Source organism: Achromobacter sp. 77 (genome assembly GCF_020541125.1).
In the GTDB taxonomy this organism is placed as follows: Bacteria; Pseudomonadota; Gammaproteobacteria; order Burkholderiales; family Burkholderiaceae_B; genus Achromobacter; species Achromobacter mucicolens.
Map to the genome: position 1 here is coordinate 3,276,876 of NZ_CP059848.1, position 56,721 is coordinate 3,333,596.

At 66.6% G+C, this 56,721-nt stretch carries 49 protein-coding genes (2 of these 49 running past the window's edge); 29 read left to right on the forward strand and 20 right to left on the reverse strand.

Going from position 1 to position 56,721, the window contains the following annotated elements; all coding sequences use genetic code 11:
- Together H4P35_RS15135 and H4P35_RS15140 are read left to right on the forward strand one after the other, a co-directional pair.
- On the forward strand, positions 1-1,685 hold the 3' portion of the coding sequence (locus tag H4P35_RS15135) for a DUF4157 domain-containing protein (RefSeq protein ID WP_226846133.1). The gene continues 73 nt to the left of window position 1, outside the view; only the last 1,685 of its 1,758 coding nucleotides appear in the window; its start codon lies beyond the left edge, outside the window; its stop codon occupies positions 1,683-1,685.
- 46 nt (positions 1,686-1,731) lie between these two features.
- The gene (locus tag H4P35_RS15140) at positions 1,732-2,154 is read left to right on the forward strand and encodes a hypothetical protein (protein ID WP_226846134.1); all 423 of its coding nucleotides are present in this window, start codon (positions 1,732-1,734) and stop codon (positions 2,152-2,154) included.
- A gap of 34 nt (positions 2,155-2,188) precedes the next feature.
- Here the strand turns inward: H4P35_RS15140 and H4P35_RS15145 are convergent, their stop codons facing one another.
- Positions 2,189-3,217: an NADP-dependent oxidoreductase gene (locus H4P35_RS15145; protein WP_226846135.1), complete on the reverse strand. Its 1,029-nt coding sequence runs from the start codon at positions 3,215-3,217 to the stop codon at positions 2,189-2,191.
- Positions 3,218-3,326: 109 nt separating this feature from the next.
- Between H4P35_RS15145 and H4P35_RS15150 the strand changes: the two genes are divergently transcribed.
- From H4P35_RS15150 to H4P35_RS15160, 3 genes are all read left to right on the forward strand, one after another.
- Complete coding sequence (locus tag H4P35_RS15150; RefSeq protein ID WP_226846136.1) at positions 3,327-4,226, forward strand: LysR family transcriptional regulator; 900 nt, start codon at positions 3,327-3,329, stop codon at positions 4,224-4,226.
- A 120-nt stretch (positions 4,227-4,346) separates the two neighbouring features.
- Positions 4,347-5,135, forward strand: coding sequence for a DUF899 domain-containing protein (locus tag H4P35_RS15155; protein ID WP_226846137.1), 789 nt, complete (start codon positions 4,347-4,349; stop codon positions 5,133-5,135).
- A 115-nt stretch (positions 5,136-5,250) separates the two neighbouring features.
- Positions 5,251-5,829: a hypothetical protein gene (locus tag H4P35_RS15160; RefSeq protein WP_226846138.1), complete on the forward strand. Its 579-nt coding sequence runs from the start codon at positions 5,251-5,253 to the stop codon at positions 5,827-5,829.
- Positions 5,830-5,832: 3 nt separating this feature from the next.
- On the opposite strand, the gene H4P35_RS15165 is transcribed toward H4P35_RS15160, so the two are convergent.
- Positions 5,833-6,879: a hypothetical protein gene (locus H4P35_RS15165; RefSeq protein ID WP_226846139.1), complete on the reverse strand. Its 1,047-nt coding sequence runs from the start codon at positions 6,877-6,879 to the stop codon at positions 5,833-5,835.
- Positions 6,880-7,118: 239 nt separating this feature from the next.
- On the opposite strand from H4P35_RS15165, the gene H4P35_RS15170 reads away from it, so the two are divergent.
- The 6 genes from H4P35_RS15170 to H4P35_RS15195 all read left to right on the forward strand — a co-directional run bounded on the left by H4P35_RS15170 (position 7,119) and on the right by H4P35_RS15195 (position 12,072).
- The gene (locus H4P35_RS15170) at positions 7,119-8,039 is read left to right on the forward strand and encodes a CAAX protease (RefSeq protein ID WP_180098530.1); all 921 of its coding nucleotides are present in this window, start codon (positions 7,119-7,121) and stop codon (positions 8,037-8,039) included.
- A 150-nt stretch (positions 8,040-8,189) separates the two neighbouring features.
- Positions 8,190-8,783: a YSC84-related protein gene (locus tag H4P35_RS15175; protein ID WP_226846140.1), complete on the forward strand. Its 594-nt coding sequence runs from the start codon at positions 8,190-8,192 to the stop codon at positions 8,781-8,783.
- Positions 8,784-8,841: 58 nt separating this feature from the next.
- Positions 8,842-9,324, forward strand: a complete 483-nt coding sequence (locus H4P35_RS15180) for a nucleoside deaminase (RefSeq protein WP_226846141.1) — start codon at positions 8,842-8,844, stop codon at positions 9,322-9,324.
- 170 nt (positions 9,325-9,494) lie between these two features.
- Positions 9,495-10,130, forward strand: a complete 636-nt coding sequence (locus H4P35_RS15185) for a hypothetical protein (RefSeq protein WP_152384694.1) — start codon at positions 9,495-9,497, stop codon at positions 10,128-10,130.
- 26 nt (positions 10,131-10,156) lie between these two features.
- A complete protein-coding gene (locus H4P35_RS15190) occupies positions 10,157-10,636 on the forward strand; it encodes a hypothetical protein (RefSeq protein ID WP_226846142.1) in 480 nt (159 codons plus the stop codon).
- Between the two features lie 134 nt (positions 10,637-10,770).
- Positions 10,771-12,072, forward strand: coding sequence for a UDP-N-acetylglucosamine 1-carboxyvinyltransferase (locus H4P35_RS15195; protein ID WP_226846143.1), 1,302 nt, complete (start codon positions 10,771-10,773; stop codon positions 12,070-12,072).
- A 13-nt stretch (positions 12,073-12,085) separates the two neighbouring features.
- On the opposite strand, the gene H4P35_RS15200 is transcribed toward H4P35_RS15195, so the two are convergent.
- On the reverse strand, positions 12,086-12,556 hold the full coding sequence (locus H4P35_RS15200; RefSeq protein ID WP_226846144.1) for a cupin domain-containing protein: 471 nt from the start codon (positions 12,554-12,556) through the stop codon (positions 12,086-12,088).
- Between the two features lie 53 nt (positions 12,557-12,609).
- On the opposite strand from H4P35_RS15200, the gene H4P35_RS15205 reads away from it, so the two are divergent.
- Together H4P35_RS15205 and H4P35_RS15210 are read left to right on the forward strand one after the other, a co-directional pair.
- A complete protein-coding gene (locus tag H4P35_RS15205; RefSeq protein WP_142054824.1) occupies positions 12,610-13,074 on the forward strand; it encodes a MarR family winged helix-turn-helix transcriptional regulator in 465 nt (154 codons plus the stop codon).
- Between the two features lie 145 nt (positions 13,075-13,219).
- Positions 13,220-13,804 (forward strand): YceI family protein, encoded by a 585-nt coding sequence (locus H4P35_RS15210; protein ID WP_226846145.1) that lies wholly within the window; start codon positions 13,220-13,222, stop codon positions 13,802-13,804.
- A 12-nt stretch (positions 13,805-13,816) separates the two neighbouring features.
- Here the strand turns inward: H4P35_RS15210 and H4P35_RS15215 are convergent, their stop codons facing one another.
- The 5 genes from H4P35_RS15215 to H4P35_RS15235 all read right to left on the reverse strand — a co-directional run bounded on the left by H4P35_RS15215 (position 13,817) and on the right by H4P35_RS15235 (position 19,415).
- On the reverse strand, positions 13,817-15,112 hold the full coding sequence (locus H4P35_RS15215; RefSeq protein WP_226846146.1) for an acyl-CoA thioesterase/bile acid-CoA:amino acid N-acyltransferase family protein: 1,296 nt from the start codon (positions 15,110-15,112) through the stop codon (positions 13,817-13,819).
- A gap of 25 nt (positions 15,113-15,137) precedes the next feature.
- Positions 15,138-16,127: a tripartite tricarboxylate transporter substrate binding protein gene (locus H4P35_RS15220; protein ID WP_056319078.1), complete on the reverse strand. Its 990-nt coding sequence runs from the start codon at positions 16,125-16,127 to the stop codon at positions 15,138-15,140.
- A gap of 188 nt (positions 16,128-16,315) precedes the next feature.
- Entirely contained in the window at positions 16,316-16,873 is a 558-nt protein-coding gene (locus H4P35_RS15225) for a DUF1415 domain-containing protein (RefSeq protein ID WP_056319076.1), read from the reverse strand.
- A 69-nt stretch (positions 16,874-16,942) separates the two neighbouring features.
- Positions 16,943-18,415 carry a M20 family metallopeptidase gene (locus H4P35_RS15230; RefSeq protein WP_062841085.1) on the reverse strand — a complete coding sequence of 491 codons (1,473 nt, stop codon included), beginning with the start codon at positions 18,413-18,415 and terminating at the stop codon, positions 16,943-16,945.
- A gap of 82 nt (positions 18,416-18,497) precedes the next feature.
- Positions 18,498-19,415, reverse strand: coding sequence for a LysR family transcriptional regulator (locus H4P35_RS15235; protein WP_062841086.1), 918 nt, complete (start codon positions 19,413-19,415; stop codon positions 18,498-18,500).
- A gap of 164 nt (positions 19,416-19,579) precedes the next feature.
- Here H4P35_RS15235 and H4P35_RS15240 point away from each other — a divergent pair, with 164 nt between their 5' ends.
- Both H4P35_RS15240 and H4P35_RS15245 read left to right on the forward strand, forming a co-directional pair.
- Positions 19,580-20,536 (forward strand): alpha/beta fold hydrolase, encoded by a 957-nt coding sequence (locus tag H4P35_RS15240; RefSeq protein ID WP_226846147.1) that lies wholly within the window; start codon positions 19,580-19,582, stop codon positions 20,534-20,536.
- A 19-nt stretch (positions 20,537-20,555) separates the two neighbouring features.
- Entirely contained in the window at positions 20,556-21,539 is a 984-nt protein-coding gene (locus tag H4P35_RS15245; RefSeq protein ID WP_056319064.1) for a tripartite tricarboxylate transporter substrate binding protein, read from the forward strand.
- Positions 21,540-21,649: 110 nt separating this feature from the next.
- Here H4P35_RS15245 and H4P35_RS15250 read toward each other — a convergent pair whose 3' ends face one another.
- Positions 21,650-23,281 carry a methyl-accepting chemotaxis protein gene (locus H4P35_RS15250; RefSeq protein WP_226846148.1) on the reverse strand — a complete coding sequence of 544 codons (1,632 nt, stop codon included), beginning with the start codon at positions 23,279-23,281 and terminating at the stop codon, positions 21,650-21,652.
- Between the two features lie 188 nt (positions 23,282-23,469).
- Positions 23,470-27,519 (reverse strand): phosphoribosylformylglycinamidine synthase, encoded by a 4,050-nt coding sequence (gene purL, locus H4P35_RS15255; protein ID WP_226846149.1) that lies wholly within the window; start codon positions 27,517-27,519, stop codon positions 23,470-23,472.
- A gap of 361 nt (positions 27,520-27,880) precedes the next feature.
- Here purL and H4P35_RS15260 point away from each other — a divergent pair, with 361 nt between their 5' ends.
- The 3 genes from H4P35_RS15260 (at position 27,881) to H4P35_RS15270 (ending at position 30,831) form a co-directional block, all read left to right on the forward strand.
- Positions 27,881-28,423 (forward strand): TRAP transporter small permease, encoded by a 543-nt coding sequence (locus H4P35_RS15260; protein WP_062841090.1) that lies wholly within the window; start codon positions 27,881-27,883, stop codon positions 28,421-28,423.
- Complete coding sequence (locus H4P35_RS15265; protein WP_056319056.1) at positions 28,420-29,718, forward strand: TRAP transporter large permease; 1,299 nt, start codon at positions 28,420-28,422, stop codon at positions 29,716-29,718. Before H4P35_RS15260 ends, H4P35_RS15265 begins: the two co-directional genes overlap by 4 nt.
- Before the next feature lie 84 nt (positions 29,719-29,802).
- Positions 29,803-30,831, forward strand: coding sequence for a DctP family TRAP transporter solute-binding subunit (locus tag H4P35_RS15270; protein ID WP_217617563.1), 1,029 nt, complete (start codon positions 29,803-29,805; stop codon positions 30,829-30,831).
- Positions 30,832-30,974: 143 nt separating this feature from the next.
- Here H4P35_RS15270 and greB read toward each other — a convergent pair whose 3' ends face one another.
- From greB to H4P35_RS15285, 3 genes are all read right to left on the reverse strand, one after another.
- Complete coding sequence (gene greB / locus H4P35_RS15275; protein WP_152384709.1) at positions 30,975-31,526, reverse strand: transcription elongation factor GreB; 552 nt, start codon at positions 31,524-31,526, stop codon at positions 30,975-30,977.
- A 68-nt stretch (positions 31,527-31,594) separates the two neighbouring features.
- On the reverse strand, positions 31,595-32,440 hold the full coding sequence (locus H4P35_RS15280; RefSeq protein ID WP_062841093.1) for a 3',5'-nucleoside bisphosphate phosphatase: 846 nt from the start codon (positions 32,438-32,440) through the stop codon (positions 31,595-31,597).
- Positions 32,441-32,509: 69 nt separating this feature from the next.
- Positions 32,510-33,376 (reverse strand): alpha/beta fold hydrolase, encoded by an 867-nt coding sequence (locus tag H4P35_RS15285; RefSeq protein ID WP_226849476.1) that lies wholly within the window; start codon positions 33,374-33,376, stop codon positions 32,510-32,512.
- 352 nt (positions 33,377-33,728) lie between these two features.
- Between H4P35_RS15285 and cfa the strand changes: the two genes are divergently transcribed.
- Positions 33,729-34,922 carry a cyclopropane fatty acyl phospholipid synthase gene (gene cfa, locus H4P35_RS15290; protein ID WP_226846150.1) on the forward strand — a complete coding sequence of 398 codons (1,194 nt, stop codon included), beginning with the start codon at positions 33,729-33,731 and terminating at the stop codon, positions 34,920-34,922.
- Between the two features lie 69 nt (positions 34,923-34,991).
- Here cfa and H4P35_RS15295 read toward each other — a convergent pair whose 3' ends face one another.
- A complete protein-coding gene (locus H4P35_RS15295; protein ID WP_226846151.1) occupies positions 34,992-36,608 on the reverse strand; it encodes a GMC family oxidoreductase in 1,617 nt (538 codons plus the stop codon).
- Positions 36,609-36,829: 221 nt separating this feature from the next.
- On the opposite strand from H4P35_RS15295, the gene H4P35_RS15300 reads away from it, so the two are divergent.
- The 7 genes from H4P35_RS15300 to H4P35_RS15330 all read left to right on the forward strand — a co-directional run bounded on the left by H4P35_RS15300 (position 36,830) and on the right by H4P35_RS15330 (position 45,710).
- Positions 36,830-37,705 carry a LysR family transcriptional regulator gene (locus H4P35_RS15300; protein ID WP_056319041.1) on the forward strand — a complete coding sequence of 292 codons (876 nt, stop codon included), beginning with the start codon at positions 36,830-36,832 and terminating at the stop codon, positions 37,703-37,705.
- 360 nt (positions 37,706-38,065) lie between these two features.
- Positions 38,066-40,627 (forward strand): nitrite reductase large subunit NirB, encoded by a 2,562-nt coding sequence (gene nirB, locus H4P35_RS15305; RefSeq protein WP_226846152.1) that lies wholly within the window; start codon positions 38,066-38,068, stop codon positions 40,625-40,627.
- Entirely contained in the window at positions 40,627-40,977 is a 351-nt protein-coding gene (gene nirD / locus H4P35_RS15310) for a nitrite reductase small subunit NirD (RefSeq protein ID WP_056319035.1), read from the forward strand. Before nirB ends, nirD begins: the two co-directional genes overlap by 1 nt.
- A gap of 66 nt (positions 40,978-41,043) precedes the next feature.
- The gene (locus H4P35_RS15315; protein ID WP_056319032.1) at positions 41,044-41,856 is read left to right on the forward strand and encodes a formate/nitrite transporter family protein; all 813 of its coding nucleotides are present in this window, start codon (positions 41,044-41,046) and stop codon (positions 41,854-41,856) included.
- A gap of 12 nt (positions 41,857-41,868) precedes the next feature.
- Positions 41,869-43,614: a bifunctional protein-serine/threonine kinase/phosphatase gene (locus tag H4P35_RS15320; protein ID WP_226846153.1), complete on the forward strand. Its 1,746-nt coding sequence runs from the start codon at positions 41,869-41,871 to the stop codon at positions 43,612-43,614.
- A 12-nt stretch (positions 43,615-43,626) separates the two neighbouring features.
- On the forward strand, positions 43,627-44,403 hold the full coding sequence (gene cobA / locus H4P35_RS15325) for a uroporphyrinogen-III C-methyltransferase (RefSeq protein WP_226846154.1): 777 nt from the start codon (positions 43,627-43,629) through the stop codon (positions 44,401-44,403).
- 44 nt (positions 44,404-44,447) lie between these two features.
- Positions 44,448-45,710 carry a nitrate- and nitrite sensing domain-containing protein gene (locus H4P35_RS15330; protein WP_223575935.1) on the forward strand — a complete coding sequence of 421 codons (1,263 nt, stop codon included), beginning with the start codon at positions 44,448-44,450 and terminating at the stop codon, positions 45,708-45,710.
- Between the two features lie 55 nt (positions 45,711-45,765).
- Here H4P35_RS15330 and H4P35_RS15335 read toward each other — a convergent pair whose 3' ends face one another.
- The 5 genes from H4P35_RS15335 to H4P35_RS15355 form a co-directional block, all read right to left on the reverse strand.
- Positions 45,766-47,292, reverse strand: a complete 1,527-nt coding sequence (locus tag H4P35_RS15335; protein ID WP_226846155.1) for an MFS transporter — start codon at positions 47,290-47,292, stop codon at positions 45,766-45,768.
- Between the two features lie 11 nt (positions 47,293-47,303).
- On the reverse strand, positions 47,304-48,473 hold the full coding sequence (locus tag H4P35_RS15340; RefSeq protein WP_226846156.1) for an efflux RND transporter periplasmic adaptor subunit: 1,170 nt from the start codon (positions 48,471-48,473) through the stop codon (positions 47,304-47,306).
- A 43-nt stretch (positions 48,474-48,516) separates the two neighbouring features.
- The gene (locus H4P35_RS15345; RefSeq protein WP_226846157.1) at positions 48,517-50,025 is read right to left on the reverse strand and encodes an efflux transporter outer membrane subunit; all 1,509 of its coding nucleotides are present in this window, start codon (positions 50,023-50,025) and stop codon (positions 48,517-48,519) included.
- Positions 50,026-50,104: 79 nt separating this feature from the next.
- Positions 50,105-50,560 carry a MarR family winged helix-turn-helix transcriptional regulator gene (locus H4P35_RS15350; protein ID WP_226846158.1) on the reverse strand — a complete coding sequence of 152 codons (456 nt, stop codon included), beginning with the start codon at positions 50,558-50,560 and terminating at the stop codon, positions 50,105-50,107.
- Between the two features lie 114 nt (positions 50,561-50,674).
- Entirely contained in the window at positions 50,675-52,816 is a 2,142-nt protein-coding gene (locus H4P35_RS15355; protein WP_226846159.1) for a transcriptional regulator, read from the reverse strand.
- 125 nt (positions 52,817-52,941) lie between these two features.
- Between H4P35_RS15355 and H4P35_RS15360 the strand changes: the two genes are divergently transcribed.
- Positions 52,942-53,790, forward strand: a complete 849-nt coding sequence (locus H4P35_RS15360; RefSeq protein ID WP_226846160.1) for a class I SAM-dependent methyltransferase — start codon at positions 52,942-52,944, stop codon at positions 53,788-53,790.
- A 355-nt stretch (positions 53,791-54,145) separates the two neighbouring features.
- Here H4P35_RS15360 and H4P35_RS15365 read toward each other — a convergent pair whose 3' ends face one another.
- Positions 54,146-55,207 carry a LacI family DNA-binding transcriptional regulator gene (locus H4P35_RS15365; RefSeq protein WP_226846161.1) on the reverse strand — a complete coding sequence of 354 codons (1,062 nt, stop codon included), beginning with the start codon at positions 55,205-55,207 and terminating at the stop codon, positions 54,146-54,148.
- A gap of 112 nt (positions 55,208-55,319) precedes the next feature.
- On the opposite strand from H4P35_RS15365, the gene H4P35_RS15370 reads away from it, so the two are divergent.
- Both H4P35_RS15370 and H4P35_RS15375 read left to right on the forward strand, forming a co-directional pair.
- On the forward strand, positions 55,320-56,342 hold the full coding sequence (locus tag H4P35_RS15370) for a TRAP transporter substrate-binding protein (RefSeq protein ID WP_062840772.1): 1,023 nt from the start codon (positions 55,320-55,322) through the stop codon (positions 56,340-56,342).
- Positions 56,343-56,353: 11 nt separating this feature from the next.
- On the forward strand, positions 56,354-56,721 hold the start of the coding sequence (locus H4P35_RS15375) for a TRAP transporter large permease subunit (protein ID WP_226846162.1). It continues 1,513 nt past the right edge of the window; only the first 368 of its 1,881 coding nucleotides appear in the window; it begins with the start codon at positions 56,354-56,356; its stop codon lies off the right edge, out of view.

Sequence of the window (56,721 nt, forward strand, 5' to 3'; positions counted from 1 at the left end):
CGGTGCATCCCGCCGATGCCCGCCTGGCCATGTCACGGTCAGGCGATGCATCGGAGCAGGAAGCGCAGCGGGCGTCCGAACAGGTGATGCGCAGCCCACGGCTTGACCCCGCGCAGGGCTTTTCGCCGATCCCCCTGCACCCGGCCGACGCGCGCAATGCGGCATCGGTGACCGACCCATTGCCGCTTGCCAACGTGCTGGCGGCCGACGGCCATCCCCTTGACGCCGATACCCGCGCGTTCATGGAGCCGCGATTCCAGAAAGATTTCAGCCACGTCCGGCTGCATTCGGACGCGCGGGCTGGCGCATCAGCCCGCGCCGTCCAAGCCCGCGCCTTCACGATCGGCCATCACATCGTCCTGGGCTCAGGCCAATACGCACCCGGCACCGCCGCGGGCCAAGCGCTGCTGGCACACGAACTCGCCCATGTGGTCCAGCAGTCATCGATCAGCGCGCAGGGCCCTCGCCTGTTGCAGCGCGAGCCCAGCGGGCCGACGTACGGCAATCTGCCGCGGGACGCGCCCGCGTTCGGGTCGTCGCGCGACGTCATCAAGCTGCAGAACGTGAACGGCACATGGCGGGAGGTCGGCGGAAAATATGGCAGGACCGCGCGCGGTAACTATGACTTTGTCGTCAAAGACGGAGAAATCTACGCGGTCAAGGCCAAGAACACAATGAACCCGCTGGGCCACACCGAAGCGGCGCGCGGCGGCCGTGTCAACTGGGCAGGACAGGTGGAATTCGAGGCGGGCAAGGTCAAATCCTGGAACGACGGATCGGGTCACTACCGGTCGTTGTCCAGCATGCGCCAGCCCGCCGTGCAGGCGGGACTGCCTGACGAAAAGTTCATCCAGCACCCCGAAACCGCCGTGCGGCCTCGCCCCAAATCGTCCTTGCCGCAACTGCCTGTGGAACAGCCCGCCACCAAGCCTCGCGTGCCCGGCGAAGCGCCGAAGGTCGGCTCGGGCCCGCCCCGCATGGCGGAATTGGAGGCACGTTACGGAAAGGCGCCCACCGCGGTGCCCGCCACCGCCGCCAGCACAGTCGTGGCCGAGGAAGCCGGTTCGCTCTTGAAGGTTTCTGGCCGCACCGCTTCGGCAATCGGCAAGATCGGTAGCGCCGCGGGCTGGGTCGCGGACTTTCTGATGCCCGGGCCGCAGGACGCGATCATGCTGATGGTGCAGTTTGCCATGACGTATGCCGAGGCGCAGGAAGCGGCGCGTGCGGAAGGGATGCGCACGGGCTTTGGCCATGGTCTGGCAGCCGGATTGCTGCGGTTGAGCCGCAGCTGGATACGCGAGAACCTGGCGCCGAAAGGCATCAGCCGCAGCGTCGCGAGCGAGGTGGCGGCAACCACCGGGTATCGCGAGAAAGGGGTGGTGCAAGGGCTGGTCGCGGGCATTTCGTTTGCCGAGCGGCTCAATGCCGATCAACGCAAGGCGATGCTGAAGGAAGGCACGCGGGCCATGCGCGCCAAAGGTGACGACGTGACCTTGCGTGCGCGCTGGGAGCGCGGCTATACCGCTTACGACATCATCGACCTGTCCGTGGCGCTGGCGCCGCGCATCGATGAAATCCTGGAGGAAGCGCGCAAGAACGAGGCGCTGCGCCAGGCTGCCGAGAACTGGGAAAAACTGAAGAAATATGGCCCTCTGATGCCGTTGGCGCCCTTGTTCGAGCCATAGCGGCTGTGGCATATTTGCCGTGCCCAGCCCGCCCGGTTTTCCCTTCATGCGCACCCCACCCAATCCCTTCGCCCCGCCCCGCAAGCAGCGCGCCGCGAAAACCAATTCGCTGCTCTGGATCCTGGAGCCCTTGGCGCGCGACGCCGGCTACATGCATCGCAAGATGTTCGGGGCCGACGCGGCCTACCTGGACGGCTTTCTGTATCTGATCGTCGCCGACCGCGACGATCCCTGGAACGGGGTGATGGTCAGCACGTCGCAGGACCGCCACGCGGCGCTGCTGGCGGACATTCCCGAGCTGCTGCCGCATCCGGTGCTGGGCAAGTGGCTGTATCTGCCGCAGTCGAGCGAATCCTTCGAATCGACCGCGGCCACGCTGGCGGCGTTGGCGCTGGCGCGGGATCCGCGGATGGGGGTGGCGCCCAAACCGAGGGCGCGGCGCAGCAAGGCGCGCACCATCGGCCAATAAAGCGTCCCCCGGCAGCCGCGCCACGCGCGGCGGGTCAGTCACCCACCCGCACCACCAGCTTCCCGAAGTTCTTTCCTTCAAGCAGACCGATCAGCGCTTCGGGCGCCTGTTCCAGCCCGTCGACGACATCCTCGCGCCAGCGCAGCTTGCCTTCGCGGATCCACTGCCCTGCCACGTGCAGGAATTCGTCTTCCTGTTCCTTCGGAAAGTCGAACACGATGAACCCTTGCAGCGTGATGCGGCGCGACAGGATCTCGCGCATGGTGGCGGGCAGGCGGTCCGGGCCGCGGCGGTCGGCGGGGCCGTCGTTGTAGTTGGCGATCAGGCCGCACACCGGCACGCGGGCAAAGTCGTTCAGGAGCGGAAGCACGGCGTCCCACACATGGCCGCTGACGTTTTCGAAGTAGACGTCGATGCCGTCGGGGCAGGCCTCGGCCAGCTTCTGCGCAAAGTCGGGCGCGTGGTGGTCCACGACCACGTCAAAGCCCAGTTCCTCTTTGACGAAGGCGCACTTTTCGGGGCCGCCCGCGATGCCCACGACGCGCGCGCCCTTGATCCGCGCGATCTGGCCGACGACCGAGCCAACGGCGCCGCTAGCGGCCGCAACGACCACGGTTTCGCCCGGTTTGGGCTGGCCGATGTTGAGCAGCCCGACGTACGCCGTGAGGCCGGGCATGCCCAGCACGCCCAGCGCGGTCGACGGCGGCGCAATCGCCGGATCAAGGCGGCGCAGACCGCTGCCGTCGGACAGCGCGTAGCGTTGCCAGCCGGCAGACGACAGCACGATGTCGCCCTCACGCCAGTCGGGATGGCGGGACGTCTTTACCCGGGCAACGGTGCCGCCGACCATGACGTCCCCGATTTGCATGGGCTCGGCATAGGATTTTTCGTCGCTGACGCGCCAGCGCATGTAGGGGTCCAGCGACAGGGTCTGGACTTCCAGCAGCACCTGGCCGTCGGCCGGTTCGGGAATGGGCGCGCGCTCGACGCGGAAATCAGTGGCCTTGGGGCGGCCAACCGGCCGGGATGCGAGAACGACGCGCAGATTCTGGGGGTGTGTCATGGATGGCTCCTTGAGTTGAGTCGAACATTTCGCGACAAGGGTCATCCTAGGGATGCCGCAGAGTTACAGATAGACTGATAGCTCGTAAACCAGATTTCATGGATTGATAATGTCAACCGACTTCGACCCCGCCCTGCTCCGCACCTTTGTGGCGGTCTGCCGATACGGCAGCCTGAGCCGCGCCGCCGAAATGTCGGGCCGCGCGCAGTCGGCGCTTAGCACGCAGATCCGCCGGCTGGAGGACATGGTCGGCAAGCGGCTGCTGCATCGCACCGGCCGCGGCATGGCCCCCACCACCGAGGGCGAGTTGCTGCTGAGCTACGCCAACCGGATCCTTGCGCTGGGCGAGGCGGCCGCGGCGCGGCTGCGCGAACGGGCGGTGGCGGGCAGCGTGCGCATCGGGCTGTCCGAGGACGTGGCGGTGGCCGCGTTGCCAGCGGCGCTGGGGCGGCTGCGGCGCGCGTGCCCCAACCTGCATCTGGAGGTCGTCATCGACGACGGCGAGCGGCTGGCCGCGCGCTGGCAGGACGGCACGCTGGACGTGGCCGTGGGCGCCTGCGTGGGATTCACCGAAGAACCCATCGAGACGTGGACGGTCGATCTGCACTGGGCCTGCGGGATCGACGAAACCCTGGACCCGGAACAGCCGCTTGACGTGATCGTGTACGCCGAGCCGTGCTCATGGCGCCGGCTGGCGTTCGACGCGCTGACGGCGTCGGGGCGCGATTTCCGGGTGTCGCTGACCAGCCACAACGTAGGCGCCACGATCGCCGCCGTCGAGAACGGCCTGGGCGTGGCCTTGCTGACAACCGAGTGTCTGCGGCCCGACACCATGCGCGTGATTTCCATCGGGGACGAAGGCGCGCTGCCGCTGACCGCGCAATTCGGCCTGTACGCGGCGCACCGTCTGAATGAAAGCGGCCAGGCTGCCCTGACCCTGCTGCGCGAAAGCTTGCGGGGGTGGACTGCGCAGGCCATGCCGCGCGAGGCCGCGCTGCTCCCCGCCTGAGCCGCCGGACACGCGCCAGATTTGTTACTCCTGGCCGCCGCCTCCCGGTGCCACACTATTTCCGTACCCGCGCCGCTCGCTTGGCGCCTTTGGCACCGAACCACTCAGGAGGATCCAGTCATGACCACGCCCCCCGAATCCCCCGGCAATGGCGCCCGCCCCGCCATGCAAACGCCCCCGGTCGTTTCCGGGAAAGACTGGGAAGCCGCCCGCCTGCAACTGCTCGCCAAGGAAAAAGCCCACACCCGCGCGCGCGACGCCCTCGCCGCGGAACGCCGCCGCATGCCCTGGACGGCGGTGGACAAGGAATATGTTTTTGAAGGCCCAACGGGCAAGGTGACGCTGCGCGACCTGTTCGACGGCCGCCGGCAGCTCATCGTCTATCGCGCGTTTCACGAGCCCGGCGTCTTCGGCTGGCCGGATCATGCGTGCCGCGGCTGCTCGATGGTGGCGGACCAGGTGGCCCACCTTTCGCACCTGAATGCCCGCGACACGACGCTGGTCTTCGTGTCGCGCGCGCCGCAGGCAGACATCGACCGGTTGAAGGCGCGCATGGGCTGGACGATGCCGTGGTTCACGCTGACCGACAGTTTCGACGCGGATTTCGGCGTGGACGAATGGCACGGCACCAACGTGTTCTTTCGCGACGGCGACCACATCTATCGCACGTACTTCCTGAACAACCGGGGCGACGAGCAGATGGGCGGCACGTGGAACTACCTGGACATCACACCGCTGGGGCGACAGGAGACCTGGGAGGATTCTCCGGCCGGCTATCCGCAGACGCCGCCCTACAAATGGTGGAACTGGCACGACAGCTACGCGCCCGACGCGCCGCCGGACCAGAAATGGGTCGAGGTATCCGACGCGGGAGAAAAGGCGTTTCGCAATCACTGCGACCCGAAGTAGCCTGCGTCGCGGCAAGCGGCTGTTTTAAGATACGCGCTGGCAAATTCCGCAGCGCGCCCCATGAACATCGATACTAGTTCCCGCAATCGTCGCCATCGTTTCCGAGTCAGCCTGCATGCCGGGTGAACTGGCTGACTGGAAACGCGCCTTCCAGCCTTGCCGCATTCCAGCGATTGCCGCACTTGTGCTCCTGGGCATTGCCATCTACTGCTTCAATGCGGCAAAAGACATCCGCCTGCCCTATGACCCCGCCAAGCTGAACACGATCCAGCTTCGTGTCGACAAGGTCGCCAGCTGCGATGCCCAGGCGCGCATACGCGGACGGTTGGAGCGTTACACCGTGCCTTGCGTCTATTCGGGCAACTATCCCTACATGGTGTTCAAGTTCTTCAAGGCGACCTACAACGTCCGGTACACCGAGGGCGAGCACGTCGAATTCATGGTGCTTGAAGACCAACAGCAGCTTACCGACGGCACGATTGCGCGCCAATACAACATGGCCATTCCCGTGCGGGTCTATGGCGTGCGCAAGAACGGCGAAACGCTGGTCGATGCCAAGCAGATACATGACGAAAGCCATTCGCGCAAAGTGCAATTCAACATGAACGGTTGGATCGCGTTGGTGCTGGCTGGCTGGGCGGCGGTGATTACCTTCAGGCGGGCCCGAAAGATCCTGAACCAAGCAATGTGGTGACGCTCAGGCGCGCTGGCGGGCCCCGTCCAGAACGCGGGTCCAGGCCTGCGTCAACGTCAGCGCGTCTGCTTCGGTCACGTACTGCGGCGCCCCCCGCGCCATGGCGGCAAATAGCAACGAATCGCAAGCGGGCTGCCACAATGGGTTCAACACGTGTTCGGTCTCGCCATCTTCCTCGACCAGGATGAAGGCGCCGCCGCCATCCACCTGTTCGGCGCGCTTGCGCAACTGGTCATGGATCAGCAGAAAGCCCGCATGGACCGGCGAACGCGCCTTGTCGTCCCGCCGCGCGGCAGCCAGCGTGCCGCGCCAGTCGTCCTCGTCGTTCGAGGTTGGCTCACCACCCTGTTGCGACCAACGCATCCAGGCCCGGCTGTACGCCCGCCAGGCGTCTTCAGGCAGGTTGTCCGCCAACGCCTGCGCCTGGCTGCGCGACAACGTCCCGATCAGCTCAACGATCTCCAGCACGCCCTCGCCAGTCGGCCCGAACAGGGCGGAGAGCGGCAATTCTTCCAGCAAAGCGATCGCACTGGCGCGCCAATAGCCGGGTTGGGCGACCAGATCGGACATGTCGCCCTGCTTTTCGACCCGCACGCGCCACAGCCGGCCCGGCCAGCGGCTTCCGATGACGATGGAGTCAAGCGCCTGGTCCACCACGATCCATGGCGGAACAGGCTTGACGAGCGACACGCGGTCCGCGGATCGAATCAGCTTGAATGCGGGATCGGGAAGATCGAACCAGTACCCGACAGGCATTGCCTGACGCACCGGCGCAAGCCCGCTTTCCGTCACGTCGCCGCCGCAATGCCGGCACACGCGCGCCTCGCGCAGGATGGGCTTGCCGCAGTGCAGGCAATCGACATGCGATGACAGAATCGGCTGGCCGGCCAGCGGCGAACGATTGGCGATGTTTGCCAGAAAAACGGCCGCCACCGGCGGACTGATCAGACAAGCCAACACCGTCCACCCCACCCCATTGCGGCCACGCTTACGCGCCATGAAGCCCACCACGATGGCCAGCGCGATCCAGAGAAAGATGATGAATAGCATGGCGCGATGTTAACCGTGGGAAAGCTTCGGTCTTGAGCCACCGGGATTCAGCTGGCCACAGGCATCGGGGACCCGCAAATAAAAGCCCCGGCTCAAGGCCGGGGTGGGATCAGGTCTTAAATGATGGGTCGTAGGCTTGCGCCCATTGGAAGCCATCACCAACCTTGAGGGGATTCTATGCTTTCCCGTCGGGCACGGTCAAACCACGGCGGCAGTTTTTCCACTCAAGGCGCGGCAACATGCCCCAAACACTGCAATACCGTCCCCTTCTGATCGAAGCGCTCATCAGCAACGAGCGCATCAGCAGCTATCAGAACGTATTTCTTCCCGGCAACGATGTGGAACTGATGGGCGTGTACTTATGGAACGGCTTCGTCTGCGGCGCGCTTTACCCTCTGATGGCCGCCGTGGAAATCACCTTGCGCAACGCGATCGACCAAGCGCTCGTCGCCGACATGGGCCGGTTCTGGTGGGCGGGTGGCAAGCTGCGATACCGCACATTCGCGCCCGGCGCCGAGGCGCCGCATCCAGTGCAGGCGGTGCGCGAAAACTTCGCCAAAGCGACTCGCAGCCATGCTGCCGAACAGCGCCGCCGCCACGCCGTGCGCGGCAACGTAATGCCGCAACATCACGGCATTATTGCGAAGACGGAATTCTCGACCTGGGAGTTTTTGCTGGACGCGGAGTTCATGGGCCGCGGAATGATCTGGCCCAAGCACTTGTCGGCGGTATTCCGCGGCCCGTGGCCGATGCATCGCGGCGCAGCAGTGCTGGCCCATGCGCATGATCTGGTCGCGACCTTGCGTGACTTCCGCAACCGCCTTTTCCACCATGAACCGGCATGGAAGCGATACGGCGTGTTGAGCGAACCGGATGCCCTACAGCACCTTCGAGAAAAAATCGGCAAGGTGGAAAGCCTGCTGGCGTTGATCCACCCGGAAAACCTGCGGCTGTTGCAAGCCAATGGCCTGCTGCGGGACGCGCATCGCGCCTGCTCGTCAGCGGAGATTCGGCGCTTTCAGCACCTTGCCCGAACCCATCAGGTCAATTCGATGGATGACTTGACCGCTCTGGCCGCTTGTTGCGCGCGGGAGAACACCATCCTGGCCGCACAAACAGCGCAGCGGCCACAGCAACGATTTTTGATTCGCTCGCCTTGAGCGCGCGGGCAGCCGAGGCAGCTTTCCTATCGAACGGACATTTTTGTCCTCGCAAGATCGCCCCCATCGCCTGCGCGCGCAAGCCGGAGTAATCTCCAGCCAGGAGATGATTCGAAGTGCACCGTGGTCCCCTACAACAAGGAAGCGCAAATGCTTGATATCAATTCAAAATTCCGCAGAACCGCCGTGGCGGCCGTCACATTCGGCATGGCCGGCCTGCTCTTTGCGGGCTGCACCACGACAGACTCGCGCGCCACGGCAACCGCCGCTGAAAAGCGACAGGAGTTGGATACCGCTGCGGCGGCGACGCTGTCCAAGCTGTATGAGTCGGCGCCGCAGTCCAAGCAGTTGGTGGAACGTGCCCGCGGCGTGCTGGTGTTTCCGGCCGTGCTGAGCGCCAGCTTCATCGTGGGCGCCCAGCATGGCTCGGGCGTGCTGCAGGTCGGCGGGCAGGACAAGGGCTACTACAGCATCACGGGTGGCTCCATCGGCTTTCAGGCGGGCGCGCAGTCCAAGGCGATGGTGCTGCTTTTCATGACGGACGACGCGCTGGCGAAGTTCCGCGCCAGCAGCGGCTGGACCATCGGCGCGGACGCCACCGTCGGCGTGGCCAACGTGGGCGTGAACGGCAGCATCGATTCCTATACCGCGCAGCAGCCCATCGTGGGGTTCGTGATGAACAACGGCGGCCTGATGGCGGGCGTCTCGGTGGACGGCAGCAAGATTTCGCCGCTGCTGCTGTAGGACAAAACGGCCGGCGCGCACATCGCGCGCCGGATCAATCTTTACAAGGAGATCACGCGTGATTACCGCAGACGACAAGAAGCACCTTGCACGCTGCGTCGAGCTGGCCCGGCAGGCGCTCGATGCGGGAGACCAGCCGTTTGGATCGGTGCTGGTGTCGGGCGACGGACGGGTGCTGTTTGAAGACCATAACCATGTCTCCAGCGGCGACCGCACGCGGCATCCGGAATTCGAGATCGCGCGCTGGGCGGCGAACAACGTGCCGCCCGCGGACCGCGCGGCCTGCACGGTGTACACGTCCGGCGAGCATTGCGCCATGTGTTCGGCGGCGCACGGCTGGGTGGGACTCGGCCGGATCGTGTACGCCGTGTCGTCCGCCCAGTACGCCGAATGGATGCGCGAATGGGGCGTGCCGCCCTCGCCCGTGCGGTCCCTGCCCATCGCCGAGGTGGTCAGCGGGATCGAGGCGGAGGGACCGGTCCCGGAATTCGTGGAACCCGTGCGACTGCTCCACGAAGAGAACGTGCGGCGGCGAGCCTGATGGGATTGCACGGGCGAGACGGTGAAGCATTCTGTTTTCCGCTTAACGAATGGATACAGCTACGCTAAACACCGCAATTATTTGCGCGCACGGGCGTGATAAGTTTGCGCCCGTGCCGTAATCGGGGTCAGGTTTGTACGGCACATCCCTTTCCTCTCTTGATACAGACCATGCACACTCACGTTGCCCGCGCCTCGGGAATCAAACGCAAGTCCGGTAATCTGCTTCTTGCTCTGGGACTGGCCTGCGCAGCCGCCGCTCCCGCCTTCGCGCAGAAGGATCCCGGCGCGGCCATCCTGCCTCCGCGCGCCAATTCGGGCAGCCAGGCGCCGGCGCCGCAGCAGGCCCCCGCTGCGCAACCCCAGGTTCAACAGGCGCCCGCCCGTCAAGCGCCCGCGCAACAGGCCCCCGCCGGCGGCGCCCTTGCGCCGGTGCAAAAAACACAGATCAACGACCAGGCCGCGTACGAGCGGCTGCTGAACAACAGCGGCGTGACGCTGCAATGGCTGTGGTCCGCCAAGCGCGGCAAGATGAACGCGATCGACGACAACGACGTGGTGCGTCTTGACGGCACGCAGGCCAACCATGAAGGCACCTTGAAGGTCAAAGGCGAGGTCGTCTCCATTGGCCGCGACAGCTTCGTGCTGCGCGGCACGATCCTGATCCTGGACGCGCCCGACAAGGGCCGCCGCTGCGAGCGTACCGGCGACTACGAATTCAAGGCGACCGGCAAGCGCAAGTACTGGCGTCTGCAGCAGATGGAAGCGTGCGGCGGCCTGACCGATTACGTCGACATCTACTACTGATCCACAAGAAGCGACCCGCCGCCCCCATGCCCCCGACCGCGATCAAATGGCTGGCCAGCATTGTCCTGGGTCTGCTGATCGGCAGCGCCAGTTTTGGCGTCACCAATCCGCTGCTGCAAGCCCTGTTCGGCCTGAACCAGCCCGCCGGCGGCACCTACGTGCCGCTGGACGACACCGCGCTGCAGCGGATGCAGATCGCCAGCGCCGTGCTTTACGCGGTGATCGCGGTGATTGCCGCCGTATTGCTGGCGCGCATCGGGAATTTGCGCCGGCAGATCGGTTGGGGGTGCCTCGCGCTGGGCGTGACGCTGCTGCTGACCGTGCCGATTGCGCTGCTGCAGATGGACCCGGCCATGCACACCGGCGGCGGCGCGGACGCGCGGGATGCAAACACCGCGCTGTTCTTCTTCCTGCTCATCTTTGGCCTGCCGTATCTGGGCGGCGGCTTGCTGCTGACGATCGGCGGCGCGGTGCTGATTCGCAAGAATCGGGATAGACCGGCATGAGATAGGCCGCGCGGGGCCGCATGGCGCTTTGCAGTCTGAAACGTTTAGCCGCCTTTGGTCAAAATGACCCCTTGAAGGACCCCGGTACAATCCCCGCGCTCTCCCCTATTTCTTTCCCCGGCTGTCCCATCCCCATGTCCAATCTCATCGTCCACGGCGGCACGCCTTTGCGCGGCCGCGTCGTCCCCTCGGCCAACAAGAACGCGGTGCTGCCGATCCTGTGCGCCACGCTGCTGACCGACCAGCCGTTGCGGCTGCACGGGGTGCCGGACATCACCGACGTGCGCAAGATCCTGGATATCTTCCGCACGTTGGGCAGCGACGTGCGGTTGGACGATGCGACGCGCACTCTGGAACTGCATCACAAGAACACCATGTTCGACGCGGCGGCGCACCGGCTGCCGGAGGAGATGCGTTCGTCGATCATGCTGGTGCCGCCGCTCCTGGCCCGCTTTGGCGTGGCGCGGCTGGAAGACAACGTCAAGGGATGCACGCTGGGGGTGCGCGAGATCGATCCGCACGTGGACATCTTCCGCTCGTTCGGCGGCGAGGTGGAGCGCGCCAGCGGATCGCTGCTGGTGCGCGCGGGCGGTCCGCTCAAGCCCACGCATCATTGGCTGGACTACGCGTCGGTGACCACGACCGAGAATTTCGTGTTGTGCGCCGCCGCCGCAGAAGGCGAGTCGTCGCTGACGAATGCGGCGTCCGAGCCGCACGTGCAGGAGTTCTGCCGCTTCATGGCCATGATGGGCGCCGACATCGACGGCATCGGCACGTCGCGGCTGGTGGTGCGCGGCGGCAAGCGCCTGGGCGGCGGCGAGTTCACGTTCGAAGAGGACTTCCACGAAATCACCACGTTCCTCGCGCTGGGCGCGATCACCGGCGGCGACGTGGTCGTGCGCAACCGCACGCCGGGCAACTTCCCGCTGATCGACCGCACGTTCGCCAAGTTCGGCGTGCGGATCGAACACAAGGACGGCTGGTCGCGCGCGCTGCGCGATGGTCCGCTGAAGGTGCAGACGCCGTTCACCAGCAACGTACTGACCAAGGTCGAAGCGGCGCCCTGGCCGTACTTTCCGGTGGACCTGCTGCCGATCTTCATTGCGCTGGGCGTATGCGCCGAGGGCAATGCGATGTTCTGGAACAAGGTCTACGACGGCGCGCTGGGCTGGACGGGCGAGCTGTCCAAGTTCGGCGCGCATGTGTTCTCGTCGGACCCGCACCGCGTGGTGACCTTCGGCGGCAATCCGCTGACGCCGGGCGTGGTCGAAAGCCCCTACATCATCCGCGTGGCGATCGCGCTGTTCATGGTGGCCAGCAGCATCAAGGGCCGTTCCGAGATCCGCAACGCCACGCCGATCCGCCGGGCGCACCCGCGCTTTGTCGAAAACCTGCGCAGCCTTGGCGTGCAGGTCGAGTGGGCGAACGACGAGTAAACAGACAGCCCGGTCAACTTGCCGGCGGCGCCGCCACCGCCGGCGCCGGCGCGATCGGGGTCAGGCCGAATCGCTTCATCGTTTCCATCATCCGGGCTTTGTCCGGCGGACCGCCGCCATTGATCAGCGCTGCCATCTCGCGGAAATAATCCGCGCTGATTTCAGGCGTGTTCATGACCAACGCCCGGGCCATGACGCTGTGCGGATTGCTGAACGCGTGGGCCACGCCGGTGGGCGTGGTCATCGAGTCGCCCGGCCCCAAGTCCCGCGTTTGCCCGCCGACCGTAAAGCGCAGCGTCCCCTCCAGCACGTAGATCAGCTCTTCATTGTCGTGACTGTGGGGCGGCGGCACGTTCGAGCCCGGCGGCACCCGCAATTCAAACGCCCCCATGTGGTTGCCTTGCCCGCTTGGCTGAAGATAGCGAATCTCCAGTTGGCCCACCCTGATCACTTCGTCTGCATCGAATACGGCGTCTTCGTTCATGGCATACTCCGCGTAAAGTTCCTTTACTCCGCAGTGTACAAATTTTTTACGCCATGTCCAGCAGAAAAAATAGCGCCGCATCCGAACCGCAAGCTGGCCTGCCGATGATCGGTTCCTTGCTGCGGCTGCCGCGCGAGCATGTCGTCGCGCGCATGCTGACCACCGTCAACGCGCAGGGTTTCGACGTGTCATTGACCGAACTCGGCGTCTTCATGTACCCCGGCCCGCACGGCCGCCGGCCAATCGAGCTGGCGCGCCAATGCAATGTGTCGCGTCAGGCGATGAACTACGTCCTGGCTGAACTGGAGCGGCGGGGCTATCTGCTGCGACGGCCTGGCCCGGCCTCCAATTCGACCGAGCTGCAGCTTACGGCGCGCGGCCAGGAGATGTATGCGCTGATGCGCACCTGCGTGGCCGACGTCGAACAGGAATGGAAGGAACACCTGGGCGAACAGCGCTTTAACGCGCTGCGAGAGACCTTGCAGGACCTGTCGGCGTGGCTGGGCAAAGTGGATTGATGCCATCGGACGGTGCGCAATGCAGGACCGCGAGTTTTTGATTTAAGCCACGCTGCTGACACGGAGCTGAATGTTATTGTCTTGCCTTCCCTGCACGCTTGCGGCCTGCCGCAGCCGTGACGTGAACGCCAATCAAGGAGCCGCAATGAAGTTGATCCCGACCCTGTTGCTGGGCGCAAGTGCGCTATCGCTGACCGCGGGCGCCACCGCTGCGCCGGTCACCTATGATCTTGATCCCTCGCACACGTACCCCAGCTTCGAGGCCGATCATTTCGGCGGCCTGTCGACCTGGCGCGGCAAGTTCAACCAGTCCAGCGGCGTGGTCGTGCTGGACCGCCAGGCGCGCACCGGCACGCTGGAAGTCACCGTGGACATCAAATCGGTCGACTTCGGCCACGACGAGATGAACCAGCACGCAATCGCGCCCGACATCTTCGATGCGGCCAAGTACCCCACCGCCACGTTCAAGGGCAAGTTCACCAAATTCGACGGCGACAAGCCCGAAGAAGCGACGGGCGACCTGACGCTGCGCGGCGTCACGCGCCAGGTCAAGCTTGAGATCGACGACTTCAAATGCATCGACCACCCGATGGTCAAGCGCGAGGTCTGCGGCGCCGATGCCTCCACGGAATTCAGCCGCAAGGATTTCGGCATGAACTTCGGGCTGGACATGGGCTTCAAGCCGGAAGTGAAACTGAAGATCCAGGTCGAGGCGATCCGCCGGCAGTGACGCCCAGCCTTCCTACCCTTGTCCGGCCCGCGCCTGCGCCAGAAAGTCCAGCACCGCCCGGTACGATCCTTCGTTGCCGGCCGCATTGGCGGATGGCGTGCCGCCCGCATCCAGCAGCAGCCCGGACATCGCGTGCGGCTTGTTGATGAGCGTGGCCGGCAGGCAGGGATAGTGAACGTGATGTCCTGCGCCCGCGCAGACGTAATGGCGCGTCGGCAGGTCGTGCGCCTGGCGCTGGCGCACCACCATTTCCGAATACGCGGTGCTGGGCCAGAAGCCATCGTCCGATGCGCTTACCAGCATGACCGGGCCGGGATAGTTTTCCACGGGAATGCGCGCGCGCTCGACGGCCGCCGCATCGCGCGTGGCGCTCAGGAACGCCAGGGTCTGGCGGTACGGCGGATCCGAGGCGTAGGCGGCGTCCCAGTCGGCCGTGGCGTTGTCCTGCCACAAGTGTGGCAAGGGCTCGCCATGCCGGGTCCAGACCTGGGCGTTGCGTCCCGTGCCCGGCGCGCCCGCGCTGACCACCCCGTGCGTCACGGGCGACGGCACATAAGCGACGACGGCGCTTACCAGGTCGGGGAAATGCGAGGCCACGAGCAATGAGGTTTCGCCGCCGCGGCTGATGCCGGACACCGCCACGAAGCCGTCGCGGGGCTGCAGCGATTTACGGACCCACTTCAGCGCCGCCTCGAAATATTCCAGCGGCATGTCATTCAGGTATTTCGGCCGGCCATCGTAGTTGAAGATCGCCAGCGCCAGGCATTGGTAGCCGCGAGCGGCGAACAGCGCGGCGCGGGGCGCATTGACGCCGCCCGACGAACCGTTCATGTAGACCACGACCGGATGCGGACCGGGGCCGGCGGGCACGTAGAGTTCGCCGGACACCATCATGCCGTCCACCGTTTCTCGCACGGACCGGTGCGTGACGCCATCGGCCAGGAAGTCCTGGATCATCGTGGCGTCGGCGATGAGCGTGCCGCTGGCGGCATGGATATGCACGGTCAGCGCCTGGGTGTTGTCGGGCGGGAACACCACGCGGTCCATGTCCTGGCACACCATGGACCAGACAAGTCCCATGGCCGAAGGCTCGGCATACGAGCCGGACACTGGGCAATCGCGCCGCAGGTCCAGCCGTCCGTCATGGCCGGCCACGAACACGGCTTCCGAGCGCCACGTCGCGCCGCACATGCTCATGCTGGCGGTGACGGTGATGAAGGCATACGCCGGAAAACCTTCGATGTGGATGTCACGCTCGACGTCGATGAGCGCGCGTTCGGGCGTTACGGTGATACGGGGGTGCGTCACGGTCGTCTCCCTGACAGTCGCGGTCTCATGCCTTCAGATCGGTCTTGGGCACGCCGTTGGCCTTGATGACCTGCGCCCACATCGCCGATTCGTCGGCGATGACCTTGTCCAGGTCGGCGGATGACGTGAACTCCACGGCCACGCCCTGCTCGGCAAACTGCTGGATCAGGCTGGGGTCGCGCGTGCCTTCGCGCACGGCGTGTTCCAGCGTTTTCACCACGTCGGCAGGCATTGCGGCGGGGCCCGAGATCATCATGCGGGTGTAGAGCTCGAAGTCGTCGACGCCCGCTTCCTTCATGGTCGGCACATCGGGCAGACTGGACAGCCGCTTGTCCGCGGTGACGGCCAGGACCTTCAGCTTGCCGGATTTGATGTTGGGCAGCGCCGAGGTCGGAAAGTCGAACGTGCTCTGTACGGTGCCGGCCATCAGATCCAGCAGCGCCGGGCCGCTGCCCTTGTAGGGCACGTCCTGGAACTGCGTGCCGGTCTTGGACTGGAAATGCAGCAGCGCGAGGTGGTTGATGACACCGCGGCCCGCGTGCGCGCACGTGATGTCGTTGGGCTTTTTCTTGGCCAGAGCAATGAATTCCTGCACGGTGTTCACGCCAAGGTCGGGATGCACGATCAGCAGCATGGGCGATTTGCCCATGGATCCAAGCTGCTTGAAGTCCGACGGCTGGTACGGCAGGTTGTTGTACAGCAAGGGGTTCAGGATCATGCCGTTGGTGCCGGCAAAGCCCAGCGTGTAGCCGTCCGGCTCGGCGCGCGCCACCGCGACGGTAGCAATGATGGCCTGCCCGCCCGGACGGTTCTCGACGACGACGTTCTGCTTGAGCGTCTTGCCCATGCGATCGGCCAGCGCGCGCGCGGCGATGTCGGTCAAGCCGCCGGGCGCAAAGCCTACCAAGAGGCGCACGGGCCGCGTGGGAAAGGCGTTCTGCTGGGCCCAGGCCGGGCGCGAGATCAACGGCAAGGCGGCAAGCGCGCCCAGGGCATGACGGCGGGTGAATCGCATACGGCTCTCCAGACAAAGGCAAAGGCCAACGCGCGGCCGACAAGGGCCGCGAGGCAAGACAATGAAAAGGGGAAGGACGTACAGGCCGCCGCCGAACGGCGACGGTCACAATGATCGTATGTTGTATGCAATACAACCGACGGGCTATCTAGGGATATCCCGCAAGCGTTGGCGCCAAGGCCCGCCGGTCAGGGCTTGGTCATCAATTTCTTCCAGCCTTCCAGACCCAGCTTGTTCATCGTGTCGATGTTCTTTTCGTAGATCTCGGCGGCGTCCGGGAACGATTCAACGGCGCGGTCGATGCTGTCTTCGCGCAGCAGGTGCAGGATGGGATACGGCGAGCGGTTGGTGTAGTTCTCGATATCGTCCGGCTGCGTGTCGGCGAACTGGAACTGCGGGTGGAAAGTGGCAACCTGCAGCTCTCCCACCAGACGCATGCGCTTGAGCAGACGGTCCGAGAGATCTTCGAATTCGTTGAACTCCAGGAAGTCGTCCAGCGCATCGGGAAGGATCAGCAGCGTGGTGTCAATCTTGTCGGGATCGGTGTCGGCCAGCAGCGCCAGTTCGTCCTGCAGATCGGTCAGCACGCCCTCGGCGTCGGTGGCGTCGCTGACGGCAAAGCGGATCTGGTCCTTGACCTGCACCGCCTTGGCGAAGGGACAGAGGTTCAGGCCGATCACGGCCTGGTTCAGCCAATGGCGGGTTTCTGCGACCACATTGGCGTAGGCGTCGGAAGTGGAAATCATGGAATCAGTCCTGGAAAAAGAAAGAGCGCAAGGCCCGGGGCCCCGCGCTCTGCATGGCACGCGTGTGTATCAGGCGGCCGGCATGGCGGCCATGGTCTGGGCCACGGCGGCGGTCAGCTTCTTGCCGTACGGCACGTGCAGGAATTCGTTGGGACCGTGCGCGTTGGACTTGGGACCCAGCACGCCGCAGACCATGAATTGCGCCTGCGGGAACCCCTTTTGCAGGATGCTCATCAGCGGAATGGTGCCGCCCTGTCCGATATAGCCGCAAGGTGCGCCGTAGTACTGCTGCGAGGCCGCGTCCAGCGCCTGCGTCAGCCAGGGCACCGTGGCGGGCGCGTTCCAGCCGGTGGCGGCGCCTTCGTTGGCCTTGAAGATCACCTTGGCGTTGTAGGGCGCATCGGCTTCAAGCAGTTCCTTGATTTCCTGGGAGGCGGCCACGGCGTCGACCAGCGGCGGCAGGCGCAGCGACAGCTTGAACGCGGTGCGCGGACGCAGCACGTTGCCGGCGCTGGACAGCGGCGGCAAGCCTTCCGCGCCCGTGACCGACAGCGTCGGACGCCAGGTGCGGTTCAGCAGCGCCTGCTCGGGTTCGGTGGTCATGGGCAGCACGAAGCCGCCGTCAGCGCCGCAGCTCCAGGGGAAACGGCGCCACACTTCGTCGCCCAGGATGCGGGCGGTGGCGGAAACCTGTTCGATGCGTTCGGCGGGGATTTCGCAGTGCAGGCTTTGCGGCAGCAGGCGGCCGGTGCCGCTGTCTTCCAGGCGGTCCAGCAGATGACGCAGGATGCGGAACGAAGACGGCACGACGCCGCTGGAGTCGCCCGAATGGACGCCTTCGTCCAGGACCTGGACTTCCAGCGTGCCGGACACCATGCCGCGCAGCGACGTGGTCATCCAGAGCTGATCGTAGTTGCCGGCGCCCGAGTCCAGGCACACCACCAGCGCCACATTGCCCAGGCGGTCGCGCAGCGCGTCCACGTACGGCAAGAGGTCATAGCTGCCCGATTCTTCACAGGTTTCGACGATGCCCACGCAGCGCGGACGCGGAATGCCTTGCTTGTCCAGCGCCATGATGGCGGTCAGCGACGCGTACACCGCGTAGCCGTCGTCGGCGCCGCCGCGGCCGTAGAGCTTGCCGTCTTCGTATTTGGGCGTCCACGGGCCGAGGCCGGCGCGCCAGCCCGAGAATTCGGGTTGCTTGTCCAGATGGCCGTACAGCAGCACGGTGTCGCCGTTGTCGCTGCGGGTGGCGGGCGCGTCAAAGAAGATGACGGGCGTGCGGCCCGGCAGGCGCACCACTTCCAGTTTCAGGCCGGAAACCTTCTGCGCTTCGACCCACTGCGCCGCGTCGCGCACCACACGCTCGATGAACGCGTTCTTTTCCCAGTCGGCATCGAAGGCCGGGCTCTTGGCGGGAATGGCGATGTAATCGGTCAGCGCGGGGATGATCTCGTTGTCCCACTTGTCGTCCACAAAGTCCTGAAGGGCTTTGGGATCAAGGGTGGGCGGCAATGCGTCTTCGGGGATGCGTGCGTTCATGGCGCTGGCTTCCTGTGTGCGGAAAAGGGGCAAACCGCTATTTTATGCCTGCGCGCGAGCGCCGGCAGATTTTCATGGGGCGCTATTTGGCTGCGTAGGCCTCGATCCGGCTCCAGACCTCGCGGGCCAGGGGTTTGGCGTTACCGACCGACTGGTACAGGCGGATTTCCATGTGGATGTCGTTGCGGGCGCCGTCGGCCCGCACGAGGCTGCCGTTACGCAGGTCGGGTTCGACCAGCGTGTGCGGTAGCCAGGCCAGGCCGAAGCCCTGGCGCGCCATCGCGTGCAAGGCGTCGGCCAGGTCTGACTCGTACGTGGTCTGCAAGAGCGGCACCTCGCACAGGCCGCGCAGCTTGTCGTGCAGGATGCGACCCAGCGACATGCTGTCGGCGTAGGCCAGAAACGGCACGGGCGGGTCCGAGGCCAGCTTGGGCACGGCATGGCGGGGATGGCGGCCGCCCGGCGCGACCGGCGCGCTGACCGCCACCAGCTTGTCCGCGCCCACACGGCGGCAGCGGTAATTGGGATTGTCGATCTTGGCGTACAGCGGTTCGTGGGCATGGCACAACAGGAAATCGACCTCGCCGTCCTCCAGCATGTCCACGCCGTAATTCAGCGTTGTCGTGATCACCTTCAGTTGAAAGGCCGGCAGGCTGCGCTGCACGCCCGCCATCAGCCCGGGCAGGACGGAATGCGCCAGCGTCTTGCCGGACGCAATGGTGATCTTGCGGGCGCGTTCCTGCTCCGGCTTTTGCAGGGCCTCGCGCGTCTCTTGCAGGATGTCCAGCACGTCGATGGCGGCGGCCAGCACGCTGCGGCCGGCGGCGTTCAGCGTGGACACCTGGTGGCCGCGCTCGATGAGCGGCACGCCCGCCCATTCCTCCAGCGCCTTGATGCGGCGCCCGAAGGCCGGGTGCGTCACGTTGCGCGACTCGGCGGCCTGAAACAGGTTGCGCGACTTCGACAACGCGACGAAGTCCTCGAGCCATTTGATGTCCATGTGTCCTCTCCTCCATCCCCGGCCCGCCCCGTGTCTGCCCGGGGCTGGGCGCGTGTTTTCCAGCGGCTCAGCGGCTGTGCCGATCCGGCACAACGCTTGCGCATTTTGCACAAGACAGAAACACCTTGCAACTAACATCCCTTCGACCACTCCTGGAAAACCCTATGCCCGACTCCCCCGTCCTGCTCAAGTCCATCCGCAGTCATTACGTTGGCGGCGCCGAAGTGGTGGCTGGCGGACTGCCGATGCAGCAGCAAAAAGTGGTCGGCAACGCGTCGCCCCGGCTGATCGACATGAATGGCGGCTACAGCGCCGGCCAACTGTATGTGCAGGAGTACCGGCTGGCCCAGCCGACCCGCCCCTACCCCGTGCTGCTTTGGCACGGCGGCGGCATGACGGGCGCGCAGTGGGAAAGCACGCCGGACGGGCGCGATGGCTGGCTGTGGCGGCTGCTGCAGGCCGGCTACGACGTCTTCGTGTCCGACGCGCCGGAACGCGGCCGCGCTTCCTGGGCGATGTTTCCCGAAATCTACGACTCGGCCCCGATCTTCCGCTCGAAGGAAGAAGCATGGCGGCTGTTTCGCATTGGCCCGGCCTCGGGCTATGCACGCGCCGGCGAGCCGCGGCAGGCGTATCCCGAACAGCAATTTCCCGTCGACGCGTTCGACACCTTTTCCAAGCAGTTCGTGCCGCGCTGGCTGACCCACGGCGACATGGCGCTGGACGCGTACCGCGCGCTGCTGGACCTGGCGGGCCCGTGCGTCGTGATCGGCCACAGCCAGGGCGGCGGCTTTGCCACGCAACTGGCCCAGGAATACGCGGCGACCGTGCGCGCCGTCGTGGCGGTCGAGCCCACCGGTACCCCGGCCCAGGCCAGCTGCCAATTGCCCCCGCAGCTGTTGATCTGGGGCGATCACTTCAACGCGGACGACACCTGGCAGCGCTACCGCGCCCAGACGGACGCCTACTGGAACGCCCTGCGCGCGGCCGGCCAACGCGCCGACGTGCTGGACCTGCCCGCTGCCGGCATTGCCGGCAACTCGCACTTCTGCATGCTGGATCGCAACAGCGACCACATTGCCGGATTGATCGTCGATTGGCTCGACCGCAGCCTCGACTAACCTTCTCGTGGAGATACAGATGACCCTGAAGAAAACCACCATCGCCCTGGCGCTCCTGACCGGCGCCACGCTGGCGGCCGGCGCTTCGGCCCAGCAGTCCGACTACCCGAGCAAGCCCATCCGCATGATCGTGCCGTTCGCCCCGGGCGGCACCGCCGACATCATCGGCCGCGTTTTCGCCGCGCAACTGGGCACCGAACTGGGTGTGACGGTGGTGGTCGAGAACAAGGCCGGCGCGGGCGGCTCGATCGGCACGCGCTACGTCGCCGACGCCGCGCCCGACGGCTACACGATCCTCCTGGCTTCCTCCAGCACCCACGGCACCAACCCGGCCGTCTACAAGAATCTGACCTACGATGCGTCGCAGGACTTCACGGCCATCACGCAGCTGGTCACCGTGCCCGGCGTGCTGAGCGTCACCAAGGACTTCCCCGCGGCCGACCTGAACGCGCTGATCGCGCAATCGAAGGCCAATCCGGACAAGTACACCTACGCCTCGTCCGGTGCGGGCGGCCTGGGCAACCTGGCGATGGAACTGATGAAGTCGATGACGGGCGCGCATCTGATGCACATCGCCTACCGCGGCGCCGGTCCCGCCTTCACGGACGTGATCAGCGGCCAGGTGTCGATGATCTGGGAACCCGTGCCCGCCTCGCTGCCCTACATCAAGAGCGGCCAGATCCGCCCGATCGCCATCGCCGCCGACGCGCGTTCGCCGGAACTGCCCGACACGCCGACCTTCAAGGAAGCCGGCCTGGCGCGCTACGAAGCCAATGCGTGGAACGGCCTGCTGGCCCCGAAGAACCTGCCGGAAGCCGTGAAGACGAAGCTGCACGACGCCTCGGTCAAGGCGCTGAACACGCCCGAAGTGAAGGCCAAGATGGCCAGCCTGGGCGGCACCGTGGTGGCCGGTTCGTCGGACGCCTTCCAGCAAGTGATCGCCAGCGACGTGAAGAAGTGGAAGAACGTCGCCAACGACGCCAAGATCCAGCTCGACCAGTAAGCGCCAAACAAAAGACCCCGGCGCGTTGCGCGGCGGGGTCTTTGCAGGAAGCTTGCAAGCCGGCCTTCAGGGCCGGCTTTTTTGTTGGCGCGTAACGTTGCAGGGCGGGATCAGGCGCCGATGAGCGCCGGCTCGCCGCCGCCGTTGTCCAGCGCCGGCGCATCGGCCTCGATCACCCGGCCGGATTGCAGCTTGAACACCGCCACCGCTTCGCGCAGGCGCTGGGCCTGCGTTTCCAGCGATGCCGCCGAAGCCGCCGCCTCTTCAACCAGCGCGGCGTTCTGCTGCGTCACGCTGTCCATTTGCGACACCGCCTGGTTCACCTGCTCGATGCCCTGCGACTGTTCCTCGGAAGCGCTGGAGATCTCGTTGATGATGTCCGCCACGCGGCGCACCGACGTGACAATCTCCTGCATGGTGGCGCCGGCGGCCTCCACCTGATCAGAGCCCACCGACACCTTCTGCACGGAATCGTCGATCAGGCCTTTGATCTCCTTGGCGGCCGCCGCGCTGCGCTGCGCCAGCGCGCGCACTTCGCTTGCCACCACGGCAAAGCCCTTGCCCTGCTCGCCCGCGCGGGCGGCTTCCACCGCGGCGTTCAGCGCCAGGATGTTGGTCTGGAAGGCAATGCCGTCGATCACGCCGACGATATCGGAGATGCGGTGCGAGCTGTCGGCGATGCCGCGCATCGTGCCCACCACGTCGCCCACGGCCTGGCCGCCGCGCGTGGCCACTTCGGACGCGGCCATCGCCAGTTGTGCCGCGCTGCGCGAGCTGTCGGCGTTGTTCTTCACGGTGGAGGACAGCTCGTCCATGCTGGCGGCCGTTTCCTCCAGCGAAGCGGCCTGCTGCTCGGTGCGCGAGGACAGGTCGATGTTGCCTGCGGCAATCTCGCGCGAGCCGGTATGGATCTCTTCAACCCCCAGGCGCACGGCCGACACGGTGCGCGCCAGGCTGTCCTGCATGCGCTTGACGGCGGCGTACAGCACGCCGATTTCGTTGTTGCCGCGCTGCTCGATGCGGTTGGTCAGGTCGCCGCTGGCGATGCGGTCGAACAGGCGTCCGGCTTCATGCAGCGGACGGAAGACCGCCCGGCCGAAGACCACGTACAGCCCCACGACCAGCGCCGCCACGACGACCAGCAGACAGATCAGAAACACGATGGCGGTATTGATGCGCGCGGCCGAATCGTGGGCCACGCGCTGGCCGATTTCGTCGGCAAAGTCCACGTACTGCTGGTTGGCCTGGGTGAACTTGGTGCCCAGCGGGCTCACCTTCTCCTGGTTGATGCGGCCGGCCTCCTTGGCGTCGCCGGCCCGGATCGCGGCGATCAGGGGAAAGATGGCTTCGCGCACGTAGACGTCGTAGGCGGCCAGCGCAGCCTCGAACAGGGGTTTGCCCTGCGGCGAGGTTTCGGGCAGCTTGCGCGCGGTCTCGATCTGGCTGGTGGCCTTGGCGACATAGCTGTCCATGCGCTGCATGTTGCTGGCGGCGGTGTCCAGGCTCTTGCCTTCCAGCAGCGCGCTGTGCGCGGCCAGCAGCACCACGCGGGCGCGCAGCAGGTCCGATGCCGCGTCGTCCAGCGAATTGGCGCGGACCAGGTTGGTGTCCAGCATCACCTCGATCGAGGTGCGGTTGGACGTCAGTTGCTGATAGACCGCGATGCCGGTCACCAGGAAAAGGGCAAAGAAGACGGCCAGGGCGGTCGTCAGGATTGCGCGGATACTTAAATTCTTGAACATTGAAAGCCACTCCGGGGTTTGCGTAACGCTCTCCCCTTAACGGCGCAATGCAATGAAAAGTTAAATATCTCATTGGGTTACATGCAGGCGCCCGGACCCGGGCCTCACGCAAGCGCACAATGCAAAACCGCCGCGGACGTGCCGCGGCGGTTTCTGTGGCTACGGTTCGGGGTGTCACCCCCGGACGCTTACTTCAGCCAGGCGCGCGCGTTGCGGAAGATGCGCATCCACGGGCTGAACGCGCCGCCCGAATCCGCGGTGCCCCACTTCTCGGGCGCCCACGACATCATGACGTTGCGGGTCACGCGTTCCGGGTGCGGCATCATGACCGTGAAACGGCCGTCTGCCGTGGTCACCGAGGTCAGGCCGCCGGGGCTGCCGTTCGGGTTGAACGGATAGGCTTCGGTGGCTTGGCCGTAGTTGTCGATGAAGCGCGCGGCGGCCAGCACGCGGCCGGCGTCGCCCTGCTGCGAGAAGTCGGCAAAGCCTTCGCCGTGAGCCACGGCGACCGGCACGCGGGCCCCTTCCATGCCGGCAAAGAAGATGGACGGCGACTTGGCCACTTCCACCATCGACAGGCGGGCTTCGTACTTTTCGGACTGGTTGCGCGTGAAGCGCGGCCAGTGCTCGGCGCCCGGGATCATCGGCGCCAGCGCAGCCATCATCTGGCAGCCGTTGCACACGCCCAGCGCAAAGGTGTCGGGACGCGCAAAGTACGCGGCGAACTGGTCCGACAGCTTGCTGTTGAAGCGGATGGTGCGCGCCCAGCCTTCGCCGGCGCCCAGCACGTCGCCGTAGCTGAAGCCGCCCACCGCGACCAGGCCTTGCATTTCCGCCAGGTCCAGACGGCCGGACAAGAGGTCGGTCATGTGGACGTCGATGGCCTCGAAGCCCGAGGTGTCGAAGGCCCAGGCCATTTCGACCTGGCTGTTGCAGCCTTGCTCGCGCAGGATGGCCACGCGCGGACGCTTGCCGGTGTTGATGAACGGCGCGGCCACGTTCTCTTGCGGGTCGAAGGCCACGTTCGGGCTCATGCCCGGATCCTTGGTGTCGTTCCAGACGTCCAGTTCCGCCTGGGCGCACGCGGGGTTGTCGCGGCGCGCCATGATGCGGTGCGAGACTTCGGACCAGGCGCGGCCGAGGTCGGCGCGCGGCTGGCCCCAGACCTTGCGGCCGTCGCGGTAGAACTCGACCTCGTCGGCGGCATTCAGGCCGCCGATGACATGCGAGTGCGCCGACAGGCCCGCGCCGCGCAGCACCTGCATCACGGCGTCGCGTTGCGAGGCCGGCACCTGGATGACGGCGCCCGCTTCTTCCGAGAACAGGGCCTTCAGGGTCAGTTCGTCGCGCTGCACGGCGACCTGTTCCGGACGGATCTTGTAATCGCCCCAATCCGCCGATTGCGGATCGAAGGTCAGCATGTCCAGGTTCACCGAGATGCCGGTGCGGCCGGCGAACGCCATTTCGACCAGCGTGGCGAACAGGCCGCCATCGGAGCGGTCGTGGTAGGACAGGATGGTGCCGGCTTCGGCCAACGTGCGGATGGTCACAAAGAACGCGCGCAGGTCTTGCGGCGAATCGATGTCCGGCACGGTCTGGCCGACCTGGTTATACGTCTGCGCAAGGATCGAGCCGCCCATGCGATGGCGGCCGCGGCCCAGGTCGATCAGGATCAGGACGCTGTCGCCCGCGTCGGTGCGCAGCTGCGGCGTCAGGCTGGCGCGCACATCGGCGACCGGCGCAAACGCGGTAATGATCAAGGACACTGGCGCGACGACCTGGCGTTGCTCGCCGTCCTGTTCCCAGGAGGTCTTCATGGACAGGGAGTCCTTGCCGACCGGAATGGACAGGCCGGTGGCCTGGCACAGTTCGCTGACGGCGGACACGGTGTCGTACAGCGCGGCGTCTTGCCCGGCCACGCCGCAGGCGGCCATCCAGTTGGCCGACAGCTTGATGTCTTCCAGGCGCGCCACGTCGGCGGCGGCCAGGTTGGTCAGGGCTTCGGCCACGGCCATGCGGCCCGAGGCCGGGGCGTCCAGCATGGCGATGGGGGTGCGCTCGCCCATCGACATGGCTTCGCCGCGGAAACCTTCGTAGTCGGCCAGCGTGACGGCGCAGTCGGCCACCGGCACCTGCCACGGACCGACCATCTGGTCGCGGCTGGAGAGGCCGCCGACGGTGCGGTCGCCAATGGTGATGAGGAAAGACTTGTTGGCCACCGTGGGGTGGCGCAGCACGCGGTAGGCCGCTTCGGTCAGGTCGATGCCGGCCAGGTCCAGCGGCTCGGACACGCCGGGCAGGCGGGAGACGTCGCGGGTCATGCGCGGCGGCTTGCCCAGGATGACGTCGATGGGCACGTCCACGGGGCGCACTTCGGCCTCATTTTGCGGGCGGATCGTGTCCAGGCCGGGCAGGCCCTCGCCGTCCACCACGCGCAGCTGGCGCTCTTCGGTGGCCACGCCCACCACCGCATACGGGCAGCGTTCGCGGCGGGCGATGGCGTCAAAACGTTCCAGGTCCTGGGGCAGGATCGACAGGACGTAGCGTTCCTGCGATTCGTTGCTCCAGATTTCGGCGGGCGACAGGCCCGATTCTTCGAGGGGCACGCGCTTCAGATCGAAGATCGCGCCGCGGCCGGCGTCGTTGACCAATTCGGGGAATGCGTTGGACAGGCCACCCGCGCCCACGTCGTGGATCGCGATGATGGGGTTGTTTTCGGCCTGCTGCCAGCAGCGGTCGATGACCTCTTGCGCGCGGCGTTCGATTTCGGGGTTGCCGCGCTGGACGGAGTCGAAGTCCAGCTCAGCCGAGTTGCTGCCCATGCTGATGCTGGAGGCGGCGCCGCCGCCCATGCCGATGCGGAAACCGGGGCCGCCCAATTGAATCAGCAGCGCGCCGGGGGGAATGACTTCCTTGTGCGTGAGGCCGGCGTCGATGCTGCCCAGGCCGCCCGCGATCATGATGGGCTTGTGGTAGCCCCAGCGCGTGCCGCCGGCGGTCTGCTCGAACGAACGGAAGTAGCCCAGCAGGTTGGGACGGCCAAATTCGTTGTTGAACGCCGCGCCCCCGATGGGGCCGTCGATCATGATGGACAGCGGCGAAGCGATGCGATCGGGCAGGCCGTGGTGGTCGGCTTCCCAGGGCTGCAGCGCGTCGTCAAAGCGCAGGTGTGACACGGTGAAGCCCGTGAGGCCCGCCTTGGGCTTGGAGCCGCGGCCGGTGGCGCCTTCGTCGCGGATTTCACCGCCGTTGCCGGTGGAGGCGCCGGGGAACGGCGCGATCGCGGTCGGGTGATTGTGCGTTTCCACCTTCATGAGCGTGTGAACGGTGGTGTCGCGGCGGATGTACTTGGCGCTGGCGGCGCCCTCGCCCGCCAGCCCCGGCACGCCGGCCTGGAAGCGCTGCGCGGGGCCGCCTTCCATGATGGCGGCGTTGTCCGAATACGCGACCACGGTGCCTTGCGGCTGTGCCTTGTGCGTGGCGCGGATCATGCCGAACAGCGTGTTGGGCTGCGACTGGCCGTCGATGACCCATTCGGCGTTGAAGATCTTGTGGCGGCAGTGTTCGCTGTTGGCCTGCGCGAACATCATCAGTTCGACGTCGGTGGGATCGCGGCCCAGGTCGGTGAAGGACTTGGCCAGGTATTCGATCTCGTCGTCGGACAGGGCCAGGCCCAGCGTGGTGTTGGCTTCGACCAGGGCATCGGCGCCGCGCGTCTGGACGTCGACCGTGCGCATGGGCTTGCCCGCCAGCGGCTGGAACAACGCCTGGCCGTCGAAGCTGGCGTCCACCACGGTTTCGGTCATGCGGTCGTGCAGGCAGTCGGCCGCGCGCGCCAGCATGGCTTCGTCGAGCGACTTGGCGCCGAGCAGGCCGCGTTCGGGCGTGATGACGTAGCGCACGCCGCGTTCGATGCGATGCACCGACGACAGCCCGCAGTTGTGAGCGATGTCGGTGGCCTTGCTGGCCCAGGGGGAAATCGTGCCCAGGCGCGGGATCACCAGCAGGGACACGCTCTTGGCGGGCGCGTCGGCGGTGCTGGGCGTGCCGTAGTCCAGCAGTTGGGTGAGTTGCTGCTGCTGTTCGGCCGTCAGGGCGGCGTCGGTGCTGACGAAGTGCTCGTAGCGGGCGGATATGTCGGCCACCGGCAGGCCGGCTTCCTTCAATTGCGCCAGAAGGCGATCACGTCGAAAGGAGGACAGGACGGAGGAACCAGGCAGATGCTGAACTAGGGACACGATGCGGGCGCCGTATAAAGAGGGGTGCAAAGCGGGGATTTTACCCGTTTAAGGGGTTTTCCCGGAGCCGAAGTTCAATGGAGGTTCTGCCACCCTCATCCGGCCATTGTTACAAAAGAATTCCGCGTGGTGTCTGGCGTGGATGGTGCACAGCAATATCGGTCCGCCACCGCTGGGGGCAATGGCGGTTTTCCCCTCGCGGGCCCTGCCCGCCGGGTGACGCTTTGCGCAATGCAGCATGTTGCGGCCGCCCCGCATTGCGGGAAAACACGAACACCCTCGCCCGCGGTGCGACGGTAGGATGCAGCGACCCTATCCAACAAGAAAACGGGCGCCCCACGCCCGCTGGCCGTTGCCTCACATGTCCCGCCCCGACGCCCCCGCCGAGCCCGTAGAACCGATCATCCCCGTAGAAGCAGATCCCGCCGTGAAGGTGCCGCTGGCCGTCGAGGACTGGCTGGCCGTGATCCTGCTGGCGACCCTGGCCATCATCACCTTCCTGAATGTGCTGGTGCGTTATTTCACCGATCAGTCGTTTGCGTGGACGGAAGAAATTTCCGTGTTCCTGCTGATCGTGCTGACGATGGCGGGCGGCAGTGTGGCCTTCGTGCGCAACCATCACATCCGGATCGAGATCCTGGCGGACTCGGGTTCGCCGCGCCGCCAGCGCATCATGGCGCTGATTGCGAACAGCTGCGTGCTGGCGTTCTTCGTCTTGCTGACCGTGCTGTCGGTGAAGCTGGTGTACGACGAATTCATCTACGAGGAAACCTCGCCGGCCATCGGCGTGCCGACGTGGTGGTATTCGATCTGGCTGCCGGTCATGGCCGCGGCCATTTCGCTGCGCACGCTGGGCACCCTGCGCCGTCTGGCGCGCGCCCCGGTCCAGGATGCCCCGCGATGATCGCCGTCATCCTCTTTACGGTTTTCATCGTCCTGATGGTGATCGGCGTGCCGGTCGGCGTGGCGCTGGGCATCGGCGGCACGGTCGCGATCGTGCTGACCAACCTGGACACGCCGTGGTATGGCCTTCTGACCGTTCCGCAGAATTTCTACGCCGGCCTGGCCAAGTACCCGCTGCTGGCGATTCCCATGTTCGTGCTGGTGGGGTCGATCTTTGACCGGTCCGGCGTGGCCAAGCGGCTGGTGGACTTTGCGATCGCCATCGTCGGTCGCGGTCCCGGCATGCTGCCGCTGGTGTCGATCGCGGTGGCGATGTTCCTGGGCGGCATTTCAGGTTCGGGGCCGGCCTGCGCCGCGGCCGTGGGCGCGGTGATGATCACCGCGATGTCGCGCGCGGGCTATCCGGGGTCGTTCTCGGCATCCGTGGTGGCCGCCGGCGCGGCCACCGACATCCTGATCCCGCCCTCCGTGGCCTTCATCATCTACTCCGTGCTGGTGCCGGGCGCCTCGGTGCCCGCGCTGTTTGCCGCCGGCATGATCCCGGGCATCCTGGCCGGTTTCGCGCTGATCATTCCGGCCGTGTGGCTGTCGCGTAAATACAAGATGGGCGCGCTGGAAGCGCACTTGCCCCGCCCGCCCTTCTGGAAGAGCCTGCGCGAGGCGTCCTGGGGCCTGGCAGCGCCCGTGCTGATCCTGGGCGGCATGCGGTTGGGGTGGTTCACGCCCACCGAGGCGGCGGTCGTTGCCGTGTTCTATGGCCTCTTCGTGGGCGGCTTCATCCATCGCACCATCAAGTTCCGGGACCTGTACACGATCCTGCGCGAAGCCGCCGAGCTGTCCGCCGTGATCATGCTGGTGGTGACGCTGGCCGGGATCTTTGCGTGGGCGCTGTCCACGCTCAGCGTGATCGACCCGATCACCCACGCCATCGTCAATTCGGGCCTGGGCGAATGGGGCGTGCTGGCGCTGCTGATCCTGCTGCTGATGACCGTGGGCATGTTCCTGGACGGCATCTCGATCTTCCTGATCTTCGTGCCGCTGCTCATGCCGATCGCCAATGCCTACGGCTGGGATCCGGTGTGGTTCGGCGTGATCCTGACCTTGAAGGTGGCGCTGGGCCAGTTCACCCCGCCGCTGGCCGTGAACCTGATGGTGTCGTGCCGCATCGCGCGCGTGCCGATGGAGTCGACCGTGCGCTGGGTGGTGTGGCTGCTGGGCGCGATGTTCCTGGTGCTGGTCGCGGTGCTGGTGTTTCCCGAACTGGCGCTGTGGCTGCCGCGCAAGCTGGGTTATTGAGAGAGGCTGGACGGGGCCGGCCCGACTGGGTGCCCGGCCGTGGATGACAACAACAGAAAGACTCGCATAGAGAGGAGACGCAACATGAAATTCCGCAACCTGATCGGCGCGGCGCTGTGCGCGGCGGCCGTGGTGGGCATGGCGCCCGCGCATGCGCAGAACTACAAGCCCGAGTACAAGCTCTCCATCGTCGTGGGCACCACCTTCCCGTGGGGCCAGGGCGCCGAGATCTGGTCGAACCTGGTGCGCGAGCGCACCGACGGCCGCATCAACATCAAGGTCTACCCCGGCACCTCGCTGGTCCAGGGCGACCAGACCCGCGAGTTCACCGCCATCCGCCAGGGCGTGATCGACATGGCCGTCGGGTCGACCATCAACTGGTCGCCGCAGGTCAAGCAACTGAACCTGTTCTCGCTGCCCTTCCTGATGCCCGACTACGCCGCCATCGACGCGCTGGTGCAGGGCGACGTGGGCAAGGACATGTTCAAGCTCATCGAAAAGGCGGGCGTGGTGCCGCTTGCCTGGGGCGAGAACGGCTACCGCCAGGTCAGCAACTCCAAGCGCGAGATCAAGCGCCCCGAGGACATGAAGGGCATGAAGCTGCGCGTGGTGGGGTCGCCCCTCTACATCGACACCTTCACCGCGCTGGGCGCCAACCCCACGCAGATGAGCTGGGCCGATGCGCAGCCTGCGCTGGCCAGCGGCGCGGTCGACGGGCAGGAGAACCCGCTGTCGATCTACACCGGCTCCAAGCTCTACACCGTGGGCCAGAAGTACCTGACGCTCTGGAACTACGTGGCCGATCCGCTGATCTTCGTGGTCAACCGCGAAGTCTGGAATTCCTGGTCGGAAAAGGACCGCGACATCGTGCGCCAGGCCGCGCTGGACGCCGGCAAGCAGCAGATTGTCATCGCGCGCAAGGGTGTGACGCCTGAAGACCCGTCGCTGCTCAAGGAAATCGCCGGTCACGGCGTCACCGTGACCACCCTGTCGCAAGCCGACCACGACGCCTTCGTGAAAGCCACCAAGCCGGTCTACGAAAAGTGGAAGAAGCAGATCGGCGAGGACCTGGTCAACAAGGCCGAAAAATCGATCGCTGAGCGCAAGAAATAACCCGCGAAAGTTTCGCAGCAAGCCCCAGGGGAACCGGCGGCGCAAGCCGCCAACCGAGGCAGGGACGCTAGAATCCCGCCCACCACACGGGCGCCGGCCACAAACCGGCGCCCGTTATTTTTTTGGAGTGTCTGACACCCGCCCTATTCCGGGTAGCTGACATCCAGGATATCCAGCTCATCGATGCCCGCCGGTGTGCGCAGCACGACCGTGTCGCCTTCCCGCGCCTTGATGAGCGCGCGGGCCACCGGCGAGATCCAGCTGATCTTGCCGGCAAGCGGTTCGGCTTCGTCCACGCCGACGATGGTGACAGTGTGTTCTTCGCCCGCCTTGTCGACATAGACGACGGTGGCGCCGAAGAAAGCCTGATCGCGATTGGGTTGGGCCTTGGGGTCCACGACCTCGGCAATGTCCAGCCGCTTGGTCAGAAAGCGCATGCGCCGGTCGATCTCGCGCAGGCGCTTCTTGCCGTAGAGGTAGTCGCCGTTTTCCGAACGGTCGCCGTTGGACGCGGCCCACGACACGACCTGCACGACGGCCGGTCGTTCCACGTTCATGAGCTGCGTCAGCTCGCCGCGCAGGCGTTCGTAGCCCTCGGGCGTCATGTAGTTCTTGGTGCCGGCTGGCAGCGCCTGGGCCTGCGGCAGGTCGTCGTCGTCCTCGTGGTCGGACTCTTTAACAAAGGCTTTGTTCATGGCGGTTGCATCGCGATGTCGCGATCACTGTCGAAGCTTGTGAAAATGGGCGGCGCGGGCCGCCCGCGTCAGAACCAGTCGTGCCAGACCGGCTTCAGGTCGGGAGGCAGCGGCGGCAGTTGGCCCAGATCCATCCGGCTTTCCTTGGGACTGTGAAAGTCCGAGCCGCGCGAGGCTAGGAAGCCGTAGCGGCGCGCCACCTCGGCGTACTGGCGCGCTTCTTCCACGGTATGGCTGCCCGTGTTGACCTCGATGCCCACGCCGCCCAGTTGCAGGAATTCGTCGAACAGCGCGGCGAACTGCAGTGGGGTGTACTTGTAGCGGCCCGGATGCGCAATGACGGCCTGACCGCCCGCGCCGCGGATCCAGCCCACCGCGTCGGCCAGCGTGGCCCACTGCATGGGCACGTGACCGGGGCAGTCGTCGCCCAGGTGCTTGTTGAACACGGTCTGCACATCCGGACAATAGCCGGCCTGCACCAGATAACGCGCAAAGTGCGTGCGGCTGATCAGTTCGGGATTGCCGGCAAACGGCAGCGCGCCTTCATACGCGCCGGGCATGCCCATGTCCGCCAGGCGGTCGCCGATGCGCTTGGCGCGGGCGGCGCGTCCCGAGCGAGTCTTGCGCAGGCCTTCGATCAAATCCGCGTTGTTGGGATCGAACCGCAGGCCGACGATGTGCACCGTAAGGCCGGCCCAGGTGACCGAGATCTCGACGCCGGTGGCGAACCGCATGCCCAGTTCCTGAGCCGCCGCCGAGGCTTCGGCGATGCCGCCCACTTCGTCGTGGTCGGTCAGCGCCCAGACATCCACGCCATTGGCGAACGCGCGCTGCGCCACGTCGCGGGGCGCGAGAGCGCCGTCCGAGACGGTGGAATGGCAATGCAGGTCGATGTTCAGCGTGGGCGATTTCATGGGGCTATTGTAGAGAAGGCCCGGCGGCGCGCCTAGCGCCGGCCTGTCCCCACAAAGCCGCCCGCCCGTTCAGGCCAAGAGGAAGTCCGCCACCGGATCGACCTGGTCGTCCACGATAAGCGTGGGGGCATGGCCCACACCGGGCACTTCAAGCGCCTGCGCACGCGGATTGCGCTTGCGCATTTCTTCAACAGTGGCGGGGGTCAGCAGGTCGGACAGCTCGCCTCGCACGATCAGGACCGGGCAATCGAGCGCGTCATACGATCGCCACAGGATCTGTTCGCCGGCCGCCAGTTCCTCGGGCGTCTGGGCCCCCAAAGCCTGGGCAATCGCCAGGTCGTAGTGCTTGACCCACTTGCCGCCCTGTTCCGGATACAGGTATTTGGCCAGCTCCGCCCACTGCGCGTCGGTGTGCGGACCGAAGGTTTCCGAATTGGCGCGCATCGTCGCCACGGCCTCTTCGAATGTGGCGAATTCGCCGGGCGCGCCCACGTACTGGCCGATGCGCGACAGGGCGCCGTTCTCCAGACGCGGCCCCACGTCGTTGAGCACCATTCTGTCCAGACGCAGTCCCTGGGCAGGCGGCAACATCCCGGCATGCGGGCGCATCGCGGCCATGGCCTTGGCGAACGCGGCGGCGCCCGACAGCGCCATGCCGATCAACCCGCCCATGGACGTGCCGACCCACGACAGGCTGGCCGGGCGCAGGCGCGCGATCAGCGTCACCATGTCGGACACGTACTGCGGCACCGTGTAGAACGCCGGATTGACCAGCCAATCCGAGCGGCCGCGCCCCACGACGTCGGGGCAGACCACCCGGTAGTGGCCGGCCAGCCGGCGCGCCAGCACATCGAAGTCACGCCCGCTGCGGGTCAGGCCGTGCACGCAGAGCAGCACCCGGTCATTGGCGGGATCGCCCCACTCCCAATAGGCCATGCGGTGCAGACCCGCCGGGCTGGCGCAGGTGACGAATTCCAAACGGGGTTCCAGGCTGGCTTGCACTTCGGTACGCTCCACGGGTTGCGCGCGGCCGGCACGGCGGCGCCGCTTTGGCCGCTATCTTATCGGTTATGAAAGGCCGGTGCGGCCGGCTCTGGACTATCGCGGACTTCGTGGCTACGATCCCTGCATCTCCAAGCCGCCGCTGCCGCCCGGCGCCCGTCCGACATTGCCGATGGCTATCGGCGCGATGCATTCATTAAATTGGAGTTGCACACCTTTCAAGGCGCACAGTAAAAAGCTTCAGGCATTGCCAGATCAGTCTTCCCAAAATTGATATGGAGTCCGTATGCAGCAAAGCAGTCCCGTCCCCCCGCTGACCGAACAGCCCGCCGTTCAAACCGGCGTCGTCGTCTCCCCTCCCCCCGCCCCCCCCAAGATCCTGCAGGACCTGATGGCCCGCGCCGACGTGCAGATCAATGGGTCGCGCCCCTGGGACATGCAGGTGCATGACAAGCACATGTACGAGCGGGTGTTCGCCAGCTGGTCGTTGGGACTGGGCGAGTCGTATATGGACGGCGAATGGGACTGCGAGCAACTGGACGAACTCTTCACCCGCCTGCTGCGCGCCGACATGGGATCCGCGGCGCTGGGCGTGGCCCGCATCAAGCTGATCGCCGAACACCTGCGCCACAAGCTGTTCAACCTGCAATCCAAGCACCGCGCATTCGAGGTCGGCGAGCAGCACTACGATGCGGGCAACGACGTGTTCGAGGCCATGCTCGACAGCCGGATGATCTACTCCTGCGCCTATTGGGAACACGCCCAGACGCTGGAGGAGGCGCAGGTCGCCAAGCTGGACATGATCTGCCGAAAGCTGCAACTGAAGGAAGGCGAGACCTTGCTGGACATCGGCTGCGGCTGGGGCGGACTGGCCAAGTTCGCGGCCGAACGCTATGGCGTCAAGGTCACGGGCGTGACGGTGTCCAAGGAGCAACTTGCGCTGGCGCAGGAACGGGTAAAAGGCCTGCCGGTCGAGCTGCTGCTGCAGGACTACCGCGACCTGCAGGGCCGTTTCGACAAGGTCGTCTCGGTCGGCATGTTCGAGCACGTCGGCCCCAAGAACTACGACACCTACTTCACCAACGTGCAGCGGCTGATGGCGCCGGAAGGCATTTTCCTGCTGCACACGATTGGCATCGCCGCCACCAGCCAGAGCACCGATCCGTGGATCGACCGCTACGTGTTCCCGAACGGCAAGCTGCCGTCGGCGCGCGAGATCGCCACCGCCGTCGAGGGCCGCTTCATCATCGAAGACTGGCACAACTTCGGCGCCGACTACGACCGCACGCTGATGGCATGGTGGGAACGCTTCGAGCGCGCCTGGCCGACGCTGGAATCGCGCTACGGCACCCGGTTCTACCGGATGTGGAAGTACTACCTGATGTGTTGCGCGGGCTTTTTCCGGTCGCGCGAGGGCCAACTTTGGCAGGTGATCCTGACGCATCCGCAGCGGCACGACACCTACCGGTCGCTGCGCTGAAGCCGCCGCGGCCGCGCTTCACTCGGCAAGCCGCCCCAAACCGGGCGGCTTGTTGTCATTGGCGCGCTGCTATGCGCCCGCTTCTTCCCGAATCATGTCCGCCGCGCGCTCCGCGATCATGATGGTCGGCGAATTGGTATTGCCCGACGTGATGCGCGGCATGATGGATGCATCCGCGATGCGCAGCCCTTGCAGCCCATGCACGCGCAGCCGCGCGTCGACCACCGCGCCTTGGTCGGCGTTGCGGCCCATCGCGCAGGTGCCCACCGGATGGAAGATCGTGGTGCCGATTTTGCCAGCGGCCTGGCGCAGTTCGTCCTCGGTCTGGAAGGCCGGACCCGGCAACCATTCCTCCGGCTGGTAACGCTGCAGGGCGGGCGCGGCGGCGATGCGGCGCACGAGGCGGATCGAATCGGCGGCGACTTGCAGGTCTTCTTCGGTGCTGAGGTAGTTGGGGCGGATGACAGGGGCCTCGCTGCCCTTCTGCCCCGCCGGGCCTTGCGCATGCACGCTGCCGCGCGACGTGGGGCGAAGATTGCAGACGCTGGCGGTGAAGGCGTCGAAGCCATGCAGAGGTTCGCCGAAGGCGCCCAGCGACAGCGGCTGCACGTGAAACTCGACGTTGGCGCGGTCCTGGCCGGGATCGGATTTTGCAAACGCCCCCAACTGCGAGGGCGCCATGCTCATCGGCCCGCTGCGGCTCATCAGGTATTCCAGCCCGATGCCCGCGCGGCCCAGCCACGTGGAGGCGATTCGGTTCAATGTCTTGACGCCGTTCACCTTGATGATGACCCGCAGTTGCAGATGGTCCTGCAGGTTCTCGCCCACGCCCGGCAAGGCATGACGCAGCGTGATGCCGCTTTCGCGCAGGCGCGCAGGCTCGCCGATGCCCGAGACTTCCAGCAGGTGCGGCGAGTTCACGGCGCCCGCGGCCAGCACGACCTCCCGCCGCGCCCGCAGCGACATCGCGCGCCCGGCGCGGTTCACGCGCACGCCCACGCAACGCTTCGCGTCGAATTCAAGCTGCTCGGCCAGCGCACCCGTCATCACATGCAGGTTCGGGCGTTTCTGCACGGGGCGCAGGAATGCCTTGGACGTATTCCAGCGCCAGCCGCTGCGCTGGTTGACCTCGAAATAGCCGCTGCCGAAGTTGTCCCCGCGGTTGAAGTCCTGCACGCGCGGAATGCCTTCCTGTTCGGCTGCGGTGGCAAAGGCTTCCAGAATGTCCCAGCGCAGCCGCTGCTGCTCGACGCGCCATTCGCCGCCCGCGCCATGAAATTCGTCGGCGCCCCGGTGGTAGTCCTCGCTGCGCTTGAAGACCGGCAGCACCTGATCCCAGCTCCAGGCCGCGTCGCCGGACAAGGCGGCCCAATCCTCATAGTCCTGTCTCTGGCCGCGCATGTAAATCATGCCGTTGATCGACGAGCAGCCGCCCAGCACGCGGCCGCGCGGATAAATGAGCGAGCGCCCGCCCAACCCGGGTTCCTCGGCGGTGCGGTACATCCAGTCGGTGCGCGGGTTGCCGATGCAATGCAGGTAACCGACCGGGATGTGAATCCAGTGATAGTTGTCGCGCCCGCCCGCCTCCAGCAGCAGGACCTGCACGGCAGGATCGCGGGTCAGGCGGTTGGCCAGCACGCAGCCGGCCGAGCCCGCGCCCACGATGATGTAGTCGTATGTCTCCATAAGCTCTTCTTATCAAGTCCGGGCCCGATAAGGACGCCGGCACGGTGAGCCGCCCCGGCTGCGACGCGGTGCGCGCGCCGGGAATCTGCCGAGACTCTGGCGCACGGCGAGGCGGCTGTCCAATCAAATGTTGAAAAGGGCTTTATTAGTGTCTCTAATAATGCTCGGCAGTTTCACGGCGCATCAGGGGTCAGACGCCCCCACTTCTTCTGGAAGCATTCATGGATCTGAAGCACATCCGCACTTTCGCCGCCGTCGCGCGGGAGGGCAATCTGACCCGGGCGGCCGAGCATCTGCACCTGACGCAGCCCGCGCTGAGTCTGCAGCTCAAGAACTTCCAGGAATCGCTGGACCTGACGCTTTTCACCCGCACCGCGCAAGGGCTCGCGCCGAATGCGGACGGGCGGGCGCTGCTGGCGCCGGCGCAGCGCGTGCTGGATGCGCTGGACGACTTCCAGCGCGCCATCGGCGCGTTGCGCGACACCGTCCAGGGCGAACTGCGGATCGGCACGATCCTGGATCCGGAGTTCCTGCGCCTGGGCGCCACGCTGCAATACCTGGTCGAGCATTACCCGAAGATCCGCCCCACCCTGCGGCACGGCATGTCGGGATCGGTCGGCCGGCAGGTGCGCGCTGGCGACCTGGATGTGGGCTTCTACCTGGGCCCCCCGCACCCAGCCGGCCTGCATGCCCAACCGCTCGCTTCGTTTTCCTATTACGTCGTCGCACCCAAGGGCTGGAGCGCGCAGGTCGCCGGCCGGGGCTGGGCCGAGATCGCAGCGCTGCCCTGGATCTGGACCCCGCCGGATTCCGTCCATCACCGGCTGCTGTCCGACAAGTTCGACGCGTTGGGCATCACGCCCCACGCGGTGGCCGAGGTGGACCAGGAGGCCTCGATGCTGGATCTGGTTCGCTCGGGCGTGGGGCTGTCGCTCGCCCGCGATTCGATCGCCCTGCGCGAATCGCAGTCCAGCGGCCTGCAACTGGTCAAAGGCTTGTCGATCCAGGCCGAGCTGTCGTTCATTACACAGACGGCGCGGCGCGACGATCCCCTGGTCGCGGCTGCCTTTGCCGCGGTCCAGGCGGCGTTCGCCTGACACCGGCAGCGCCGCAGCCTTAACGCCGATCAAGCGCCAGCACGTCATGTTGCGCTGCGCCAAACAGGTGCAGACCGCACACGGATATGCACCGATCCGAGGCATGCCCGCCCAGGACCGCAACAGCCGCGCCTTCCTCCGCGAGGCCGCCGGCGCGCCCGCTTTCCCTATGAACCACAAGGAAATTCCCGCCGTCTGCATGGCATTCGGCATACCTGGCATGGACTTTGCTTGATAGCGCTTGTGCGGGTGCAAACCCGGCAAGACAACGTGAGCATTACCGGCAATGGCGCCCCGACCGAAAGGTCCAGGGCGCCGTTTGTCTTTTGAAATCCGAAAATCCAAGCCTGGGGAAATCCCATGAATGCAGCGGCCATATCCGATTCCTTGCAGACGCTGGTTGTCATCGGCAACGGCATGGTGGGCCATCATTGCGTCGAGCAATTGATCGCCCGCGGCGCCCTTGAGCGTTATCGCATCACCATCTTCGGCGAGGAGACCCGCCGCGCCTACGACCGCGTCCATCTGTCCGAATACCTGAACGGCCGCGACGCCGAGTCCATGGCGCTGGGCGACGCCGCGCTTTATGCGCAGGAAGGCGTGACCCTGCGCCTGGGCGAGCCCGTGGTGGACATCGACCGCCGCGCCCGGGAAGTCGTCACCGCCAATGGCCGCTTCGCCTACGACAAGCTGGTGCTGGCAACCGGCTCCTATCCCTTCGTGCCGCCCATCGCGGGCGCCGAAGGCCATTCGCGGCTGGTGTACCGCAGCATCGACGACCTGGACCTGATCCGCGAGGCGGCCAGCGGCGCGCGGCGCGGCGTGGTGGTGGGCGGCGGCCTGCTGGGCCTGGAAGCGGCCAATGCGCTCAAGTCGCTGAATCTGGAAGCCCACGTCGTCGAGTTCGCGCCGCGCCTGATGCCGGTGCAGCTGGACGAGGCCGGCGGCGCCGCGCTCAAGGCGCGCATCGAGGCGCTGGGCGTGGGCGTACACCTGTCACGCGCCACGCAGGACATCAAGCCCGGCACGCAGTACCGCTACCGCATGCGCTTTGCCGAAGGCGCGCCGCTGGAAACCGACCTGATCGTGTTTTCGGCCGGCATCCGTCCGCAGGTGTTCCTGGCGCGCAAGGCCGGACTGGCGCTGGCCGAGCGCGGCGGCGTCGCCATCGACGACCACTGCCGCAGCAGCGACGAACACATCTACGCGATCGGCGAATGCGCGTCCTGGAACGGCACGGTCTTCGGCCTGGTGGCGCCCGGCTACCAGATGGCGCGCATCGTTGCCGCCGAACTGTGCGGCGCGCCCGAAGCGGCCTTTTCGGGCGCCGACATGTCCACCAAGCTCAAGCTCCTGGGCGTGGACGTGGGCTCGATCGGCGATGCCCACGGCGCCACGCCGGGTTCGCGCAGCTACCGGTACATCGACGAGGCGGGCGCCAGCTACCGGCGCCTGGTCGTGTCTGCCGACGGCAAGCGCGTGCTGGGCGCCGTCCTGGTGGGCGACAACAGCTACTACGACACCCTGCTGCAATACGCGCAGAACGGCATCGCGCCGCCCGCGGATCCGTCCAGCCTGATCCTGCCGCAAGGCCAGGCCGCGCCGCTGCTGGGTGTGGACGCCCTGCCCGCCACCGCCACGATCTGCTCGTGCCACAACGTCAACAAGGGCGCGATCTGCGACGCCATCGACGGCGGCTGTACGGACCTGGCCGGCGTCAAGGCCTGCACCAAGGCGGCCTCGGGCTGCGGCGGCTGCGCGGGCCTGCTCAAGCAGGTGGTCGAGCACGAACTGGCCAGCCGCGGCGTTGTGGTCGACAAGAGCCTGTGCGAGCACTTTGCCTACACCCGCCAGGAGCTGTACGCGATCGTGCGAGTGAACGGCATTGAGACCTTCGACGAACTGCTGGCCAGCCACGGCCGCGGCCACGTCGGTTGCGAGATCTGCAAGCCCGCGGTGGGCTCGATCCTGGCATCCTGCTGGAACCGCCCCATCCAGGACCCGCACCTGGTGCCGCTGCAGGACACCAACGACACCTTCATGGCGAACATGCAGAAAAACGGCACCTACTCCGTGGTGCCGCGCATGCCCGCCGGCGAAGTCACGCCCGACGGCCTGATCGCCGTCGGCGCCGTCGCCAAGAAATACAACCTGTACGTCAAGGTGACGGGGGGCCAGCGCATCGATCTGTTCGGCGCGCAACTGCACGAGCTGCCCGGCATCTGGTCGGAACTGATCGCCGCCGGCTTCGAGACGGGACACGCCTACGGCAAGTCCACGCGCACGGTGAAGTCCTGCGTGGGCAGCACCTGGTGCCGTTTCGGCGTGCAGGACAGCGTGAAGATGGCGCTGGACATCGAGCACCGCTACAAAGGCCTGCGCGCCCCGCACAAGCTGAAGTTCGCCGTGTCCGGATGCACCCGCGAATGCGCCGAGGCGCAGAGCAAGGACATCGGCGTTATCGCCACCGAGAACGGCTGGAACCTGTATGTGTGCGGCAACGGCGGCATGCGTCCGCGCCACGCGGAACTGTTTGCGACCGACCTGGACGACGCCACCCTTATCCGCTACATCGACCGCCTGCTCATGTTCTACATCCGCACGGCCGACAAGCTGCAGCGCACGTCCGTGTGGCGCGAATCGCTGGAAGGCGGGCTGGACTATCTGAAGCAGGTCGTCATCGAGGACAGCCTGGGCCTCGCCGCCGAGCTGGAAGCGCAGATGCAGCTGGTGGTGGACCGCTACGAATGCGAATGGGCCAACGCGCTCGGCGATCCCGAAAAGCTCAAGCGCTTTCGCACCTTCGTCAACGACAGCCAGGGCGATCCCGACATCAAGTTCGTGCAGGAACGCGGCCAGCCCCGGCCCGCGCCGGCGCCCGCCGCGCGACGCGTCATTCCCATTGCCGAGGAGATCGTCTGATGGCGGCCCAACCTGCTCAACACCCTGTCTGGCGCCACGCCTGCGACCGCCGCGACCTTGTGGCCAATTCCGGCGTCGTGGCGCTGGTGGACGGCGCGCAAGTGGCGCTGTTCTACCTGCCCGACGCCGGCGGCCAGACGCTGTACGCCGTGTCGAACCGCGACCCGAAATCGGGCGCCAACGTGATTGGCCGAGGCATCGTCGGCCAGCTGGCTGGCGACCTGGTGGTGGCCTCTCCGCTCTACAAGCAGCACTTCCGGCTGGCGGATGGCAGCTGCGTGCAATTCCCGGAACAACGCCTGCAGACCTGGCAGGCGCGCTTTAACGGCGACGCGGTGGAAATCGCCTGACGGGCGCCGCCGGATTCATTCCTACCCGAATTCATTCATACCTTCAGCAAAGCAACAGGAAACATCATGTCCTACCTAGCTCCTTCCGAGTTCGTCACCAAGATGGTGGACGCGGGCGAATCCAAGCTCTACATGGCGACGCGCGACGTCCTGATCCGCGCCTTCATGGCCGGCGCCATCCTGGCGATTGCCGCGGTCTTTGCCGTCACCGTCACGGTGCAGACCGACTCGCCCATTCTGGGCGCCGCGCTCTTTCCGGTGGGATTCTGCATCCTGTACCTGATGGGCTTCGACCTCTTGACCGGCGTGTTCGTGCTGACGCCGCTGGCGCTCTTTGACAAGCGGCCGGGTGTCACGATGGGGGGCATTCTCAAGCACTGGGGCCTGGTGTTCATCGGCAACTTCCTCGGTGCGCTAACCGTGGCCGTGCTGATGGCCATCGTCTTCACGTACGGCTTTTCGGTGCCGCCCAACAAGGTGGGCCAGGTCATCTCGCACATCGGCGAGAACCGCACGCTGGGCTACAAGGAATACGGCGCGGGCGGCATGCTGACCATCTTCATCCGCGGCGTGCTGTGCAACTGGATGGTGTCGCTGGGTGTCGTGGGCGCCATGATCTCAACCACCGTCAGCGGCAAGGTCATCGCCATGTGGATGCCCGTCATGCTGTTCTTTGCAATGGGCTTTGAACACTCCATCGTCAACATGTTCCTGTTCCCGTCGGCGATGATCATGGGCGGCAATTTCTCGATCATGGACTACATGATCTGGAACGAAATCCCTGTGGTGCTGGGCAATCTGATCGGCGGCATCTCGCTGACGGGCCTGACCCTCTACACCACCCACATGAAGACCGCGCCCAAGCGCCGCTTCAGCTGATTGCCGCCAAGCATGGACAGCTACACGCCCGGCGCGCCCGCCGCCTCGCTCAAGGTGGCGGTGGGCCAGCACACCGATCCCGGCGTCAAGTCCGTCAACCAGGACTTTCACGGGCTGTGCGTGCCGGACGAACCGCTGCTGGGCGCCAAGGGCATTGCCATCGCGCTGGCCGACGGCATCAGCAGCAGCAACGTCAGCCACATTGCCAGCGAAACGGCCGTGGCCAGCTTCCTGGAAGACTATTACTGCACCTCCGAAACCTGGTCGGTCAAAAAGTCCGCGCAAAAGGTGCTGAGCGCGGCCAATGCGTGGCTGCACGCGCAAAGCCGCCAGCGCCACGGTCAGGACCAGGACAGCGGCTATGTCTGCACGCTGACCGTGATGGTGCTCAAGGGCGCCACCGCGCACATCCTGCACATCGGCGACGCGCGCATCTATCGCCTGCGGGACGGCGCGGTGGAGCAGCTGACCGAAGACCATCGCGTCTGGGTCGCGCACGACAAAAGCTATCTGGGCCGCGCGCTGGGCCTGGCGCCCCACCTTGAGATCGACTATCACACCCAAGCCGTCGAGCCGGGAGACGTGTTCGTGCTGGCCACCGACGGCGTCTACGAACACGTGACGGACGACGACCTGCGCCACGCCGTCGCGGCGCACGCGGACAATCTGGACGACGCCGCCCGAGGGCTGGTCGGCCAGGCGCTTGCGCGCGGCAGCGACGACAACCTGACCGTGCAGATCGTGCGTGTGGACGCCCTGCCCGCGCGGCAGGCGGGCGAGATCGCCCAGTACTCGGGCAGCCTGCCCTGCCCCCCGCTTCTGGAGGTCGGCCAGACCTTCGAAGGCTTTCGCATCACGGACGAATTGCGCGCCAGCAGCCGCAGCCACGTCTACCTGGCCGAAGACCTGGACAGCGGCGACACGGTGGTCATCAAGATCCCGTCGCTGGACCTGCGCCACGACCCGGCCTACCTGGAGCGCCTGCTGACCGAAGAATGGCTGGCGCGCCGCATCGACAGCCGCCACGTCGTGCGAGCCTGGCCGCGCACGCGCCAGCGCCGTTCGCTCTACACCGTCAGCGAATACCTCGAAGGCCGCACGCTGACACAGTGGATGGCCGCCAACCCGCGCCCCGAACTGGAACCGGCAATCGCCATCATCGAGCAGGTCGCGCGCGGCCTGCAGGCCTTTCACCGGCTGGAGATCGTGCATCAGGACCTGCGGCCGGACAACATCATCATCACGCCGGACGGCACGGCAAAAATCATCGACCTGGGCTCGGCGCGCACGGCCGGCATTCAGGAGCTCGGCGCCGATGGCGACGACGCCATGCCCGTGCTGGGCACCGCCCAGTACGCCGCGCCCGAGTATTTTTTAGGCGAAGCCGGCACCGCGCGGTCCGACATCTATTCGCTGGCCGCGATCCTGTACCAGATGCTGTCGGGACGGCTGCCCTACGGCGCCGAGGTTGCGCGCTCGCGCAGCCGCGCCGCGCAATTGCGCCTGACGTACGTGTCCGTGCTGGACCGCGAGCGCGAGATTCCCGCATGGGTCGACGGGGTGCTCAGCCGCGCCCTGCACCCCGATCCGCAACACCGCACGCCCGAGCTGTCCGAATTCACGCACGCCCTGCGCCACCCGGGCGACATGCTCGGCGCCGAGCGCCTGCCTCTCCTGGAACGCAATCCGGTCGCCTTCTGGAAGGGCCTCTGCCTGATCCTGGCCATCGTGATCGTGATACTTGCCTTCAACCGTTGAACCGAGGCCGCCATGTCCGCCCACCTCCCCACCGTATCCCTGATCGGCGCCGGTCCTGGCGATCCCGAACTGCTGACGCTCAAGGCCGTCAAGGCCCTGGGCCGCGCGGACGTGGTCCTGGTTGATGACCTGGTCAATCCCGAAGTCCTGCAGCACTGCCCGCGCGCGCGCATCGTGCATGTGGGCAAGCGCGGGGGCTGCCGCTCGACGCCGCAGGAATTCATCCAGCGCCTGATGCTGCGCTACGCCCGCCAAGGCCTGCGCGTGGCGCGCCTGAAAGGCGGCGACCCCTGCATCTTCGGCCGCGGTGGCGAAGAAGCGCAGTGGCTCAGCGACCACGGCGTCGCCTGTGAAATCGTCAACGGCATCACCGCCGGGCTAGCCGCGGCCACGTCCGCCGGCATCCCGCTCACGCAGCGCGGCATGGCCCAGGGCGTTACACTCATCACCGCGCATTCGCAAGACGGCGCGACGCCCGATTGGTCTGGCTTGGCGCGCAGCGGCACGACGCTGGTCGTCTACATGGGCGTGGCCAAGGTGCACGACATGCGCAGCCAGCTGCTGGCTGCCGGGATGGCCCCGGACACGCCCGTCGCGATGATCGAGCGCGCATCGCTGCCTGGCCAGCGGGTCTGCGCCTCGACGCTGACCGCCATGGCGGCCGACGCCCAGGCCTTCCGGTTGCGCAGCCCGGCCGTGCTGGTCATCGGCGACGTTGCGGCTTGCCGGATGTTCGGCGTGCTGGACGACGCGGCCGGCGCGACGATTCCGCAACGCCGCATGGCCTGAGGTTTGCGCGGTGCCCCGCGCATTGATAACGCATAGAGATTCCGATGGCCGAACGCCACATGCCGCCGCCGCTGCGCTTTCTGCTCGCCGCCCGCCGCAGCGAGCTCCAGGGCCTGGAAGCCCTGGCCGCCACCTGCGATCTGGTGCTGCGCATCAGCGCGCTGGTGCACGCGCTGCAAAAAGAGCGCGGCTATTCCAACCTGACCCTGTGCAGCCCCGCCGACCGGCTTGAGCCGGCGCTGGCGGGCCTGTCCAGCGATGCGCAGGCGGTTGAGACCGACGTGCGCGCCTTTCTGGACGGCCTGGAAGCCGACCCGGCAGGCGCCAGCGGCCGGGCGCGCCTGCTCAACTGCATCGCGTATGCCCTATTCCGGCTGGACGAACTGCCCGCCTTGCGCCGCGAGGTCCGCGACCGGCGCGTGCCGGTCGAAGACGCCGACGCCCGTTTTACCCAGGTGATCGGCAGCCTGCTGGCGGTGGTCTTCGAGGCCGCAGACGCCTCGCTCGACCCCGGTGTGACGCGCCTCCTGGTGGCGCTGTTGAATTTCATGCAGGGCAAGGAACTGAGCGGCCAGGAGCGCGCCTGCGGCGTCATGGGCTTTACCGCCGGCTGGTTCGACGACGCGCGCAAGGCGCGGATGCTGGGTCTGGCGGCGAACCAGGCGCGCAGCTTCGGTGTCTACACGCAGTACGCGCAAGGGGCGCCGCTACAGGCGTGGGATCAGGTTCAGCAACAGGCGCAGCCGGTGCAACGCATGCGCGACATGGCGCAACACACCAGCGACGCGCAGCGCGTGGACACCGGTCTGGCCGAACTGTGGTTCGACCTGTGCACCGCACGCATCGACGCCATGCGCACGGTCGAGACGCAACTGGCGCAGGAACTGGCGCAACAGTGCGCGCGCCGCATTGCCGACACCCGCCAGGAACTGGACGACCGCCGCCTGCTGCTCAGCCGGTACACGGATCACGCCAGCGGCCGCGCGCCCAGCATGGTGTTCAGCGTGCAAAGCCGCATCCTGGACGTGCCCCCCGAAGACGGCGTGGGCAACGAAATGGAACGCTCGATCCTGGACATGATGCGCGAGCAGACCCTGCGCATGCAGCGCGCCGACGACGCGCTTAGCAGCGTGCGCGGCGCGCTGGACGAAAGAAAGCGCATCGACCGCGCCAAGCTGCTTCTGATCAGCCGCTACGGCCTGACCGAGCAGGCCGCGCACGAACGCCTGCAACGCGCGGCAATGGACGGCGGCCTGTCGCTGGCGGACGTGGCGCGGCAGATCATTGCCCAGCTGGGCGGCAACTGAATCGCCGCGGGTTGCGGCGGCCGGCCCCGCTGAAGGCGGTCCAGCGGAACATAGGCTAGCGGAACACCCGCTGCACCAGGCTGACGGCTGCTGCCGCCAGCGCCACGCCCGCCACCACCCGGAAATGGTCCAGGCTGGCCAGCAGCACCGCCTGCTCGTTCAGCAACTGCGCGATCCGCGCCGTGGCAAGCTGCTGGGCCTGCCCCGGCCCCGCCACCGCCGCAAAGTGGGCGGATAGCTGCGCCATCACCGCTTCGAAATGCGCGTTGCCGGTCGCGATGCCCGTCTGAAGCACCGTGTAGTGCCGCGACGTGAACCACTGCTGGCCGACGGTGGCCAACATGATGCCCAGCGCCTGGCCAACCTGCGCCAGCATGTTCTTGACCTGCTGGGCATGGGCGAACACCGCGGGATCGCCCGTCAAGCCGGTAAAGGTCTGCATCGCGGTCGTGGGCATGAGCATCATGATGAAGACGCCATAGCAGGCCAGCGCCGGCAGCACATCGGTCCACAGGTTGGCAGTGGGAGTCAGGCGCGACATCAACACGCCGAACGCCGCCAGCGCCAGAAAGCCGGTCACGAAGAACTTGCGCGGCGACGGCCAGCGCGGCAGCAATTGCGACATCACGGCCCAGGTCATGACCCCCGCACCCAGTCCCATCGCAAAGAATTCACCCGCCGTCATCCAGGTCTGACCCAGCCCGCGTTGCAGCATCAGCGGCACCAGATAGCCATTGGCGCCAAGCATCACATAGCAGGCCATGAACAGGCCCAGCCCGCAAAGGAAACGCACTTCCTTCATGCCGCCCAGCCGCAGCAGCGGCGCGCAGTTGCGCGTTTCGGACCACACAAAGTAGCCCAGCGCGGCCACGCCCGCCGCCGCGGACAGCGCCAACCACGCAAACTCGCTGAAGAAGTCGTAGTAGGCGCGCTGCAAGGCATGCAGCACCAGGAAACTGCCCGCGCCCAGCGCGGCGATCGGCGCGAGGCGCACGTTGCCGGACAGCACCGACCCCGCCTCGCGGCCCGGCATGACCAGCATCACCGGCGCCATCGCCAGCAACGACAGCGCCGCGATCAGCCAGAACATCAACGGCCAGCCGTCGTGCTCGACCGCCATCGCGGCCAGCCAGGGCGCCAGCGCCGTGCCCACGCACAGCCCCGTCGCCAAGGCCTTGATGCCCAGAAATCGAGCCGGACTGGGCGGAATCAGGTTGACCGTCAGCCGCGACGACGTGAGCATCGCCGCGCAGCCCGCCGCCATCAGGACGCGGCCCAGCAGAAATTGCCCCGGATCCTGCGCCAGCGCGCACAACGCGGCCCCCGCGCCGGCGGCGGCCAATGACGCCAGCAGGTAGGCGCGCAGGCCCAGCCGATGCGTAAGCCACCCCTGCAAGGCGATCATCATCACCGCCACGCAGGCGTAGATGAGCGCGATATGGGTATATTCCTCGGGACTGGCGCCGATTTCGCCCATGATGGGCGCCGCGCCAAACGTCGCCATGCCGTTCTGCAGAAAATCGATGAACGTCAGGGCGCCGATGACCAGCAGCAGCGCGACCGGGGGTTTCGGTGGGGACATGATGCGCGGGCTCAGCGGTTGGCGTCGATGATGGCGCGCACCTGCGCGTCGGCCTGGGCCAGCTCGTCGGCATACACGGCCGTCGTGTAGACCTGCAGTTCTCCTTGCGCCGCAACCAGCCGTTTGCCGTCGCGCGTCTCGGTGTCCACCTCGACCCGCATCGACAGGCCCAGTTGCAGCGGTTGCGCCGCCACCTCCGCCGGGTCCAGCGCGATCCGCACCGGTACGCGCTGCACCACCTTGATCCAGTTGCCGGTGGCATTTTGCGCGGGCAGCAGCGAGAAGGCGCTGCCGGTGCCGGCGTCCTGGCCGAGCACGCGGCCGTGATAGACCACGCCATCGCCATACAGGTCGGTCGTCAGCCGGACAGGCTGGCCAATACGCACATTGCGCAGTTGCGATTCCTTCAGGTTCGCCGTGACCCACAGCTGGTCCAGCGGCACCACCGACATCAGCGGCGCGCCAGCGGCCACGCGCTGCCCGACCTGCACGCCGCGCTTGGTCACCACCCCGCCCACCGGCGCGACGACTTTCGTGCGCGCAAGGGCCACGCTGGCGTTGCGCAACTGCACGGCCGCGGCCTGCACGTCCGGGTGCGATTCGACCGTGGTGCCGTCGATCAGCGCATGGTTGCGCTTGAGCTGTTCGCTGGCGACCGCCAGCGCGGCGCGCGCGGTGCGCACGGCCTGCTGCGCGTGCACCAGTTCCTCTCCCGGAATGGCGCCGATCCTGGCCAGCGCCGACCGGCGCGCCACGTCTTCCTCGGCGCGGGCCAGGTCCACCTTGCGCAGCGCCACGGTGGCGCCGTCCTGCCCGGCCATCGCGAACTGGCCGCGCACCTGCCGCACGCTGCGCGCCAGATTGGCGCGCGCCGCGTCCAGCGCCAGTTGCGCGTCCACCCCGTTCAGCTCGATCAGCACCGCCCCCGGTTCGACCCTGTCGGTGTTGTCCGCGCGGATCGCGGTCACCACCCCGCCCACCTGCGGCGTCACCTGCACGACATTGCCTTCGACGTAGGCGTCTTCCGTCGACACCCAGCGGCCGTCTGCATGCGCGGCATACGCGCCGGCCAGCAGCGCGACCGCCAGGATTGCCGCTCCGCCGGCGGCCACCTTGCGCGCGAAGGCGTTGCGCGGCCGGGATGAGGGGGATGGAGAATTTGGGGCGGCTTCGGTGTTCATGGCTTGCAAGCTTGAGAGAGGAATGATCGGGCGGGATGGCGGCTTATGACCGGGTTTGCGTCACAGCGCCGGAATCGGCGGTCGCGGGAGTCTCGGATGCGCCGGGCAGATAGCCGCCGCCCAGCGCGCGGATGAGTTCCAGATGCAGCGTGCGGTTGCGCGTGTCCAGTTCGATCAGCAACTGCTTTTGCTGCAGCACCTGACCTTCGGCGGACAGCACCTGCAGGTAGCTGCCCACGCCGCTCCGGTAGCGCGCGGACGCCATGTCGTAGGCCTGCTGCGTGAGGCGCAACGCCTCGCGCTGCTGGGCCGAGCGTTCAGCCTGCCACCGCAGGGACACCAGTTGGTCCACCACGTCATGCAGCGCCGTGACCAGCGTGCCGTTGTATTGTTCGACCGCCGCGTCGTATTCCGCCTGGCGCGCGCCCAGGTTGCCGCGCAGCCGGCCACCGTCAAAGACCGGCAACGACACCGCCGGGCCAATGCCCAACACGCGGCTGCCGGCGTTTAACAGGTCCGATAGCCCCAGGCTCTGCAAGCCGGCAAACGCGGTCAGGCTGACGTTGGGATAGAACTGCGCGCGAGCGGCCTTGATCTCGGCCCCGGCTGCTTCGGCGCGCCAGCGCTGCGCCACCACGTCGGGCCGGCGGCCGACCAATTCCGCCGGCACCGTCGTCGGGATCGCCTCGGCAAAACGCCCGCGAAGCGCCGGCCGCCCCAGCTGAATGCCCGCATCGGGGCCCCGGCCCACCAGGGCGGCGACCTGATTGCGCGTCAGCGCAATCTGCTCGTTCAACGCGGCAATGCGCTCGCGCGTGGCGGGCAGCGCAGCTTCGGCCTGTGTCATGTCCAGACGTGAATCCAGCTGCGCGTCGACGCGGCGCTGCGTCAACGTTAGCGTGGTCTCGCGTTGGCGCAGCGTCTCTTCAGCCAGATCGCGCAGTTGGTAGGCAGCGTCAAGTTTCAGATACGCGCGGACCAGCGAGGTCGTGAGCATCAGCTCGGCGGCATGCAGGTCCACCTCGGCGGCCTGCGCGCGTTGCAGCGCCGCGTCCAGCGCCGCCCGGTTCTTGCCCCAGAAATCGATCTCGTAGCCCACGCCCGCCTGCAGGTCCGCCGTCCAATCCCAAGCGCCGGCCAGCGGCTGCGGCGTGGTGCTGTGCTCGCTGAACCGCTGGCGCGTCGCGCGGCCGCTAAAGTTTCCTTGCGGCGACAGCGGCGCCCCCGCGACGCTGGCCAGCGCGTCGGCCTGCCGCACCCGCGCCGCCGCCGCCCGCAGGCTGGGCTGTTCGGCCAGCGCAGCCAGCACAAGCTGGTTCAACTGCGCGTCGCCGAAGGTCTCCCACCACGCCTGCGTCGGCCACGCAGCCGGCGAGACGGGCGATCCTTGCAAGGATGCGCTGACTGCCAGCCCGTTCGCGCTGCCGATCGACGATTGGGTGTGCAGACCGCCCGTGCTTGCACATCCGGCCAGAACAGACGCAGCCAGGACGAGGCCTGCACTGCGCCATAGGCGCGGGAGGCAATGGATAGACGATATGGGCGCTTGCATGGTCGAGAGAGCTTTTAATATGCCCAGGCTGTATATGCCTAGGCAGATAAATGGATAAAAAAAATCGCCGCCGGAAAACCTACTCCGCCCGCGCGTTGATCAGGATGCGAGACAGCAGCTTGTGCAGCACCTGCGCTTCGGCTTCCGAAAAGCCATCCAGCAACTGGCGAAACGCGAATTCGGTAGCCTGGCGCGCCTGCGGAAACGCCGCCTTGCCCTGCTCGGTCAGCTCGATCAGCGAGCTGCGGCGGTCGGCTTCGTTTTCGACGCGGCGGATAAAGCCCTTGGCCACGATCCGATCCAGCAGCCGGGTCATCGCGCCCGAGTCATACGACAGCACGCGGCAGAAGTCGCTGAGCGTGCGGCCCCACCCCTTGACGATGCAATTGAGCACAACGTACTGCTGAACCGTGATCTGCAGCGGCGCCAGTTCGCGGTCCAGCGCATCCAGAATGCCGTTGCGCACGGAGGTCACCAGGAAACCCAGTTCGCCGGTGCACAGTTCGTCCAGCACGGAAGGCGTTGCGTTGCTCATGATGGGTCTGGCGCGTCGCAGTTGAAATCAATGAATGGGATATTAGCTGCCTAGGCAGTTACTTAGCAAGGGGAATCTTTTGAGGCGTGGTGAATTCGGAACGCCGCGTCGACGTTATCCGATGCCGATCCGCCGCGCGCCCTCGCGGAAAAGAGCCTGCGTCTCGGGCTCCAGCCGGAACGAGGCCAGAAAGTCTTCTACGCGGTACGACGGCTGCGCTTTGCGGATCGCCGGCAGAAATCCAAGCGCCTGGTCCGTCCTGCCAGCGAGCGCCAGGCAGCACGCCGCAATTGCCAGGATGTGCACGTGCGCATTGGGCCGGGCGGCCGCCTTGACCGCCCACCCCGCCGCCTCGTCGATCCGGCCCAGCCGCACCAACGCCAGCGCACGCACGGCCAGCATGCCGAAGAGCAGCGGATCGAAGGGGCTGAGGTGACGCGAATGGTCTGAGGCGCCGATGGCCGCTTCGGCATCGCCCATCTGGCAATCGACAAAACCCAGCGTGTAATGCGCCAGCGCGAAATTCGGACTCAGGTCCACGGCGATCCGCAACTCGCTCACCGACTGGTCCTGGCTGCCGCGCAGCCACAGCGCGCGCCCCATCGCCCAATGCGCCGCCGGATCCCGGCCATCGGCGATCAGGCTTTGCCCGGCGGACTCGAATGCCTGATCGATGGCCGCCTCCTGCTCGCCCCAGCGCTGGAATGCCGTCTGCCAATGCGTGAAGGACAAGCCCGCGTAGGCGCGCGAGAACGTCGGATCCAGCCGGACCGCCATCTCGAAGAAGTGGCGGGCCTGTTCGTTGTCAGTGCGGTTGAACCGGTACATATGCCACAGGCCGCGATGATGCGCCTGCCAGGCGTCCAGCGAATTGGGCGGCGTCAGGATGGCGCGGTTGCGCTCGGCGGCCTCGATCTCGATGTCGACCGACGCCACGATCCGGTTGCCGATCTCGTCCAGCGCCAGCAAGGCGTCGTCGAACGGATGGTCAAGCACGTCCGCCCAGACGACACGCGCGGTGCGGGATTCGACGAGCTGCACGTCCACCGCCAGGCGGTGCCCTTGGCGCCGCAGCGAGCCGCTGACCACGTAGTCCACGTTGAGCGTGCGCCCGGCCTCCTCCGGTCCCACGCTGCGTTGGTCCAGGGCAAACACGGTGCCCTGCGCGATGACGAACAGGCTGCGCAGCTTTGCCAGCCGCGCGATGACGTCAAAGGCCAGCCCGTCCGCCAGCCCGCCCCGGACGCCCGCTTGCGCCGACCTATCCACGAACGGCATGACGGCGATCGATGCCCGTCCGCGCCGGTACGGCAGCGCGTCGGCCGGACGCGTTGGCAAATCCGTGTCGGCCACGTCCTGCGGCGCGATCCGGGCCGCAGACGCCTCCGGCAGCGGGGCAGGTTTCATCAGCGCTGCGGCGCCTGCCGGGGCCGGACTCAACGCGGGAACCGATGACGGGCCGCCGCCTGCCCGCCGGGCGCGCACATCGCGCCACGCTTCGCGCAGCGGCCGCCCATCCAGCCCCTCGGCCTCGAAGGCGCGCACGGCCGCGGCCAGATGCTCCTCGCCTTCACGCCATTGCCCGCGCAGTCCCAAGGCGTCCAGCTTCAGTTCATGGGCCTGGGGATCGAACGGCACGAGCGCGAGCCACGTGTCCAGGCAGGCAAACCGTTCCTCCGACCCCTCGGGCAGGAGAACGGCCTGATTCGCCAGCACGGCCGTGTGGCAGGCCCGCAGCCGCCGCCGCTGCGCGGTCAGCCAGCTGTGAAAGAACGGGCTGCGGCCAATTTCCAACCCTTCCAGAAAGTCCCCCGCGAACATGGCCGCAAGCGCGCGCAGACGCTCCGGGCTGGCCTTGCGTATACCCGCCTGCATGGCCGCCCCGATGTCGATGACGTCCACACGGCAGTCGGACAGGTCCAGGCGCACGGCGTCCTGCATCGTCTCGACCCGGCGGCGGCCGGGCTCGTCCAGCAGGCCCCGCGCCTTGCTCAGGCACCAGCGTAGTTCGCCGCGCGGATCGTTCGGAATGTCCCACAGCAGTTCGCACAGGTGCGAGCGCATCACGGCGTTCGGGGCCAGCGCCAGGTACGCGATCAGCGCCCGCAGCTTGCGCGACGGCGGCAGCGCAAGCGGGACGCCGCCCCGGCTGATGCGCATCGGCCCCAGCATGTGCACGTGGATGCCCGCGCCGGACGAATCCACGCCGGACGAATCCACGCCGGATTCCACGCCCGCTACCACGCTCGCCTCCACGTCCCGTTCCTATCGTTGTTTCCGGGGCGCACGGCACGCGAACATCGTCGCGGCGCTGGTTGCATCACCCCGGCGCGCTGGCCACGGATGCCGTCGCGCACCCCACGCACTAACGGAGACTCACCATGTCCATTTCCTCCCTTGCCACCAGTGACGTGCGCGAAACCGCACAGCCCGACCTGGCTGCCTTGAAGACCCGCCAGCAAGGCACCTGGTCCTCCGGGGACTACGCCGTCGTCGGCACCACGCTGCAGATCGTAGGAGAACAGCTTTGCGAAGCCCTTGATGTCCGCGCCGGCCAGAAAGTGCTGGACGTCGCCGCCGGCAACGGCAATGCAACACTGGCCGCCGCCCGCCGCTGGTGCGACGTGACCTCGACCGACTATGTGCCCGCGCTGCTGAGCCGCGGCCGCGAGCGCGCCGCCGCGGAGCGCCTGAAGGTCGAATTCCAGGAGGCCGACGCCGAGGCGCTGCCGTTCCCGGACGCGTCGTTCGATGTCGTGATGTCGACCTTCGGCGTCATGTTCACGCCCGACCAGGACAAGGCCGCCGCCGAGCTGATGCGCGTGTGCAAGCACGGCGGCAAGATCGGCCTCGCAAACTGGACGCCCGACGGCTTCATCGGCCAGATCTTCAAGACCATCGGCAAGCACCTGCCCCCGCCCGCCGGAGTCAAATCCCCCGCGTTGTGGGGCACCAAGGCGTGCATCGAAGAAATGTTCGGGCCGCAGGCCGCATCGATCACGTGCGAACCACGTCACTTCGTGTTCCGCTACCGCTCGCCCGAGCACTGGATGCAGGTCTTCAAGACCTACTACGGCCCGTTGCTCAAGGCGTTCGGCGCGCTGGACCCCGCGGCGCAGACGGCGCTGACGGCCGACATCACCGCCCAGATCGACCGCTTCAACCGGTCCGGCGATTCGGCGGTGGTGGTGCCCAGCGAATACATGGAAATCGTGATCACCCGCCGGTAAGCGCATGGCAAACCCCGCCTCGCAAGAGGCGGGAGCTTCCTGGCGGCTGGCTGTGTGGTCCATGGCGCAGCGCCCTCCCGGCTGTCGTCCGGCGGGCGCCGGGCAACCGTTGTAGAGGAACCTTCCGTTGAAGTAGGCAGCGGCATGCCCCGCCGCTGCCGCACTGGGTGCGAGCCCATAGCCGAAATCATACGCCCGCGACTCGCCGACCGGCGCAAATGCAGGCGCGCGTGAATCCGACGTGTAAAGACTAGGTGTCTGACACCCTGGCGAGACGGTCGCCGCACCACGGATGTGCCCCAAGGGTGTCAGACACCAGCGCACCTGAGACACCGGCGCACCTGCGCAGCAGCCCCTACGGCAAGTTCTCGCGGAAGATCACCTGGCTGCGCGCCAATTCCACCCCGTTCATCGCGCTGCGCTTATCCCGCAAATTGCTGAAAATGCGCACGCAGCTCATCAGCGCTTCCATGGGGCTTTGCGTGATGACGGCGTCCATCGTGCCGTCGATCAGGAGGGCACGCGTGTCGGGCGTCAACCCGTGCCCGATGAAAACCACGCGGTGCTGCTGCCCCGCCTCTTTCAACGCCCGGGCCACGCCGTCCGATGCGCCGCCAATGTTGTAGATGCCGGCAAGCTGCGGATACTGCTCCAGCAACTGGCGCGTCTGCTCGTAGTTGCGCTGCGCATCGTCATAGCCTTCGCGCAGGTCCACCACCTGCATCGCCTGGAACTGCTCGGCATACAGCTGTAGAAATCCGCTTTCGCGCTCTTCATGGGCGCGGTAGTGCCGCGATCCCGCGATCAGCGCGACGTGCGCCGCGCGCAGGCCGATGAAGCGCGCGATCAGGTAGCCGGCCGTGCGCCCCGCCGCGCGGTTGTCCAACCCCACGTACGCCGTGCGGGCGCTGTTGGCGATGTCGGAAATCAGCGTCACCGTGGGCACGCCCTGCTGCGCCAGCGCGTTGACGGCCTCGCGCACCACCGGATGTTCCAGCGCCATGAATGCGATTCCGTCGGCGCGCTTGCCGTGCTTGGCCAGCGCCTGCGCCAGTGCGTCCGGATTGAAGCTTTCCACGTATTCGACGTGGCACTTGGCGTTCAGCGGCGCAAAGTGCTCGTGCGCAAAGTTGACGGTGTCGCCCAGCATGCGCAAATAACGGTTGCTGCCGCGCGGCAGCAGGAACACCAGCCGCATGGGCTCGGGCGCGGCCGCCGCATACGCGGCTTCGTCCGGCAGATAGTCCAGATCGATGGCCGCCTTGAAGACCTTTTGCGCGGTGGCCGGGCGCACGCCCGGACGGCGATTGAGCACGCGGTCGGCGGTGGCGGTGGACACGCCGGCGCGGGCGGCCACATCGGCCAGGCGGGCAAGTCCACGGGAGGAGGCGGTTTTATTCACATCAAAAACCATCATGAATAAGATTTGACGATGATACCGCCTATTCACTATTGTCCACTCTGCCGCACGGCTTAGGCGGTTTTGTGGCACATCAAAAAACATCATAAGCACGACAACGGAGACAACCATGAAGCTGCTTACACGCCGCAGTGCCCTGCGCCGCCTTTGCGCGGTCCCCGCCCTTGCCGTCGCCGGCACCGGCTTTCCGCTGATCGCCCGCGCCGCCGATTACTCGCTCAAGTACGGCAACAATCTGCCGGTGACGCATCCGCTGAACATCCGCGCGCAGGAAGCGGCCGAACGCATCCTCAAGGAAAGCAACGGCCGCGTTGACATCAAGATCTTCCCGAACAACCAGCTTGGCGGCGACACCGACATGCTGGCCCAGGTGCGTTCCGGCGGCATCGACTTCTTCACGCCGTCCGCCCTGGTGATCGCCACGCTGGTGCCGGTGGCCGCCATCAACGCGGTCGGCTTCGCGTTCAAGGACTACGACCAGGTCTGGAATGCCATGGACGGCGCGCTGGGCGCCCACGTGCGCGCGGCCATCGCGCAGCGCAAGCTCTATGCCTTTGAAAAGATGTGGGACAACGGCTTTCGCCAGACCACCAGCAGCAAGGGCCCTGTCAATACCGCCGCCGACATGGACGGCCTGAAGATCCGCGTGCCGGTGAGCTCGCTGCCGATCTCCATGTTCAAGGGCCTGGGCGCCGCCCCTGCCAGCCTGCAATTCAGCGAGGTCTATTCGTCGCTGCAGACCAAGGTGGTGGACGCGCAGGAAAACCCGCTGCCGATCATCCAGGTCGCCAAGCTGTACGAAGTGCAGAAGTACTGCTCGCTGACCAAGCACATCTGGGACGGCTACTGGTTCATCGCCAACGGCCGCATGTGGGAAGGCCTGCCCGCCGACCTGAAGACGGTCGTCGCGCGCGGCATCAATGAAGCGGGCCTGGCACAGCGCGAAGACATCAAGAAGCTCAACGCCTCGGTGCAGTCCGACCTGGAATCCAAGGGCCTGGTGTTCAACCAGCCGTCGGCCGACAGCTTCCGCGAGCAACTGCGCACCGCGGGCTTCTACAAGGAATGGCAGGGCCGCTTCGGCAACGAGGCCTGGGGCCTCCTGGAGCAGTCCGTCGGCAAGCTGGCCTGAGGTCGCGCGTCATGGCCTCCCTGTCCGCTCCCCACGCCGCGGCGCCCGCGCTGCCGGCCAATCCCCTGCGCCGGGCGGCCGGCGCGCTCGACACCGTGCTGGGCACCGTGGTCGAACACGTTGCCGCAGCCATCGTGCTGGTCGAGATCATCGTCCTGTTTGCCGGCGTGGTGGCGCGCTACGTGTTCCATAGCCCGCTGGTCTGGTCCGATGAACTTGCCTCCATCCTGTTCCTCTGGCTGTCCATGCTGGGCGCCGTCGTGGCCCTGCGGCGCGGCGAACACATGCGCATGACAGCGCTGGTGAACAATGTCAGCCCGGCGCGCCGGGCACAGCTGGAAACCGCGGCGCTGGCGGCATCGCTGGCCTTCCTGGTGCT

Excerpts from the sequence above, each read along its gene's own strand:
- H4P35_RS15140 (WP_226846134.1), top strand. The coding sequence starts at position 1,732 with ATGCGCACCCCACCCAATCCCTTCGCCCCGCCCCGCAAGCAGCGCGCC.
- H4P35_RS15145 (WP_226846135.1), bottom strand. The coding sequence starts at position 3,217 with ATGACACACCCCCAGAATCTGCGCGTCGTTCTCGCATCCCGGCCGGTT.
- H4P35_RS15150 (WP_226846136.1), top strand. The coding sequence starts at position 3,327 with ATGTCAACCGACTTCGACCCCGCCCTGCTCCGCACCTTTGTGGCGGTC.
- H4P35_RS15155 (WP_226846137.1), top strand. The coding sequence starts at position 4,347 with ATGACCACGCCCCCCGAATCCCCCGGCAATGGCGCCCGCCCCGCCATG.
- H4P35_RS15160 (WP_226846138.1), top strand. The coding sequence starts at position 5,251 with ATGCCGGGTGAACTGGCTGACTGGAAACGCGCCTTCCAGCCTTGCCGC.
- H4P35_RS15165 (WP_226846139.1), bottom strand. The coding sequence starts at position 6,879 with ATGCTATTCATCATCTTTCTCTGGATCGCGCTGGCCATCGTGGTGGGC.
- H4P35_RS15170 (WP_180098530.1), top strand. The coding sequence starts at position 7,119 with ATGCCCCAAACACTGCAATACCGTCCCCTTCTGATCGAAGCGCTCATC.
- H4P35_RS15175 (WP_226846140.1), top strand. The coding sequence starts at position 8,190 with ATGCTTGATATCAATTCAAAATTCCGCAGAACCGCCGTGGCGGCCGTC.
- H4P35_RS15185 (WP_152384694.1), top strand. The coding sequence starts at position 9,495 with ATGCACACTCACGTTGCCCGCGCCTCGGGAATCAAACGCAAGTCCGGT.
- H4P35_RS15190 (WP_226846142.1), top strand. The coding sequence starts at position 10,157 with ATGCCCCCGACCGCGATCAAATGGCTGGCCAGCATTGTCCTGGGTCTG.
- H4P35_RS15195 (WP_226846143.1), top strand. The coding sequence starts at position 10,771 with ATGTCCAATCTCATCGTCCACGGCGGCACGCCTTTGCGCGGCCGCGTC.
- H4P35_RS15200 (WP_226846144.1), bottom strand. The coding sequence starts at position 12,556 with ATGAACGAAGACGCCGTATTCGATGCAGACGAAGTGATCAGGGTGGGC.
- H4P35_RS15205 (WP_142054824.1), top strand. The coding sequence starts at position 12,610 with ATGTCCAGCAGAAAAAATAGCGCCGCATCCGAACCGCAAGCTGGCCTG.
- H4P35_RS15210 (WP_226846145.1), top strand. The coding sequence starts at position 13,220 with ATGAAGTTGATCCCGACCCTGTTGCTGGGCGCAAGTGCGCTATCGCTG.
- H4P35_RS15220 (WP_056319078.1), bottom strand. The coding sequence starts at position 16,127 with ATGCGATTCACCCGCCGTCATGCCCTGGGCGCGCTTGCCGCCTTGCCG.
- H4P35_RS15225 (WP_056319076.1), bottom strand. The coding sequence starts at position 16,873 with ATGATTTCCACTTCCGACGCCTACGCCAATGTGGTCGCAGAAACCCGC.
- H4P35_RS15230 (WP_062841085.1), bottom strand. The coding sequence starts at position 18,415 with ATGAACGCACGCATCCCCGAAGACGCATTGCCGCCCACCCTTGATCCC.
- H4P35_RS15235 (WP_062841086.1), bottom strand. The coding sequence starts at position 19,415 with ATGGACATCAAATGGCTCGAGGACTTCGTCGCGTTGTCGAAGTCGCGC.
- H4P35_RS15240 (WP_226846147.1), top strand. The coding sequence starts at position 19,580 with ATGCCCGACTCCCCCGTCCTGCTCAAGTCCATCCGCAGTCATTACGTT.
- H4P35_RS15245 (WP_056319064.1), top strand. The coding sequence starts at position 20,556 with ATGACCCTGAAGAAAACCACCATCGCCCTGGCGCTCCTGACCGGCGCC.
- H4P35_RS15250 (WP_226846148.1), bottom strand. The coding sequence starts at position 23,281 with ATGTTCAAGAATTTAAGTATCCGCGCAATCCTGACGACCGCCCTGGCC.
- H4P35_RS15260 (WP_062841090.1), top strand. The coding sequence starts at position 27,881 with ATGTCCCGCCCCGACGCCCCCGCCGAGCCCGTAGAACCGATCATCCCC.
- H4P35_RS15265 (WP_056319056.1), top strand. The coding sequence starts at position 28,420 with ATGATCGCCGTCATCCTCTTTACGGTTTTCATCGTCCTGATGGTGATC.
- H4P35_RS15270 (WP_217617563.1), top strand. The coding sequence starts at position 29,803 with ATGAAATTCCGCAACCTGATCGGCGCGGCGCTGTGCGCGGCGGCCGTG.
- greB (WP_152384709.1), bottom strand. The coding sequence starts at position 31,526 with ATGAACAAAGCCTTTGTTAAAGAGTCCGACCACGAGGACGACGACGAC.
- H4P35_RS15280 (WP_062841093.1), bottom strand. The coding sequence starts at position 32,440 with ATGAAATCGCCCACGCTGAACATCGACCTGCATTGCCATTCCACCGTC.
- H4P35_RS15285 (WP_226849476.1), bottom strand. The coding sequence starts at position 33,376 with ATGGCCTATTGGGAGTGGGGCGATCCCGCCAATGACCGGGTGCTGCTC.
- cfa (WP_226846150.1), top strand. The coding sequence starts at position 33,729 with ATGCAGCAAAGCAGTCCCGTCCCCCCGCTGACCGAACAGCCCGCCGTT.
- H4P35_RS15295 (WP_226846151.1), bottom strand. The coding sequence starts at position 36,608 with ATGGAGACATACGACTACATCATCGTGGGCGCGGGCTCGGCCGGCTGC.
- H4P35_RS15300 (WP_056319041.1), top strand. The coding sequence starts at position 36,830 with ATGGATCTGAAGCACATCCGCACTTTCGCCGCCGTCGCGCGGGAGGGC.
- nirB (WP_226846152.1), top strand. The coding sequence starts at position 38,066 with ATGAATGCAGCGGCCATATCCGATTCCTTGCAGACGCTGGTTGTCATC.
- nirD (WP_056319035.1), top strand. The coding sequence starts at position 40,627 with ATGGCGGCCCAACCTGCTCAACACCCTGTCTGGCGCCACGCCTGCGAC.
- H4P35_RS15315 (WP_056319032.1), top strand. The coding sequence starts at position 41,044 with ATGTCCTACCTAGCTCCTTCCGAGTTCGTCACCAAGATGGTGGACGCG.
- H4P35_RS15320 (WP_226846153.1), top strand. The coding sequence starts at position 41,869 with ATGGACAGCTACACGCCCGGCGCGCCCGCCGCCTCGCTCAAGGTGGCG.
- cobA (WP_226846154.1), top strand. The coding sequence starts at position 43,627 with ATGTCCGCCCACCTCCCCACCGTATCCCTGATCGGCGCCGGTCCTGGC.
- H4P35_RS15330 (WP_223575935.1), top strand. The coding sequence starts at position 44,448 with ATGGCCGAACGCCACATGCCGCCGCCGCTGCGCTTTCTGCTCGCCGCC.
- H4P35_RS15335 (WP_226846155.1), bottom strand. The coding sequence starts at position 47,292 with ATGTCCCCACCGAAACCCCCGGTCGCGCTGCTGCTGGTCATCGGCGCC.
- H4P35_RS15340 (WP_226846156.1), bottom strand. The coding sequence starts at position 48,473 with ATGAACACCGAAGCCGCCCCAAATTCTCCATCCCCCTCATCCCGGCCG.
- H4P35_RS15345 (WP_226846157.1), bottom strand. The coding sequence starts at position 50,025 with ATGCAAGCGCCCATATCGTCTATCCATTGCCTCCCGCGCCTATGGCGC.
- H4P35_RS15350 (WP_226846158.1), bottom strand. The coding sequence starts at position 50,560 with ATGAGCAACGCAACGCCTTCCGTGCTGGACGAACTGTGCACCGGCGAA.
- H4P35_RS15360 (WP_226846160.1), top strand. The coding sequence starts at position 52,942 with ATGTCCATTTCCTCCCTTGCCACCAGTGACGTGCGCGAAACCGCACAG.
- H4P35_RS15365 (WP_226846161.1), bottom strand. The coding sequence starts at position 55,207 with ATGATGGTTTTTGATGTGAATAAAACCGCCTCCTCCCGTGGACTTGCC.
- H4P35_RS15370 (WP_062840772.1), top strand. The coding sequence starts at position 55,320 with ATGAAGCTGCTTACACGCCGCAGTGCCCTGCGCCGCCTTTGCGCGGTC.